The following is a 57,461-nucleotide window of genomic DNA, read 5'->3' on the forward strand; positions in this document are numbered from 1 at the left end:
GAACCGCACCGCCCAGGCTGTGGGGGATCAGGGGCCCGGGGGCGCCCCCACGACGCCCGCGGTCCGCTGGTGCCACTAGCCGACCACCGCCGGGGAGCGGGGTGCCTCGGGAGCGGGCACCGGCTGGTAGAGCTCGGTGTGCCCTTCGACGTGGAGGTGGGGCAGACGGCGGTCCAGCCAGGCGGGCAGCCACCAGTTGCCGCGGCCGAGCAGGTGCATCACGGCCGGTACCAGCAGAAGCCGGACCAGCGTGGCGTCGATCAGGATGGCCGACCCCATGCCGATGCCGATGACCTTGATCGGCAGGTCGGGCGCCGGGACGAAGGCCGCGAACACGGCGACCATGATGGCCGCCGCCGCGGTGATCACCCGCGCGGTGCCCGCCAGTCCGCTGACGATGGACTCCGCGTTGTCGTTGCTGCGGAGCCAGGCCTCACGCATCCGACTCACCAGGAAGACCTCGTAGTCCATCGAGAGGCCGAACAGGACGGCGAAGGTCAGCACCGGCACGAAGGCCGGCAGCGGGGTGGGGCTGTCGATGCCGACCAACCGGCCGGCGGTGCCGCCTTCGAGGACGAGGGCAACCACGCCGTACGCGGCGCCGACGGAGAGCAGGTTCATCACAGCGGCCTTGAGGGCGACGGCGAGGCTGCGGAAGGCCACCAGGAGCAGGAGCATCGACACCGTGACCACGCCGCCGACGAGCAGCGGGATGCGGCGGGCGATGTTGTCGGTGCTGTCGATCGCGCTGGCGGTCGCCCCGCCGACGTGCACCCGGACGCCGGGGCCGACCGCACCCGGGATGACGTGATCACGGAGGTCGCGGACCAGGGTCTTGGTTTCGCTGGACTGCGGACCGCTGTCCGGGACGACGGTGAGCAGCAGCGAACGGCCGTCGGAGCCGGGCACCGGAGGGGTCACCGCCGTGACGCCGGGCACCGCCTTCAGCACGGTGGGCAGCGAGGCCGTCGCGTCGGCGGGGGTGCCCGGCGCCAACTCGGCGACCAGGACCAGCGGTCCGTTGCTGCCCGGTCCGAAGCCGGCGGCTACCGCGTCGTACGCCAGCCGGTTGGAGCGCCCGGCGGGGTCGTTGCCCGCGTCGGGGAAGCCGAAGCGCACGCCCAGGAACGGCGCCGCGAGCGCCAGCAGGACGACGACCCCGGTGACGGCACCGAGGACGCGGTGACGCTCGACGAGCCTGCTCCAGCGCAGCCAGCCGGCGCCCACCGAGCTCTCGCCCCGGGCGGCGCGGCGCTGGGGCAGGGGCAGCCGGAGTCGCTCGATGTGTCGGCCGAGGTAGCCGAGCAGGGCGGGGAACAGGGTGGCGGACGCGGCGATCACGACGAACACGGAGAGGATCGCCGAGACCGCGGCGCCGCGCATGAACGACAGGCCCATCGCGAACAGCCCGAGCATGCTGACCACCACGGTCATTCCGGCGACCACGACCGCGCGGCCCGCGGTGTCCAGCGCGGCCACCGTGGCGGCCTCGGGTTCGAGCCCCTCGGCGCGCCACTCGCGGAACCGGGTGACCAGCAGCAGCGCGTAGTCGATGCCGACGCCGATGCCCAGCATCGCGGCGAGCGAGGTCGACCAGTCCGGGACCGGCATGATCGCGGCGAGGACCGGCAGCAGGGCGCTGCTGACCGCGAGCCCGCCGAGCGCGGTGAGCATCGGCAGGCCGGCGGCCACGACCGAGCCGAAGGTGATCACCAGGATCACGGCGGCGGCCGCGATGCCGATGCCCTCCGAGCCGATCGCGCCCTGCTCGGCCTGCTGGACCGCCATGCCGCCGAGGTGGACGCGCAGGCCGCCGTCGACGGGGCGGGCGAGGTCGAGCAGTCGCTGGGTGTCCGCCTTGGGCATGTCGGGGGCGACGGCGACGTCCAGGTGGATCTGCCCGAGGGCGGTGCGGCCGTCGGCCGACACCTTGCCGCGCGGGCCGTACGGGTCGTCGATGCCGCTGACGTGCGGCACCTCGGCCATCCGGGCGAGCAGGTCCTTGACCCGGTCGCGGGTGGCGGCGTCGGTCACGCCGCCGTCGGAGGTCAGCACCAGGCTGATCGATTCACCGCCCAGCCCGGGAAAGTCCCGCGTCAGCAGCTGCTGGGCCTGCTTGGAGTCCGAGCCGGGCGCGGTGTAGTCGGCGCTGTACTTGGCGCCGAGGCCGGCCGCGAGGCCGAAGGCCGCGCCGGCGGCGAGCAGCCAGAGCAGCACCGTGCGGCCCCGGTTCCGGAAGCTCCAACCGGCTATTCGGCCGAGCGGGCCGGGCCTGTGTGACCCGCTCTCCCCGGCGGCTGTCCGCCGATCCCCGCGCAGTCCCTGGGACATGTGGTCCTCCGTGCGTCGTCAGGGGCTCCGCCCCCAGGTAAAGCGTTACGCTTCATAACGCGCCTTACGAGGCGTAACGTTTCCCTCGACGGGTACGGATTGTCAACGCGGTGACTGGCGCAGTGAGCGGATGGAGATGCGATGACGGGTGGGTCGGCCGACGGGAGCGGAGGGCGGAGCCGCCGTGAGCGGCTGCGCGCCGACACGGTGGAGGAGATCAAGCGGGCGGCCCTGAGCCTGATCGTCGAGCGCGGCGCCGCGAACCTCCGCTTCACCGACATCGCCCGCACCATGGGGATGACCCCGCCCGCGCTGTACCGCTACTTCGCCGACCGGGACGAGCTGCTCACCGCCCTCGTCGCCGACTCGTACGACAGCCTGTCGGACGCGTTGACGGCGACCCGCGAGACCGTGCCGCCGGACGACCTGGACGGACGCTTCGTGGCCACCTGCATTGCCTACCGCACCTGGGCGCAGCGGAATCCGGAGCGCTTCGCCCTCATCTTCGGCTCCCCCGTGCCCGGGTACGCGGCCCCACCGGACGGACCGACCGTGGTGGCCGGCCGGCGGGCGATGGAGCACATGGCCGAACTCGTCGCCGACACGGCCGAACGCGGCCGGCTCGGCAGCCCGCTGGTGCCGGACGCGGCGGAGGCCCTGATGCTGGCCTGGGCCACCGTGCACGGCTTCGTCACCCTCGAAGCGCACGGCCACTTCCACACGCTCGACCAGCACGCCCGGGACCGCCTCTTCGCAGTCCAGGCGGGCGTCGCCGCGCGCACCGCAGGCCTGTCGCCGGCCGCGGACCGGTAGTGCTCAGGGCCCGCACGGCGGACGGCCATGGCACGGGCGGTGAGGACGGCACCATCCGCAACTCCCGCGCCTCGCCGACGTGCCGGCCGGTCCGGACCGGCCGGCGCGCAACGAACTGACATGAATCCCGGCCGGCCCGCCGACCCGGTGCCCCTCGGCTCGGAGCGCACGGCTGATCCCGGCCCGGAGGTGCCGTGCCCGGACGGCCGGCCCGTGCGGTACCCGCGACGGTGGTGCCGGCCCGACCGGGGCGGTGCCTGCCCGGTGCCCGACGGGCCCCTCGACCAGCGGAAGCCCTCCGCGGGCCGGAGGGGCTATGGTCGAATACATGGGAGAGCGACAGGTCGCACCCATTGCGCCGGACCTGGTACTGACGACTGCCGGCGACTCGCGGGTGCTCACCCCGAGCCGCTCGTACCACGTCGGCCGCGACCCGGTCAGCGAGATCCCGCTCAGTGACCCCCGGGTGTCATGGCACCACGCAGTGCTGCACCTCGGCGACGGACACTGGATGCTGGACGATCTGGACAGCGACAACGGCACCTGGTCCGGAGGCCGCCGGATCTCGCGCCTCGATCTCGGTGACCTCGGCGCCGACAGTGTCATCCGGTTCGGCAGCCCCGGCGACGGCCCGGAGGTGGAGCTCACCGTGGCACCCCCACAGCAGTCCGCCGTCCCGCGTCCCACTGCGCTGACTGCGATCACCGGCTCGTACCGGCCGCCCACCAGCATCCATCCGCTGATCGCCCACACCCTGCGGATCGGCCGCGCACCCGACAACGACCTGGTCCTGGCCGACCTCGACGTTTCCCGCCACCACGCCGAACTGCACACCACCGCCGACGGCCGGTACGCGATCACCGATCTGCACAGCCACAACGGCACCTACCTCAACGGTCAACCGGTGGTGGAGGCCGTGATCGGCCCGGGAGACCTGCTGGGCATCGGCCACTCGGAGTTCTGCCTGGTCGACGGCGAACTCCAGGAGTTCGTCGACACCGGCGACATCACCCTCGACGTGGCCGACCTGGTGGTCACGGTCGGCGACGGCCGGCTGCTCGACGGGATCAGCTTCCCGGTCGGCCAGGACTGCCTGCTGGCGGTCACCGGTCCGAGCGGCTCGGGCAAGTCGACCCTGCTGAACGCGCTCACCGGGCTGCGGCCCGCCGACGGTGGCACGGTGCGTTACGACGGTCGCGACCTCTACCGCGACTACGCCGAACTGCGCCACCGGATCGGCTTGGTGCCGCAGGACGACATCCTGCACACTCAGCTGACCGTCCGGCGCGCGCTCGGCTACGCCGCCGAACTGCGCTTCCCCGGCGACACCGGGGCGGCCGAGCGGAACGCCCGGGTCGACGAGGTGATCGCCGAACTGGGCCTGGAGAAGCGGGCCGACCTGGTGGTCGCCAGCCTCTCCGGCGGCCAGCGCAAGCGGGTCAGTGTGGCACTGGAACTGCTCACCAAACCGTCGCTGCTCTTCCTCGACGAGCCGACCTCCGGCCTGGACCCGGGGATGGACCGCTCGGTGATGCAGATGCTCCGGGACCTGGCGGACGACGGTCGCACCGTCGTCGTGGTGACGCACAGCGTGCTGAGCCTCGATCTCTGTGACCGTCTGCTGATGCTCGCCCCGGGCGGTCGCACCGCGTACTACGGACCGCCCGGCGACGCTCTGGAGTACTTCGGGTGCTCGCAGTGGCCGCAAGCGTTCGAGAACTTCGAGACCCAGGAGGACCGCGACTGGATGGGCGAGTACCGGGCTTCGCCCGCGTACCGCCGGTACATCGACCCCATGGAACGGCCCCGAGCCCCGGTCGCGCCGTCGGGGCCGGGCGAGACGGACGTGGTGCCGCCGTCGGGGGCGGCCGAGACGGACGTGGTGCCGCCGTCGGGGGCGGCCGAGACGGACGTGGTGCCGCCGTCGGGGCCGGCCGAGACGGACGGGGTGCCGCCACCGGGGGCGGCCGAGCGGAGCAGTGTGCCCGCTGCACCGTCCGGGCAGCGCAGCCTGAGGTCCCCGCGGCCCGCGCGACGCCGTGCCGGGCCCGTACCGGCCAAGCCGCCCCCTCAGCCGCAGCGCTGGGACCGCCAGTTGGGCACCCTGGTGCGCCGCTACACCGCCGCACTGGCCGCCGACCGCACCTTCGTGGTGATCATGATCGCGCTGCCGTTCGTGATGGGCGTGTTGGCCCGGGCGTTGGCCGGCGGCAAGCTCACCGACAGCAGTGTGTTCAGTGCGCTGCTGATCCTCTGCGTCGGCGGGGTGCTCACCGGTGCCGCCAACGCGGTCCGCGAGCTGGTCAAGGAGCGGGTGATCTACCGGCGGGAGCGCGCCGTCGGGCTCTCCCGATCGGCGTACCTCTGCTCGAAGGTGGTGGTGCTCGGCACGGTCACGGTGGTTCAGGCCGTGGTGCTCACCATGGTCGCGTTGGCGGGAGTGCGACTCAGACCCGAGGGCGGCAGCGGGGTCTTCCTGCCGCCGCTCGCCGAGATCGTCATCGTGATGGCGCTGCTCGCCTTCGCCGGAATGATGCTGGGACTGCTGGTCTCGGCGCTGGTCGGCAAGGAAGAGGCCACCATGCCGCTGCTGGTGCTGCTGGCCATCGTGCAGGTCGTCTTCACCGGCACCCAGCTGCGCCTGTACGGGGTGCCGGGACTCGAACAGCTCTCCTGGCTGGTGCCGTCCCGCTGGGCGATGGCGGCGATGGCCGCCACCGTCGATCTGCACGCCATCTCGCCCGGCAACAACCTGGCGGCCGATCCGCTGTTCCGGCACAGCGCGGGGGCCTGGCTGCTGAGCACCGGAATGCTGCTGGTGCTCAGCCTGGCCTACGGCCTGGTGGTCTACTGGCTCCTGCGGCGGACCGAGCCGGCGGTCATGCGCCGGGCCCGGAAGGCCGGCTGACCGACCCGCTCGTCAGCCGGCCCGATCCGGGCACTGCGTCCGTCGGGTGTGGTGGTGGGGCAGTCAGCGGATGGTCGGCGGAGGTGAGCGTGCCGCCCCCGGCGAGCAGTTCGAGCAGCTCCTCGCGCACCGCACAGTGCGGAAGCACCCCGGCGTCGTTCCGCAGATCTTCTTCATGTCCGAGACGCCCCTGAGCTGGCACACCTCCCGCAGCACGGTGAACCGCCGCGTCCGCGTCCAGGGCGAGCCGGTCGACTCCTACCCGGCGCTGCCGCCGGAGGCGCGGCGCTGGTCGGTGCGGCGCTGGTCGGTGCGGCGGATCACCGAGGTCGGCGAGGAGATCCTGCAGCGGCGCTGCCGCGAGGTGACCGGCGCCGAGTTCGGCAGCCCTGACCTGTCCCGGCTGGTCGACGACATGTTCCGCACCATGCATGTCGCCGAAGGCGCGGGACTGGCCGCTTCGCCCGCTGCCTGCAGTACGAGACCGACCACCTCGAAGGGCAGCTCGACATGGACCGGCCGGCCAAACGCGATCGCAAGGACGCGCTCCGCCGGACCGCCGAACGCCGCGAGGCCCTCTTCGCCCGCCGAGCCCGCCGCACCCGCCGCGCCCGCCGCGCCCGCCGCACTCGCCGCGCCGCCGAGCTCGACAGCCGAGCCGACCCGCTGCGGCGGTTTCACCCGACGCCCTCGCCGGCGACTTTCACCAGTGCCTGCGTGCCGATCACCGCGAGCAGCGCCAGCCGTTCGGCGTCCTCGGTGCCGGGTTCGGCCGTGTAGACCATGATCCGCAGATCGCTGCCCGCGACGCTGAGCACGTCGCAGTCCAGCGTCAGCGGTCCCACCTGCGGGTGGTCGACGGTCTTGCGCGAGGCCTCCTGGTGTCCCACCGCGCCGGAGTCCCACAGCTTGGCGAACCGCTCGCTGTTGCCGCGCAGATCGGCGATCAGACGGCGCAGCCGCAGATCCGCCGGGTAGCGGCTCGCCGTCGCCCGCAGGTCGGAGACGACCGCGGTCTCCAACGCCCGCCGGGACTCCGGCGTGTGGCGGACCCGGCTGCCCGAGCCGAGGAAGTTCCGCCACGCCCCGTTGCGCTCCTTGCCGTGCCGTTCACCCATCAGCGCGGTGTAGAGCGGATTGGCCAGCAGCAGCGTCCACGCCGCGTCGGAGACCGCGACGGGGGTGCCGGTCAGCCGGTCCAGCATCCGTTGCACGCTGGGCGTGATGTAGCCGGGCACCGTGCCGATTCCCGGCGCTACCAGCCCGGCGACCCGGAAGAGGTGCTCACGCTCCTCCGCGTTCAGTCGCAGCGCCCGCCCCAGCGCCTCGACGACCTGCTCCGACGGGTTGGTCGCCCGGCCCTGTTCGAGGCGGGTGACGTAGTCGACCGAGATCCCGGCCAGCAGCGCCAGCTCCTCCCGGCGCAGTCCGGCCGCGCGCCGATGGCCGCCCACCGGCAGGCCGGCCGCCTCCGGCGGGACCCGGTCACGCCAGCGCCGCACCGTCTGCCCGAACTCCGTGGTCGCCATGCCACCACTGTGCACCACCCCACCCCGCGGGTGCCTGGTACTGGCAGTCCCAGGAAGACCGGACGCCTGGCTGACGGCATCGCCGCGCAGCATCGTGGAGGCATGACCACAACACTGATCACCGGAGCGAACAAGGGTCTCGGCTTCGAGACCGCCCGTCAACTCATCGCCGCAGGCCACACCGTGTACATCGGCAGCCGGGACCCCGAGCGCGGGCGTCGCGCCGCCGAGCAGTTGGGCGCGCGGCTGGTCGTCATCGACATCACCGACGACGCCTCGGTCGCCGCAGCGGCGAAGACCGTCGAGGCCGACGGCGGCCTCGACGTGCTGGTCAACAACGCCGGCGTGGAGGAGCGGGCCGAGGACAACGGCATCATCGGGGCCGCGGACATCACCGCCGACCTGATGCGGAGCACGTTCGAAACCAACGTCTTCGGCACGGTACGCGTCACCCACGCGTTCCTCCCGCTGCTGCAGCGCTCCGCCGCCCCCGTCGTCGTCAACCTCAGCAGCGGCCTGGCCTCGCTCACCCGCGTCACCACCGCCGACACCCCCACCTACGTGTACCCCGGCGTCGCCTACCCGGCCTCCAAGGCCGCCGTCAACATGGTCACCGTGCAGTACGCCAAGGCGTTCCCGAACATGCGCATCAACGCCGTCGAGCCCGGCTTCACCAAGACGGACCTCAACGGCAACACCGGCATCCAGACCGTCGAACAGGGTGCCGAGATCATCGTCCGCATGGCCAGCCTCACCCCGGACGGTCCCACCGGCACCTACACCGACGCCGAGGGCCCGCTGCCCTGGTAACCGACCCGCCCACGACGGCCGCCCCGGCCGACGATCACGTCCTCGCCCTGCAGGAGCGTGTGCTCAGCCCATCCTGGTCGAGGGGACGATCCGGCAGCGTCACCCGGCGGTTCGTCGGGGAACTCCATACCCCGACGCCGGTCTCCGCCCGCCGAACCCCCGACCCGACGCGATTGTCTCGGCGACGGTCTGCTCCGGTGACGGTGTCCACGGCACCGGGTGGCCAGGTCCTTGCGCAGGATGCCCGCCTCCTGACCCTCGCGCTGTAGGAGAGGCGAGCCCGGTCAGGCTGCCGGGGCGGTCAGGACGGCCCCGGCCACCAGTCGGAGATTCCTGATCATCGGATTCGGGTCGCCCTTGCGGCTGACCAGGACGACCTTGCTGGAAGGAGCGCCCTCGATCGGGACGGTGACGAGGTCGGGGCGTAGTGAGCTACGCCGGTCGCCGACCGGTAGCACGGCGATCGCCCCGCCGCTCGCGACGAGTTCGAGCTTGTCCTCGTAGCTCTCGATCGGCGACAGGCCGGCCCCGAGGATCCGGTAGGAAGTCCAGTCCGTGGTCTCGAACGGGCATGGCGCCGCCTCCTTGCCGGCCAGTTCTTCCGCGGTCACCGACGGGCGGTCGGCCCAGGGATGGCCGCGTGGGACCACGAGCATCCGCGGCTCCTCGTACAGAGGGGTGGTGAAGACGTCGTCGTCGGCGAGCGGCAGCGGGGCCCGCGCGATCAGGGCGTCGACGCGCTTGTCGGACAGAACTCCTAGGTCGCGGCAACTCAGGTGCCGGGTGGTGATCTCGGCGTCCGGGTAGCGGCGGCGCAGTTCCCGTACGGCGGCAGTGATCACCAGGTCTTCGACGTAGCCGATGGTGATTCGTTCGGTCTCGGCTTCTTCACGCACGGTCAGTTCGGCCTGTCGGGCGGCCTGCAGCAGGGCTTGGGCCCGGGGGAGGAACCTCTGGCCTGCCGGAGTGAGCCGGGTGCCCTGGGGTACGCGGTCCAGCAGTCGTGTGCCGAGATATTTTTCGAGCCGTTGGATCTGGCGGCTCAACGCAGGCTGGGCCACGTGCAAGTCGGCGGCGGCCCGGCCGAAGTGCTGGTGCGCCGCGACCACGGTGAAGTAGCGCACCAGCCGCAGTTCCAGGTCCTGTCCGAGATCGTTCACCCTTGCAGCGTACGCGTCATGCCGTTTCGGAATGAGCGGGTTGCCGGATCGGTCTTGGACGGCGACGCCGCGGTGGGCCTTGACTGAAGGAGCAACGTTTCCCCAGGAAGGCGACAGACGCGATGAAGGCGATCCGGTTCCATGAAGCGGGCGGACCCGAGGTTTTGCAGTACGACGAGGTGTCGGTTCCCGAGATCGGCCCGGGCGAAGTGCTCGTCCGGGTGCACGCAGCGGGCATCAACCCGCCGGACTGGTACCTGCGTGAGGGGATGAAGGTCATGCCGGCCGAGATGAGGCCGGCCCTGGAGTTCCCTCTGGTCCCCGGAACGGACATGTCGGGCGTGGTCCAGGCGGTCGCTCCGGACGTGTTGGGGTTCGCCGTCGGTGACGAGGTCTTCGGCATGCTGAGGTTCCCCGGATTCGACGGCCGGACCTACGCCGAGTACGTGGCCGCACCGGCTTCGGACCTGGCTCACAAGCCGGCCGGTATCGACCACGTGCAGGCGGCCGGGGCGCCGATGGCCGTGCTGACGGCCTGGCAGTACCTGGTGGATCTCGGCCACGACGTGCCGTCCGTCTTCACCGGTCGAGTGCACCAGCCGGTGCCGATCACGCCAGGGATGACCGTGCTGGTCAACGGGGCTGCCGGTGGAGTGGGTCACTTCGCGGTGCAGCTGGCGAAATGGAAGGGGGCACGCGTCATCGCGGTGGCCTCCGGGCGGCACGAGCAGTTCCTGCGCAAGCTCGGCGCCGATGAGTTCATCGACTACACCAGGACGCAGGCTGCGGACGTGGTCAGCGGTGTCGACCTGGTGATCGACGCCGTCGGTGGCCCGGACAGCTCACGCTTCCTGACTGTGCTCAAGCGCGGCGGCACCATGCTTCCGGTGTTCTTCGCCCAGTACGATCCGGAAGAGACGGCGCGTCTGGGCATCACGGTCTCGACCATTCAGGTGCGTTCCAACGGCCCCCAGCTCGCCGAGATCGGGCGATTGTTCGACGAGGGCAAGCTGCAGGTCGGGGTGGACAGCACCTACCCGCTGCCCGAGGCGGGCAGCGCACACACGCGAGCCGCGCAGGGCCACATCCAGGGCAAGATCGTGCTGACGGTGGTCCCGTGATCGCCGAACTCCAGTAGGCGGTGGCGCACTGCGCCCACGCCCTGGACGCGCTGAAGGTGCCCGCGCCGGAAGCGGTTCCGACCGAAGACACCATCTGGACCTTGACGATGCCCCGACAGGGAGTGCTCGGCCCGATCGCCGGACGAGCGGCGGTGCCCGACCCATCCGTTCGGAGGTGAATGGGGAGCGCCCGATCCGGCAAAGACCGGTGTGCACCTGCACGCGGATACCGGCCGGTCCAGCCGGAGCGAGCCGGCTGGACCGTTGGCCGACGAGCAGTGTCCGGCCGGCACAGCTCGACAGTCAGCGGGCGATCGAGACCGCGAAGGGCGTGAATCCGGTGGATCGGATGACGTGCGGGACGAAGAGGATCGCGGCCTCCGTGGCGCGGGCAGTCCGGATCCCGCCGAGGTCAGTGATCCACTCCTTGTGCCAGCCGAGGTCGGTGAGCAGTCCGCGGACGGTCTGCTTGGCCTGCGGGTCCTCACCGGAGAGGAACGCGGTCGGTGTCTGGGTGAGCGCGGCCGGTGCGGTCATCACCGGGAAGAGCATGGTGTTGAGGGTCTTGACGACGTGGGTTTCGGGGAGCGCCTCCTGGAGTTGCTCGGCGAGGCTTGAGCCGGGGTAGATCAGATCGGCGGGCAGTCCGTCCGGTCCGTCGGTGGTGGCGTTGGAGACGTCGACGAGGATCTTGCTGCGCAGTTCCTCGCGCAGGGCGGCGAGTCGTTCCAGGGAGCCGGCGCCCGGGGTGGCGTTGATGACGATCCGGGCCGTGCGGGCGGCGTCGGCGGCGGCGCCCGGTGTGCGGTCCGCGACGGTCACCTCGTGCCCTGCGCGGGTGAGGGCGGCGGCCAGGTTGCCGCCGACGCGGCCGTTTCCGAGTACTGCGATCGTGGTCATGGTGATGGTGTCCTTTTGTGGGCGCGGTTGTGGTGCGCGGTCAGAGGGAGAGGGTGGCGACGGCTTCGGCGTGGATACCGGGCGCGGAAGCCAGGAAGCTTCCGCTCTGCGGGGTCCAGGGGCGGCCCTGGGCGTCGGAGATCCGTCCGCCGGCCTCGGTGACGAGCAGTGCGCCGGGCAGCAGGTCCGCGCGGGCGCCGGCGAACTGCCAGAAGGCGTCGATCCGGCCGGCGGCCACGTTCACCAGGTGCAGGGTCGCGGGTACGGCGGTGCGGACGACCAGCGCGTCGAAGAGCATCGCGGTGATCGAGGAGCCGACGCGTCGTACGACGTTCTCGTCCTCGTCGGGGCGGGCCTGGCTGGTGGCCACGATGCTCAGGCCGAGGTCCGCAGTGGGGGAGACGTGCAGCGGCCGGCCGTCGAGGTGGGCGCCCGCGCCGGTGAGCGCGGTGTAGGTCTCGCCGGTCAACGGCAGGTGGACGACGGTGAGCACCGGCTGGTTGTCGCGCACGAGGGTGGCGGTCACCGCCCATTCGGGCAGGGCGTGCAGGTGGTTGACGTTGCCTTCGGCCGGATCCACGACCCACCATTCGCCGGGCGGCAGCGCCCCGCCGTCCAGTTCGTCCTCCACCCAGCCGGCGTCCGGGCGCAGGCTCGTGAGGCGGGGGCGCAGGATGTCGAGGGCCATCTCGTCGTTGGCGGCCAGCGCGCGCATCAGCTCCTCGCGGTTCCGGTAGCGGACCACCGCGCCGAAGCGCTCGCGCAGCGCCGAACCGGCCTCGCGTACGGCGGCCGCGGTCCGGGCGAGCAGGTCGGCGTCCAAGGCGGTGACGTCAGTGGTCTGAAGCGTTTCGGGCATGGTGGAACTCCCGTCTGAGGAGGGGGGTGAGGCCGATCGAGGGCCGAACTGTGCGTTGCTTCTTGCGCTTTCGCCTCAACGCTAGATAACCCCGTAATTAACTTCAAGTGCATGTCAAGCACGGCTAGGATTACTCGCATGCAATTGGATTTGAACCTGCTCGCCGCGCTCGACGCGCTGCTGGAGGAGGGCAGTGTGGCCGGGGCGGCCGCGCGCCTGCATGTCACCGCCCCCGCGATGAGCCGGAGTCTGGGCCGGATCCGGCGCACGACCGGGGATCAGATCCTGGTGCGCACCGGCCGCACGATGACCCCGACGCCGTATGCGATCGCCGTCCGGGAACAGGTGCACGCGCTACTGCACCAGGTCCAGGAGGTCCTGGCCCCGAGCCGTGAACTCGATCTGGCAACGCTGGAGCGCACCTTCACACTCCGCTGGCACGATTCCCTGGTCGCCCTGAGCGGCCCCGCACTGCTCGCGGCCGTGCGCGAACAGGCGCCGGGCGTGCGATTGCGCTTCGTCGCGGAATCGAGCGTCGACACCCCCGAGTTGCGGCGCGGCGAGGTCGACCTGGAGGCCAACGCCAACCGTCCGAGCGCACCGGACATCCGTGCCGAGAAGGTGGGTGAGACCCGCCTCGTCATCGTCGTGAGGCACGGGCACCCCCTCACCCGTGTCAGGACCGTCACCGCAGAGCGGTACGCCACCGCTGAGCACGTCACCGCCTCGCGACGTGGAAACCTCGGCAACGCCCTCGACGGCGCCCTCGCGCGGCTCGGCCTCACCCGCCGCGTGGTGGCCACCGCGCCCACGGAAGCGGCCGCGCTGGAGTTCGCACGCGGTTCCGATCTCCTGATCACCGTCCCCGAAGCCACCACGCGGTCCGCAGTCGCCGACCTCGGCCTGGTCGTGCTCCCCCTCCCGCTCGAACTGCCGTCGGCGCCGGTATACCTGTCGTGGCATCAGCGCTACGACACCGACCACGCCCACACCTGGCTGCGCGGCCTGGCACGAACCGCGCTGGCCGTATGCGGGGCGTCGTCGTCGGCGTCCTCCGACCGCTTTCGGGGCTGAGCGTGTCCGAACCGCGCGATCGCTTACACGCCCGCCTGGCCGAGTACGGGCGGTGGAGTAGGGGCGTGAGCCCCCCGGAGGGGTGCGTGGACAGGGGTGCCGATCGACACCGTCCGACGAGCACGTGGTCGACGTCCGTGGTCCGTCGTGACCTGAAGACCGCCCCACAGGGCGCCGTCGGGGACCGTCCGAGCCTGTCCCGACGGCCGGGTCGATCGTTTCGGACATCGGCGCTCAGGAAGGTTCGGTGCCGGGTTCCGCCGGGACGACAACGACCGGGAGACGGGCATGGTGGACGACCTCGGTACTGGTCGATCCGAGGGCGAGGCGTCCCCAGGCACCCGATCCCCGGGAGCCGACCACCAGCAGGCCGGCGTCCGTGCTGGCTTCGAGGAGGACCTGCGCCGGGCGGCCGGGTTCGCAGACGATCTCCACGTCCACGAACGGTGCGCCGAGCTGCTCCTGCAGTTCCCTGACGGAGTCGGCCACGGCCTGGGTGACGAGATCGCGCTGCTGGGGGACGGGGCCGCTGTCGGGGCCGGAGGAGACCGTCCATTCGAAGCCGGATCGCCGGGTCGGGGCGTACTCGTACGCGCAGACGGCCCGCAGACCGGTGGCGCGAAGTCGGGCCTCGCGGAGCGCGAAGGTGACGGCATTCCGGGCCTGGGGGGAACCGTCGGTGCCGACCACGATCGGGCTGACCGTGTGGCGGGCAGCGGGATCGGTCATGGGTGACCTCCAAGGATTCGGTGGCACGGAGTTGCGCGCGGCCGTCGCGACCCGTACGGCGGCGGGGTCCGATCGGCCGGCCGCCGCGGGGTGCACTTCCCAGCCTGCCCCTGTCCGTTCACGGGCACCATCGCAGTCCATGAGCCGCGTCCGGTCGGACACCGCCGGTGACCGGCCGTTCGGCGGGCCCCGACGTACCCTGGCGGCCGATTCCGCAGCCACGAGGGATCGGGCGGTGCGCGGCCCGTGAGCGAGGACGCTGTCCTCGCTGTGCCGGTCGACAGCCCCGCCGCCTTCGCCGCCGTCCACCCCGTCCACGACGAGACCGGTTCCGGGGCGGCCCATGGGAGTGGGTATCGGGAGAGGATGGCGAGGGCTGTCGCGCCGGACAACCCGGCACAGTAGGCCGGGACTTGGGCGAGCAGGTACGTGGGACCGTGGTGCGCGGACCGGATGCCGAAGCAGGCGTCCATCGCGTCGACTTCGGCACCCGGGTCCGTACCCCGAAGGCTGCTTGGGCACCTTCACGGAGGACCGGCGAGCAGTCCGCAAGGCCGGCTGGTCAGGGCAGTCGGCTGCAGCCGTCAGTGGACCCACACTCCGGTGGTCGGTCAGGGACCGGGCAGCTCGAACCCGAGAGCGGCCAGGGCCTCCTCGGCGGCCTGTTGGTCCTGCTCGTAGCTGCCGCCGGAGATGCCCAGCCCTCCGATGCACCGGCCGTTCTCGGTGATCGGGTAGCCGCCGCCGACGGCTGTCAGGCGAGGGTGGCCGGTCAGTGGTGCGACCCGCGGGTTGGCGAGATAGTCGTTCCACGTATGGGTGGGGATGTGGAACGAGGCCGCAGTCCAGGCCTTGTCGAACGCGACCTCGGCGGTGAGGAAGGGCGCGTCGTCGGCCCGGTCGAATGCCTTCAGATGGCCTCCCTGGTCGGTGACGGCGATGGCCGGCGTGAAGCCGATCCGGGCAGCGGCGGTGCGTACCGCCGCGATGAGTGCGGCGGCGGCGGCCTGGGTGACCGACGAGGCGGGGGCCGACTTCCGCAGTGTGTCGGGGCTCATCAAGGTTTCCTTCGCTGGGGTGGGGCGGTGGCGGTGGCGGGCAGCAGCCGCAGCCGGGTCACCGCAGGGGCGAAGCCGGGGTGGGGACCGCGTGGGTGACGACGGACTCCTCGGGGATCAGCAGGTCGTGGACGACCGGGCCGATCTCGTTCCTCCAGCGGTCGTGCTGGTAGACGGCCGCGTACAGGGCTTCGCTCCGGGCCTCGTCCTCGAAGCGGCGTATCCACACGTAGCCGTCCTCGTCCTGGGCGTCGACGAAGGAGGCGGTCACGTCCATGCCCAGCGAGGCCTGGAACGGGATGACCACGTCCTCCATGTAGCGCACCCACTCCTCGCGGCGTCCGGGCCGGGCCTGGTAGCGGCGGATCTCGTAGTACACGGTGCTCCTCCGAACTCCCTGCGGGGGCGGTCAGTCGGCGATGGTCAGGACGATCTTGCCGCGGGTGCGGCCGGCCTCGACGCGGGTGTGTGCCGTGCCGGCCCGCTCCAGCGGGAACGTCTCCTCCACCTCGACGTCGACTTCACCGGCGTCGATCAGGCCTGCGATCGTGGCCAGCGCCGCGCCGTCCGGCTCGACCAGGTACGGAGTGACCCGCACGCCGGCGGCCTCGGCGGCCTGGGCCAGCTCCGGGGAGACACCGGCAGGGACGGCCACCAGCAGGCCGCCCGGGCGCAGGACCTTCAGCGAGCGGGTGCTGGTCCGGTCATGTGCGTCGCCCACCAGGTCGATGACGACGTCGACGTCGTGGGCGACGTCCTCGAAGCGGGTGGTGGTGTAGTCGATGGTCTCGTCGGCGCCGAGTTCCTTGAGCCAGCGGTGGCGTGCGTCGCTGGCGACGGCGATCACGTGGGCGCCCAGGTGCCGGGCGAACTGGACCGCGAAGTGGCCCACTCCGCCGGCGGCGGCCGTGACCAGGACGCGCTGGCCGGCCTGCACACGGGCGGTGTCGACCACGGTCTGCCAGGCGGTCAGCGCTGCCAGCGGCACGGCGGCCGCGTGCGTGTGGTCGATGGTGGCCGGCTTGCGGGCCCACTGGCGGGCCGGAGCGGTCACGTACTCGGCGTAGGCGTTCGCGGCGCGCGGGAACCACGGCATCCCGTACACCTCGTCGCCGGGCGCGAGCGTGGTGACGCCGAAGCCGACCTCCTCGACGACGCCGGAGACGTCCCAGCCCAGGGTCAGTGGGAACGTCTGCAGTCCCGCCATGCCCTGCCCTTCGCGGGTCTTCCAGTCCACCGGGTTGACGCCGGCGGCGTGCACACGTACCAGCACCTCGGTCGGCAGCGGCTCGGGGCGCACGACCTCCTCGACGGTCAGCACCTCCGGCCCGCCGAACTCCCTGACGGTGACAGCCCGCATGGTGCGCTCGCTCATGTTGTCCTCGCTCATGTCCGTCCCGATCTCTTCCGTCGGAACCGCGGTCCCGACGGAAGAAAGACTGGCGTGTGCTCGCGGACGCGAGTGAGTGGCCGGGGAGCCACCTGTCGTACCATTCCGGCCATGCCGCATCGTGTTGCCGTTCTCGCCCTCGACGGAGTCCTGCCGCTGGACCTGGGCATCCCGGCCCGGGTGTTCAACGAGGCCTGTGAACCGGACGGGACCCGCCTGTACTCCGTCAGTACCTGCTCCCTCGGAGGCCGACCGGTCCGCACGCACGAGGACTACCGGATCGTCGTCGACCACGACGAGTCGGTGCTGGAGACCGCGGACACCGTCGTACTCGCCACGCAGGAGCCCGGCGAGCACCTGCTCGCGACCGGCACGCTCCCCGAGGAACTCGCTGCGGCTCTGGACCGGATAGGTCCGCGGACCCGCATCGTCAGCCTGTGCACCTCGGCCTTCCTGCTCGCGGCGGCCGGTCTGCTGGACGGTCGGCGAGCCACCACGCACTGGGCGCTGTGTGACGCGCTGGCACGGCTGTTCCCCGACGTCGAGGTCGATCCGGGCGTGCTGTTCGTCGACAACGGACGCATCCTGACGTCCGCCGGCGGAGCGGCCGGCATCGACCTGTGCCTGCACCTGGTCCGTCTGGATCACGGGGCGGCGGTGGCCTCGGCCGCCGCGCGGCGCTGCGTGGTGGCGCCGTGGCGCGAGGGCGGGCAGGCACAGTTCATCGAGCACCCGGTTCCGCAGGACACCGACTATTCCACTTCGGCGACGCGGCAGTGGGCAGTGGACCGGCTGGCCGAGCCGGTCACACTGGAGGACATGGCCCGGCACGCTCACATGAGCGTGCGCACCTTCACCCGGCGGTTCCGCAGCGAAGTGGGCTGCAGCCCGCTGAAGTGGCTGGCGCAGCGGCGGCTGGCGCACGCGCGCCTCCTGCTGGAGTCCACCGACCTGACCGTCGCGCGGGTCGCCGCTGCCTGCGGCTTCGGCGACGCCGTCGCCCTGCGCAAGCATTTCCACACGTATGTGGGCCTGTCACCACTGGCCTACCGTCGCGCTCACCGCGCACGGGAACCCATGACGGCACAGTGACCGCCCAGCCGCTGCAGCGAGCGCGTCCAGGCCGTCGTCTACGCCTACCGCCACGGCCTGGTCACCTGACCGGGAGTTCCGTCCCCGGCCCCGAGGCGAGGGTTCCGCTGTGCGGGGGCCGGAACTCGCTTGCGGCACGTGGCCCTGCCCGTCTCGGTGAGCACCGTCGGCCTCGTCTCCGGCCGTACCGCCGCCACCCGAACGGAGCCGCTCGGCGGCTCCCGTGGCCGGGTGGGCCGCCGTGCTCCCGTGGGGTCCCGCCTGTTCGCCGGGCTCGTGCCGACTCGTGCCTTCCCGTCGACGTCCGGCCGGCGCCACTGGCCGGCGGGGCCGGTGCGGGCCACCGGATGCCAGGGCGTCCCGCCCCCGTGAGTGTCGGGGGCGGGACGCGGTGCGGGCTCAGGGCCCGCAGGGGTGGAGGGCGGTGTTACTTCACGCCCGGTGGTTCAGTACCAGAGGTCGGGGCTGAGCTGGTAGTCGTAGCCGCTGCCGGGCTGCCAGTACAAACGGGCCTCGGCCTTGTAGTTGTGGCCCGGGGTCGGGTTGGTCAGGGTGTAGGTGTAGGAGTACTGGCCGGAGTGGCAGGGGAACGAGGTCGAGAGCGCCTGGCTGCCGGTGGTGTAGTCCCAGATGATGATCTGCTCGGTGCAGTTGTTGCTGGCGAAGTTGGTGGTCACCTGCGCCGACACCTGGCCGCCGCCGGCGTTGATGCAGGTCTGCTTCCAGTCCGGGCCGGCGCAGCCGCCGCCGCTCGATGCCGAAGCCGTCCCGGCACCGGTCAGCGCGATCCCGCCGGCGAGCGCGGTGGTGGCCAGGCCCAGGACGGCCCGGCGGATTCCCTTGACGGACATGTGCATTCCCTCCCTCTTGGCCCGGTCGGGTTGACCGGGGCACGACATGAGGCTCGGTCATGGCGATGGACATTCGATGAGCACGCCGAGCAGTTGCTCGGTCTCGGCCGCGTCGGCGTCGAGGTCCAGCCGCCGGAAGTGCTCAAGCGCCTGTCCGAGGCAGGCCCTGGCCCGGCTGCGGTGGCCCAGGTCGGCGAGGGCCTGGCCGAGGGCGCGCAGCACGGTGCCCTCCAGCATCCCGCCGACGCAGTGGGCCTGCGGAAGTGCCTCCTCCGCGGCCCGGACGGCGGCCGTCGGCCGCCCGGCCGTGAGGTGGATCCGGGCGATCAGGCCGCCGGTCGCGGCCTGGAAGACGGGCATGCCGAAGGAACGGAACCGGGCCAGGGCGCCTTCCGCCCGCTCCAGGGCCCGTGCGAGGTCGCCGCAGAGGTGGAGGATCCGGGCCAGGTGGTAGCTTCCGACGGACGAGGAGATGGACACCTCACCGCCGGTCAGCTCGGCACACCGCTCACCGGCCGCGCGGGCCCGGGCGAGGTGGCCGCTCCTGGCGTGGTTGTAGCCGAGCTCGCCGAGTGCGAGGCCCTCGGCGGTCTCGTCGTCGAGCTGCTGGAACAGCGACGACGCCTTTTCGAGAGGACCGATCGCCGCCTCGAAATCGCCCAGCACCCGCGCATTCGCCCCGAGCAGTTGGAGGACTTTGGCACGTAGTCGGCGCAGCGCCGCCCCGCCGCACAGTGGCAGGCAGCGGCGGAGCTCCTCGCCCGCCGCCGCGTAGGAGCCGGCGTGGCAGAGCATGCTGCCGCGGACCGAGCGGGCGAGCACCTCGACGTCCCGTTCGCCGCGGGCAGTCGCCGCCTCGGCGACCCGGGCCGCCAGGTCGCCGACCGTGGTCACGTAGTCGCGGCCGAACAGGATCGAGCCCATCCTGTCCGTCAGGTCGGCGGCCTGGGCGAGCGGCAGGGCCGGGTCCTGGCAGGCCCGGCGGATCACCGCCTGGTGGAGGTCGGCCCGGTCGCGCAGCCAGGCGGTGGCGTCCTCCACCGTGTCGAATGACGTGCCGGGCACGGTGGTCTCCGCCGTGATCAGGCGGCGGCGGGTGTGCTCGACGCGGTGGGCGGTCGCCTCGGCGTTACGGGCGGTGGCCAGGCAGAAGGCGAGCAGCCGGGCGTACGCGGCCGAGACCTCTGCCGGGGCGTCCTCGCCGGCACAGCGCCGGCGGGCGAAGACCCGCAGCAGATCGTGGAGCCCGTACCGGTCGGCGGCGGGGGAGTTCAGCAGGTTCAGGTCGACCAGGGATTCCAGGAGCTCGCGGGTGCGCTCAGGGGAGCGGTCGAGCAGCGTTGCGGCCGGGCCCAGGTCGAGCACGGGCGTGTCCGGGAGGGCGAGCAGCCGGAGGGCGCGGGCCTGTTCGCTGTCGAGCCGGGCGTAGGAGAGTGCCAGGACGGGCTCGACCGACGTGTGGTGGTGGACGAGTTCGGCGAGTCGGGTCCGTTCGTCGGCCAGGGCGGAGGCCAGGCCGGCCAGGGACTGCACGGGGTCGGCTGCGAGCCTGCAGCCGGCAACCCGTACGGCCAACGGCAGCAGGCCGCAGGCCGTGACGATCGCGGTGGCGGCCTCGGGCTCGGCCTCCGTCCGGGCGCGGCCGGCGACGGTGGCGAGCAGGTTCAGCGCCTCGGTCGGCTCCATCGCGTCGAGGTGGAGGTGGTGGGCGCCCGGGAGGCCGGTCAGCCAGACCCTGCTGGTGACCAGGACGGCGCAGGTCCGAGCGCCGGGCAGCAGCGGGGCGGTCTGCTCGGCGGAGGCCGCGTTGTCGAGCAGCACCAGCAGGCGGCGGCCGGCCACGGTGGTGCGGTAGAGCGCGGCGCGCTCGGCCGGGTCTGCCGGGATCTCCCGGTCCGCGACGCCGAGCGAGGCCAGCACCAGGCCGAGTGCCTCGGCCGGGTCGAGCGGGTCGGCCTGGGCGCCACGCAGGTCCAGGTGCAGTCGGCCGTCGGGGAACCGCTCGCGCAGGGCGTGGGCGACGTGCACGGCCAGGCTGGTCTTTCCGGAACCGCCGATTCCGTTGATCGCCGAGATGACCACGGCGCCCGGGTCGGGCCGGGTGAGCACGGTGGTCAGCTCTGCAGCAGCGCTCTGCCGGCCGGTGAAGTCGACCAGGGGAGCGGGAAGTTGTTCCGGTACCGGCGAGCTTCGGGAGTCCGTCCCCCGGTCGGGAACCGGCCAGCCGTGAGCTGCGGCCGAGCAGCCCACGGGGCGGGTCGCCGTGCCGAGGGTGGGGTCGGCGCGCCGAATCCGCGTGTGCAGCGCGTCGAGCTCCGGGCAGTCCAGCCCCTCGGCGTGGTAGTCGCGCCGGGCATCGGCGTACACGGCCCGCGCCTCGGCCGGGCGGTCCGCCAGGTGGTACTCCAGCATCAGCAGGGCGCGAAACCGCTCGCGGAACGGGTGGGCGAACACGGCTTGGTCGAGTTCGACCAGGCAGGACGGGTTGTCCCCCAGATCGACGTCGAGGGCGAGCTTCGCCTCCAGTGCCTCCACCCGGCGTTCGGTCAGGTGGCGGCGGAGATCGACGGCATGGCCGCCGGGCAGTCCGGCCAGCGGCTCGCCCTCGTGCAGGGCCAGCGCCCGGGCCAACAGGTCGCGGGCCCGCGGCCGGTCGGCGGCGGCGATCTCCGCCTGCGCGACGAGGCGGTCGAAGGCTACGGAGTCCAGCGACTCGGCGGGGACGTCGAGGCGGTAGCCGCCGTCGACGGTGACCAGGAGGTGTGCGGCGTGGTGGTCGCGCAGCGCGCGACGCAGCCGGTAGGCGTGGGTGGCCAGGACGGACTTGGGCCGGCTGGGCGGGTTGTCCTCGTCGAAGATGCCCTCGGCGAGGCGGGCGGCGGTCAGCGGCCGGCCCGGGTGGGCGAGCAGCATGGCGAGAAAGGCCTGCTGTTGGCTGCGGCCCAGGTCGAGGCGGCGGTCGTCGACCCGGGCGGTCAGCGGGCCGAGCAGGTGGAAGCGCAGGTCGGGCGCGCTGGAGGGGGTGCGTTCGGTGGTGGGTACGGGGTCGGTGGCGATGACGGTTCTCCCGGCGGCTCGTCGGGCCCCGGGTGGACGGCGCGCCGGGGCTGGTGGATGGCGGTGGCGCGTGGGGGATTCGCTGGGGGCTGGGGGCTGGGGGCCGGGCGGTAAGGGCGGCGCGCGGGGCTCAGCGGCTCTCTGGTACCGGCCGAACGGCGTGGGGGCTCTCGGTGGAGCTCGGGCCGGCGAACCCGCCGTGGAGCCGGCCGGCGGCGCGCCTGACCGCCTTGGTGTCGCAGCCGGTCGTGCTGGACGCCCCGGTCGCGTACCGGGCGGACCGGTTGCCGTCCGGGGCGTAGTGGGCGACCGGGTAGCCGTCGCCCTGCCTGATCAGGCGCGCCGCACCGTGCTCGGCGGCGGTGCCGGCCGGCGCGCGGTCGATGCATGTGACGGTCCCACTCATCAGTTCGTCCTCTTCCCGTCGCCGGGTGATTCCGGGCGGCTTGCCTGATCGGATGGTGATCGTGGCCGTCATCGGGATTTTGTGATGAGCCGGTTGACGAGGGATGAACGCTCGCGTTTATTCGCAGACGGATCTTATGTGCGCGGGTGTGAAAGGAGGGCGGAAATCGGCCAGGCGGGACGGCCCACCAAGCGGCTCGCGGCCAACCGCAGGGCGCGGGGCTGATGGTCGCACGCAGCGGCCAGGGCCCGCGCCGCGTCCGGTTCCCGGGCCAGGCGCCCGGGGCCCAGGGCACGGGACAACAGCTCGATCCCCTCGTCGGGCGTCATCCGGCCGACGGTGACGGTGTGTCCACCGGGCAGCGGTCGGCCGGCGGTGGCGAGAGCCGCGCTTCCCGGCTCGGTCGGCAGCAGCGGGCGGACCTGCTCGGCATCGACGGCGCCGTCGAGCAGCACCAGGACGCGCCGTCCGGCGAGCAGCCGGAGGTAGAGCGTGCGCAGGTCGGTGAGGCCCGGCGGGACGGCGTGCTCCTCGACGCCCAGGGCCCGGACGAAGGCGGCCAGGACGGCGGCCGGATCCGCGCCGGGGGCCTGCCCGCCCAGGTCGGCGTGGAGCTGGCCGTCGGGATGGCCGGGGGCGAGCCGGTGTGCGGCGTGGATGGCGAGCGCGCTCTTGCCGTAGCCGGGCGGCCCGGTGACGGTGACCCACCGTGGTCCCGGCGCGGCCAGGGCGGCGGCGAGCTCCGTCAGCAAGGTCGCTCGGCCGGTGAAGTCGGCAATGTCGGGCGGGAGTTGGAACGGCCGGCGAACCTGCCGGGGGGCGGTCCGGGAGGCCCAGGGCGTCCAGTCCGCCAGGTCCGTGGCCGGGCCGCGGAGGCGTGCCGCCAGAGCCGCCGCCTCGCCGCCGGGGGCGGAGTCGGCGAGCAGGGCGAGGGCCTGCTCGGTGCGGCCGGCCCGGGCCAGCGCGAGCGCGCGGGGGACGACGGTGGCCGGCTCCGGGGTGGGTTCCGCCGTGAGCGGCAGCCCGAGTTCGACGTCGAGTTCGAGCCGGGCCAGCCGGGCCTCCTCCCGGCGCCCGGCCAGCATCCGGCGGTCGTGCTCGGCGAACGGGCCTGGCACGCCGTCCAGGGCCACCGGCGCGGACCACCGGCCGAGCGCGGCTGTGAGCAGCGCGTGGGCCCGCTCGGGCTGCCGGTTGCGACGGGCGGCGGTGGCGGCGGCGAGCTCCGCGAGGAACACCGTGCGGTCGATGTTCGCCGGGTCCGCCTCCAGCCGGTACGCCTTGCCGACGTGGCGCAGGACATTGCCGCCCTCGACGGAGCCGCCCTCGACGGAGCTGTCCGCGCCGGCCAGGGCGTTGCGCAGCCGGTACATGGTGGCCGGCAGCCCCCTCGCCCGGTTCGGCGCCTCGTCCGCCTCCTCGCCCCAGACTCCGTCGATGATCTCCGCCACGGGCACCGGCCGCCCGGCGTTCGCGAGCAGGACGGCGAGCACCGCGCGGTCCCGAGCCCGGTTCAGCCGCAGCTCCCGATCGCCGTGCCGGGCCCTGAGCGATCCGAGCGTGCTGAAATGCAGCTCCAGCGGGATCCTCCCTACGCGACCGAATCCGACATCCGGTCATGCTACGGCGGCGGTACGCGTCGGCAAGGGAGCCGGTCGATATCGCGCCATCGACCGCCGAACACGGCGGCCCGTCGGAAAGCGGGCGCACGAATCAGCCGGGTTGATCGGCCCTCTCGACTCCGCGGTGGAACTGTCGCCTTGAATAGGGGTGACGTCCTGCAGTTGTGGTCTCGTCACAATGACAGCCTGTTCGACGGGCCGACGGCTACCACCAGCGCTTCGGTCCGGTCCTCGTCGACTTCGCCACCCAGCGCCGCACGCCGAAGGCGTCCTACGCCCGGTACCGCGACCTGATCGCAGCTCACCGGTCCTGCAGTCGACAGTAGTTGGGCTCAAGTCGCCGGGGGATGTCTGGCCGTTCCGCAACGGCAGAGAGGTCATCCGGATGGCATGGCCCGTAGCCGGTGGGCCCGAGAAACGGCGTAAAGGACAGGGCGTTCGACGAATCCGCGGTCCATCGACAGTGGTTCGGCTGCGGGTTGGTCGGACAGGGGCGGGCGCACTGACGACCCTGGGGACCCTCACCTCTCTGAGTCCCGGACCCTGCTCGGCGATTGCCGTGGATCGGTGCAGCCGTCCCCATCGTCCTGCGCCCCGCGACCGGGAGGCGTGGGCCGGGACTCTCAGGCAACACCGCCCCGTGCGCAGGGTCGACCTTCCACCGGTTCACCTGGTGAGGACGAGCCCGGCCGCCCCCGGTCGTCCGAACGCGGCGGCCACCTTCAGGGCTGTGCCCCCGCCTCGTCGTGTTCCCCCGGGTGCCCGCTGAAGAAGTCGACCAGGCTCTGCGGTGCGCGCTCGCCGAGACAGAGGTCGAGAATCTCGTGGGCGTCGGCGTAGAAGGCCTCGCTGCGCGGGAAGAGGTCCTTCTCGTAGGCGGCGAGCGCCGCTTCGACGTCGTCGGGGTGCCGGGCGATGGCCTTGCCGAGTTCGGCGCCGTCGAACATCGCCAGGTTGGCGCCGTCGCCGGACGGCGGCATCAGGTGTGCGGCGTCGCCGAGCAGCGTCACGCCGGGTACCCGGTCCCAGCGGTGTCCGTCGGGAAGGGTGTGGATCATGCGTGCCACCGGGGCGGTCTCGCCGTCGGTGATCAGCGCGGTGAGGTGCGGCGTCCACCCGTCGAACTCGGCTGCGACCCGGGCGGTCGCGGCCGCGGTGTCGGTGAAGTCCGTGGCGGCGATCCACTCGGCCGAACGGTTCAGCTCGACGTAGGTGTGGAGGATGCCACCCGCCTCTCGGTGGGCGACGATCCCCTTGCCGGGGGCGAGTGCGTACATGGCGCCTGGGCCGACCAGGGCGGCCGTCGCGGGGTGCCGCTCGTCGACGTCGTGCAGGTAGGTCTCGACGAACGTCGTGCCGGTGTAGCCGGGCCGGGCGTTGGAGAGCAGCGGCCGGACCCTGGACCAGGCGCCGTCCGCGCCGACCAGGATGGTGCTGGTCTCGGTCGAGCCGTCGGCGAAGGTCAGCTCGTGCCGGCCGTTGCCGAGCGGCCGGACGTCGGTGACCTTGCTGCCCCAGCGCACCGTTCCCTCGGGCAGGGAGTCGAGCAGGATCCGGCGCAGGTCGCCGCGGAGCACCTCGGGGCGTACGGCGGTGCCGTCGGAGGGGACGTCCAGCAGCAGCGCGCCATGCTGGTCGAGCACCCGGGCGGCGTCACCGCCCTCGTGGATGATCGCGCGGAACTCGTCCGTGAGGCCGGCGTCCGCGAGGGCGCGCTGTCCGTCCTCCTCGTGGATGTCGAGCTGGCCGCCCTGGGTGCGGGACTCGGCGGAGGGGTCGGCCTCGTGGACGGTGGCGGGGATGCCGTGCACGTGCAGGACCCGCGCGAGTGTGAGGCCGCCCAGGCCCGCGCCGATGATCGTGACCGGTGTCGTCATGGTGTTCCTTTCGAAGCCATGATGGAACGTTGTTCCATTCAGATGTTGGAACGGCGATCCATTCATGTCAAACTGTGTCCATGGCCATCAAGAAGCCGCGGGCTGCACGGCGCACGGACGCGCTGTCGAAGGAACGGATCGTGGAGGCGGCGATCGAGATCCTCGACTCCGACGGCGAGGGCGCGCTGACCTTCCGCACGCTCGCGGCCCGCCTGGCCACCGGAAGCGGGGCGATCTACTGGCACGTCGCCAACAAGGACGACCTGCTGGCGGCGGCCACCAACGACGTGATCGCCCGGGTCATGGCGGACGTGCCCGGCGGCACGCGTCCGCGCGAGGCGATCCGGACCCTCGCGCTCGGGCTCTTCGACGCGATCGACGCACACCCCTGGGTCGGCACCCAGCTCTCCCGCGCGCCGTGGCTGGCCGCGATCCCGCAGATCTTCGAGGGTTTCGGCAGCCGGCTGGAGGGGCTCGGTGTGCCCGAGGGGGCGCAGTTCGACGCCACGTCCGCGCTCGTCATCCATGTCCTCGGCGTCGCCGGACAGAACGCCGCCAACGCCCGCCTGCTGCACGCGCACAGGACCGATCGGACGGCCTTCCTGGGTGAGATCGCCCAGCAGTGGGCCCAGCTCGATCCGGCTCGGTACCCGTTCGTGCGCCGGGTGGCGGCGCGGTTGCCCGAGCACGACGACCGGGAGCAGTTCCTGGCCGGCATCGACCTCATCCTGGGCGGCATCGAGGCCGCCCACCCGGCTCCGTCCCCTCGGGCCTGACGCGAACCCGAGCGGGACGGGGGCCGGCCGAGAACCGGGTGCCGCGCGCTCGGAGGTGGAGCTCCAGCGCAGTTCCGGCAACACCGGTCTCAGTCTCAACGACGACTCGTGGGACCACTCCCGTGCCGTGGGCGAGGCCTGGCACGCCGACGAGCTGGAAACCCGGCGCCGGCAGGCTGGCGAGGCCCGGGCCTTCGTGGAACGTCCCGGCGCCGGAACCGCGCTCACACCCTGCCCGCCGCCGGGCTCGATCGCTACCCGGCCTGAGGAGGGCCGGATCGGCGCGGCGGAAGATTACTCAGGCTCCGGTCAGCCGGCCTTCTTCGATACCGCCGAGAACAAACCCGTTCTCGAAGCGCACCGTGTACCTGATCTGAGCGCCGGCTCCGGCGTCGAACGCTCCCGGTACCACGACCCGCTGACGGAGGCCCTCGACCAAGTCGGCCGCGAAGCCCTGGAGTCGGCTGTCGCGGACTTGCCGATCGAAGCTCGCGAGCATGTCCTGGGATACGCGGCCGGCTTCCTTCGTCGAGCCCGTGACGATGCCCGCCAAGCCCCCGGCCAGGAACAGCGGACCGGGGAAGCCGGCTCCGGCCGCCGTGCCGTCTGCGGTGACCTGCACATCCCCGGTCAGCCTCACCTTCGCGCCGATCTCGTACGGCATGGGCGGGTACCCCCTCGTTCGATCCTGGCCGTGACTGGGGCAAGCGTAATCGGGGTGCCAGGAAAGGAAAGGGTGTTCGGCAAGATCAGGAGGCCCACGACCTGCCAGGCAGGGCACAGGGCGTCGGTCTTCCCCAACTGTCCTGACAAGCACGATGATTCAGGATGGAGAACTGGGTTCCGGGTGGAATGACAGCCCGTTCGACGGGCCGAGGGCTACCACCCGCGCTTCGGCCCCGTCCGCGTCGACTTCGAGACGCAGAAGGGCACCCCGCGAGCCTCGTACGCCTGGTACCGCGACCCGTTGCCGCTCACCGGACACGGAGCGCGAGGCAGGGTGCGGGTTGTTCCCGGGCGAGACAGTAGACGGGGAGTCCGGCCGCACCACATGGCCGCGCAACCGGATCTGGGAGGTTGAGCGGCGGCAGCGGGACTTCAGATGGCATGGCGCACTCCCGTCCGCGCGCCGACGGCTCAGTCCTGGGTGAGGGCGTCTTCGGCGGGCCAGGTACCGTCGGCGGGCATGTCGAGGCCTTCTGCCAGCGTCTCCCGCCAAGGGGGTGGGATGAACGGCTCGCCCCAGTAGTCGGTCACCCGGACCGCCGTTCCGTTCTCAAGCTCGGCGATGGAGACGTTCCGGTACACCCGGCCGTCGCCGTAGTCGGTGCTCCACTCGACGACGACGGTGTCGCCGAAGGCACGCCGCCTCCCCACCCCGAGTCTCAGCCCGACGAAGTGGGACTCCACCTCGGCGATCCGTGACCTCCCTCTGATGAGTTCGCCGCTCTGCGGCCACTGGCGTACCGCATCCTCCGAAAGCCGAACACCGAGGATGTGCTCAAGGCGGGTCGAGTGCGCGCGTTCTCCCATGGAGCGCACAGTAGGCCTGATCCTCCCGCCGTCCTCGGAGGCACGCGCTGCCCGAGCCCGGGAGTCGGGAGGACAGGTGCCGAGGGCGGTCCCCGACCGCTGACGGGCAGGCTCCTCTGCCGCTGTCCGTCAGCGGTCGGGGACACGGCAAGCCCTGCAGCCCTGGGAGGGGCCACCGTCCAGCGGGCCCGGCCAAAGGCCGTCGCGACCGAAAGCCCTGCGCGGATGAGGCGGGCTCTCGGGTCACCATGGCGTGAACCGGGTAGATCCTCGATTGCGGGTTCTGAACCCCCGGTTCGTTCAGGATCGGAACGATGACCTCGACCTGATTGCTGTTCACTGAGCTTCCCTTTCAAGGCAGTTGGCCTCAAATTGCTGCCGGATGTATGGCCACCGCCAACATGCTCGCGGCCGGTGTCGAGGTCGTGGCCGGATGAGGGGCTTTCCCGGGGATGTCGCCCGGCGGCGTAGCGGGCCATCCGATCCCTGGCATGCTGCCGGCGTCACCTGGTGAGGGGCAGCCAGCACAACGCGGGATCTGCCCGAGTCGGTCGAATCCTCAGGTTTTCCGCTACTCGTCGATGGCGATGCAGCCGGTGGGTCACCAGCGGTTCGGCCGCGCCCCGTGGCGGGACGTGACGTTCCGCCGGAGTACGGACCATGGCAGACGATCTGCGGACTGTTCCGCCGCCGGCCGCGTCAGGGTGTCCGCAAGCGGATCCTGGCACCCCGGGAGAGGAGGCTGGGGGTCCGTCCCCCGTGAGAGCTACGTGCAGGTGTCCCCTGTGAGGTGACGATTCCCGATCGCCGTTTCCCTAGCGTTCGGTTCAGCCGCGGCGCCCTGGCCGCGGACCGGACAAGGAACCGGAAACGGAACCGAAGAAGGAGTCGTCATGAAATCGGTGTGGCAGATCCTGGCCGTGGTCCTGGCCGGTGCGGTCGGCGGTCAAGGTGCCACCGCGGTCCAGGACGATCCGTGGCTCTCGCTCCTCGTGGGCGGCCTGACGGTCGTGCTCTCGGTGCTCGTGTACCGATGGGTCGTGGGGCGTACCGAGGGGCGCCCGGTCACGGAACTGGCCCGCGAGGGAGCGTCCGGGTCGCTCCTGCGGGGCTCGGTGATCGGGGTCGCGATGTTCGGGGCCGTCATCGCGAACATCTACGTCCTCGGGGACTACAAGGTCCACGGCTTCGGCTCGCCGACAGGGGCGATCGGGCTGGTCGGCTTCATGGCGGGCGCCGCCGTCACGGAGGAACTGATGTTCCGTGGCCTGCTCTTCCGGCTCGTGGAGCGCGGCCTCGGCACGTACATCGCGCTGGCCCTGTCCGGCACGGTGTTCGGCGCGGCCCACCTGCTCAACCAGGACGCCACCCTGCTGGGCGCCGTCGCCATCGCGATCGAGGCCGGCGGCATGCTCGCCGCCGCGTACGCCGCCACCCGCTCGCTGTGGCTGCCGATCGGCCTGCACTTCGGCTGGAACTTCGCGGAGTCCGGCATCTTCGGCACCGAGGTCTCGGGCAACGGCGACACGCACGGACTGCTGGACGCCTCGACGGCGGGGGCCAAGCTGATCACCGGTGGCGAGTTCGGCCCGGAGGCCAGTGTGTACGCGATGCTGTTCGGCGCGCTGCTCATGGTCGTCTTCCTGCGGCTGGCCCGTCGGCGCGGCCACATCGTCCCCCGGCAGCGTGCCGAGCGCGTCGACGCCCTCGCTACACTCGCCCGGTGATGAGCCTTCAGGAGGCCGGTCAGGTGTGGCGCCGGCTCGACGTCACCCTCCGTGACCTCCCTCTCGGGGCACTGTTCCTGGTCGCGTCGTTCCTGCCGGGACTGCGCGGCCACGGGACGCAGGTCGGGGACCTGCCGACCCGCCCCTTCGACGCGCTGGCCGTCGTGGCCCTCGCGTTCGAATGCCTCTCCCTCGTGGTGCGCCGGCGGTGGCCGGTCATCTGTCTGGCCCTGGTGGCGTGCGGCTTCGCCCTCGACCAGTTGTGCGGCTACCACTCGGCCGCCGGTACCGCCCTGCCCGTCGCGCTGATCAGTGCGGGCTCCCACCTGGAACAGCGTCGGCGCACCACCGTGGTCCTCCTGTCCGCGGTGTACGTGTCGCTGGCGATCGCGCTCGCCCGGCTCGGTTCGGGCGGCGAGACGGCGACGGACTTCGTGACGTTCTACCTGGCGCTCGCCCTGGCCTGGGGAGCCGGGGCGTGGCTGCGTTCCACACGGGCCGCGGAGGCCGCACGCCGCGAGCGTGTGGCCGCCGGGACCCGTACCGCCGAACGCATCCGCATCGCCCGCGAGTTGCACGACGTGGTGACCCACCACGTGACCGCGATGGTCGTACAGGCCGAAGCCGCCCGCTATCTGACGGCCGCTCCCGAGCGGCTGGATCAGTCCCTGACCGCTGTCAGCGACACCGGCCGCCGCGCCCTCACCGACCTGCGTCACCTGCTGGACCTGCTCAACCCCGGCCACGGCACCGACCACGGCGTTGGCCACGGCATCGGCCCGGCGGAGGCCGCGCAGGCCAGGACACCGGCCGTCGGCAGGGTCCTCACGCTCGTCGAGCAGACCCGCCGGGCCGGACAGCCCGTGGACTTCACCGAGCGGGGCACACCGCCGGCCTCGACCGGAAGCGCCGACCTCGTCGCCTACCGGGTGGTGCAGGAAGCACTCACCAACGCCCTCAAGTACGCTCACGGCAGCCGCACTTCCGTGCAGGTGCAGCGCGGCACGAGGGAGATCACCGTGGAGGTCAGCACGGACGGAACCGGCTCACGCGCCACCGCCGTCGCCGCCGGCGGCGGACGGGGCCTGGCGGGCCTGCGCGAGCGCGTCGACGTCCTGGGCGGCGACTTCAGCGCCGGCCTCGGCCCGGACGGCGGCTTCACCGTGCGGGCACGCATCCCCGCCGACGGCACCTCGTGAGCGCACCGATCCGGGTCCTGGTCTGCGACGACCAGATGCTGGTCCGCACCGGCCTGGTCACCATCATCGGCGCCCAGCCCGACATGGAGGTGGCGGGCGAGTGCGGAGACGGACGGGCCGGAGTCGACCTTGCCGGCAAGGTACGACCCGACGTCGTCGTGATGGACATCCGCATGCCGGTCCTCGACGGCCTCGAAGCCACCCGCCTGCTGGCCGGTGCCGGAGTGCCCCACCCCGTCAAAGTCCTCGTGGTGACCACGTTCAACCTGGACGAATACGTCTACGAGGCACTGCGCGTCGGTGCCAGCGGATTCCTCCTCAAGGACGCCCCTCCGGACCGGCTGCTCCACGGCATCCGGACCGTGGCCACCGGCGCGGCCCTCCTCGACCCCGACGTGACACGCCGACTCGTCGGGCGCTACGCCGCCCGCATCCGTCCCGCCGAGAAGACCCACCGGGACACCCCGCTCACACCTCGTGAACTGGAAGTCCTCCGCCTCATCGCCGACGGCCTCTCCAACAGCGAGATCGCCGCAACCCTCGTCATCAGCCCTGAGACCGTCAAGACCTTCGTCTCCCGCATCCTCACCAAACTCCAACTCCGCGACCGCGTCCAGGCCGTCGTCTACGCCTACCGCCACGGCCTGGTCACCTGACCGGGAGTTCCTTCCGTCCCCGGCCCCGAGGCGAGGGTTCCGCTGCGCGAGGGCCGGAATTCGCTCGCGGCACGGGCAGCGGTTCGGGTGGCCACCCGGCAGGCAGGCAGGCAGGCAGGCAGGTCCGTCCGGACGTCCGCCGGGGCTGCTGCCCCGGGCCGAAGGTGCCGGACCGTGGTCCCTGATGTCTGCTCACCACCGACCCGGCAGAACCTGACCGAGCGGCATCGGCTGTGGTCGGGCGGGCCGGATCACCGGTGCGCCGGTTCACGCTCGTGCAGGAGAGGTCATGTCCTCAAGATCGCCTATGAGAGGCTGTGTTCGGCATGCTCCTTGTGTGTGCGGATCGGTCGCCGCCACCCCTCCGGTCCGGGTTCGCACCGGTGGCATCGATCCCCGGGCGGACGTACGTCTTCGGTGAAGCGCCCCGGAAGCGGCAGTTGCTGAGTGACCTGCCTCGGATCGTCGACGCGGGCCGGGCCTTCTTCGACGCCCGTCCGGAGGTCACCGGGCGCGAGTTGCACGCCGAGGTCGAGCGGCTCGCCGCGGAGGCCGGTTGGGAGATCGGCATCTGGCACGCCGGCCACCTGGTGGGGGAGTTCCCGCACGAGACCAATGACGGCGCCAAGGCCGACTCCTACATCACCCCGGGGAACGACGCTCCGCTGCGCCGCTCCGACCGGCGCGGGCAGACCTGCCACTGGATCCTGGAGCTCCACCTCGTCGACCGCGAGTTGGGATTCGGCGGGTTCTACGAGCAGCTGCTCGACCTCGCCTGACAGTGAGGGGCTGCCCGGGCCCGTGCGCCCGTCGGCTGCGTCGTGTCACCCGGTGCGGCGTCGTGAGGCGCCGATCCTTCGCCAGACGGCGCGCTGGAGCCGCAGCACGAGGACGCCCATCACCACCAGGACGACGATGTTGAGGAGCAGTTGGAGGAAGGAGCCCCAGGCCTCGCGGTAGCTGCCGAACGCGCTGGAGACCGCCAGGTCGGAGGCCGCGGGGATGGTGGTCACCGAGATGAAGACGCCCAGCAGCGCGCTGGTCCTCGCCTCGGTCAGGGAGAGGATGCCGACGATTCCTGCCAGGACGGCGACGGCGACCGAGAAGAAGTTCGGCGTGTCGATGAGGTTGGAGACCGGCCGGATGCCCAGGGTGAAGGCCTTCGGCTGGAGCCCCGCGCCGCGGATCAGCAGGGCGAACGCGAAGGTGGTCACGATGGCCAGCGCGAACCCGAGGGCGAGGGCCCGCACGCCCCGCCGGACGCTGCGCCGGACGCCGCGGTCGAGGCCGAGCGCGATGGCGGTGATGGCCCCGTACTCCGGCCCGACCACCATGGCGGCGACGATCAGGATCTGGGAGTTGGTGAGGATCCCGACCGCGCCGATCAGGCCCGCGATGACGAGGTAGGCGTAGAAGCTCGGCAGGTACGTCCCCTCGGCGCGGATCCGGGCCTCGACGGCCGCCTACAGGGGCGCGTGGGCGAGCGGCCCGAGCTGTTCGGTCTCGGCGGCCGCCGCCTGCTCGGAGAAGGCCATGTCGACCTGCTCGATCACGATCGAGCCGTGCCGGTCCAGGTGCAGCTCCCGGAGGCCGCGGAGCACGTCGTCGGCCGCGCCCTTGAGGACGTCGCACTGGACGGCGTCGCCGTGGGGGTGGTGCGCCAGTCCGGGCTGGACCACGAGGTTGAACACGAAGGGATCCTCGGCCAGCAGGCCGACGATCCGCTCGGTGAGCTCGGGCGGGCTCACCGCGCGGACGTGGATCAGGTCCATCCAGGCCTCCACTGCTCGGGATCGCCGCGGGGCCCGGGCCGGCCCGGCGGTCCCATCGCGCGCGCAGGCCGAACATATCGGACAGTGGCTGGAGAAGGATTTTCATCGGACGGAGTCCCGCCGACCTTCGGAGATTCGCCATGGAGCGCTACCCGCTCATCGCCGATCACGGCCTCGTGGGGGACCTGCAGACCACGGCGCTGGTGTCCGCGGAAGGCGTCGTCGACTGGTTCGCGGCCCCGCGGTTCGATTCACCGAGCGTGTTCGCCGCGCTGCTGGACCACGACCGGGGCGGCTACTTCCGCCTGTCGCCCGAGCACCCCGACGACACCCGCAAGCAGCTCTACTACCCGGACACGGCGGTGCTGGTCACCCGGTTCATGTCGCCGGACGGGGTCGGCGAGGTGGTGGACTGGATGCCGCCGGACCGCACGAACCGCCCCACCGACCGGCACACCCTGGTCAGGCTGGTGCGGGCCGTGCGCGGCAGGGTCCGGTTCACCCTGGAGTGCCGGCCGCGGTTCGACTACGGGCGGGCCGCCCACGAGCTGCGGCTGGTCCCCGAGGGCGCCTCGTTCCACGCGCCGGGCATCGCCGCGCACCTGCAGAGCACCTTCCCGCTGGAGCGGGAGGGCGACGACGTCCGCGGCGAGGTGGTCCTGAACGCGGGCGAGTCCGCCGCCGCCGTCCTGACGGTCTGCGGACCCGACGGCGAGGCGCCCGCCCCGCTCGAACTCGGCGCGTTCCACGAGCGGATGTGGGAGGTCGGCGAGTTCTGGCAGGCATGGGTGCGCACCTCCCACTACCGGGGCCGCTGGCCGGACATGGTGAACCGCTCGGCGATCACCCTCAAGCTGCTCACGTACTCGCCCACGGGTGCGCCGATCGCCGCCGCCACCATGGGCCTGCCCGAGCAGGTCGGCGGTGAGCGCAACTGGGACTACCGCTACTCCTGGGTCCGCGACGGTTCGCTGTCGGTCCGGGCGTTGCTGGACCTCGGGTTCGTCGAGGAGGCGGCCAGGTTCACCAAGTGGCTCGGGGACCGGATGCACGACCTGGCGGACTCCCCCGGGGAGCGCCTGCAGATCATGTACCGGGTCGACGGGGACCCCAACCTCACCGAGGAGATCCTGGGGCACCTGGAGGGCTACCGCGGCTCCTACCCGGTGCGCGCCGGGAACGCCGCCGCCGACCAGCTGCAGCTCGACATCTACGGTGAGGCGATGTACGCCCTGGCGGAGGGCCAGGAACTCGGCGTGCAGTCGGGCTACCACGGCTGGAAGGGTCTCGCCCGCACCGTGGACTGGCTGGCCGACACCTGGGACCGGCCGGACGAGGGCATCTGGGAGACCCGCGGCGGGCGTCAGAACTTCACCTACAGCCGGGTGATGTGCTGGGTCGCGCTCGACCGGGCCCTGCACCTGGCGCACGAGTACAGCAGGCCCGCCGACACGGCGCGCTGGACGGCGGCCCGCGACGCCATCCTCGAACAGGTCATGGAACAGGGGTGGAGCGAGACCGAACAGGCACTCGTCCAGCACTACGACGGCGACGTCCTGGACGCTTCGCTGCTGCTCATCCCCCGGCTCCGGTTCATCGCGCCGAGGAGTCCGGGCTGGCTGAACACCCTGGACGCGATGGAGCGCAAGCTGGTCTCCGACAGCCTGGTCTACCGTTACGACCCGGCCGCCTCGCCGGACGGCCTGCGCGGTTCGGAAGGCACGTTCAGCCTGTGCACCTTCCTGTACGTGGACGCGCTGGCCAGGGCGGGGCGGCTGCGCCAGGCGCGCTACACCTTCGAGAAGATGCACACCTACGCCAACCACGTCGGGCTGTTCGCCGAGGAGATCGGGCCCAGTGGCGAGCAACTCGGCAACTTCCCACAGGCGTTCACCCACCTCGCGCTGATCATGGCCGCCACCACGCTCGACGAAGCGCTCGACCGGCAGCAGCGGCGCGGATGACCACGGAACAGCCCGCGCTGAGCGAGGCCGACTTCGGCGATACCGGACGCTGCGCTCGCGCTCGGAGTGGGCCGCCGGCGAGCGCGGCGCGCTGGTGGCGCTCACCCCCGAACGCGTGGCGGCCGCCGCCGGCGTGGTGCGGACGGGCCGTACGTCGGCCTCGCCGCGCCCGTGGAGACCCTGCCGGGACCGGACAACCCCGAGCCGGCGCAGCACCGGATGACGGCGGTGCCGGACGGCCGGTCGGGCGGGCTCGACTTCGCGATGGACCGCTTCGCCATGAACGTGCACGGCGACGCCGACAGTCACCTCGACGCCCTGTGCCACGTGGTCTACGACGGTACCCTGCACGGCGGCGTGCCGGTGGACGGCGTCACGGAGTCCGGGGCCGCGGCGCTGTCCGTCGAGGTGGCCCGGGACGGGATCGTCGGCCGCGGTGTCCTGCTCGACGTCCCGAGGCTGCGCGGCGTGCCGTGGCTGGAGCCCGGGGACCACGTCACCGCGGAGGACCTCACCGCCGCCGAGGCCGCCCAGGGCGTCCGGGTGGGCGAGGGCGACCTGCTCCTCGTCCGGGTGGGCCACCGCAGGCGCCGCACCGAGCTCGGGGCGTGGCCCGCCGCGGGGGCGCGCGACGGGCTCCACCCGTCCGCGCTGGGGTTCCTGGCGGACCGCCGGTCTGCGTGCTCGGCAGCGACGGGAACAGCGACACCGCCCCGAGCTCGACCCGGGGCGTCGACTTCCCGGTGCACGTCCTGGCCGTGCACGCGATGGGGCTGCACCTGCTGGACTACCTGTGCTTCGAGGAACTGGCGCCGGTCTGCGCGCGGGAGCGGCGGTGGGCGTTCCTCTGCGTGGTGGCCCCGCTCCGGCTGCCGGGCGCCACCGGCTCCCCGGTCAACCCGATCGCGGTCCTGTGACGGTCACCCCGCAGCCCGCAGCCCGCAGCCCGCAGCCCGCAGCCCGCAGCCCGCAGCCCGTAGCCGTAACCGGGGCCGGAGCCCGCGACGGGGGCGATCGGGTGAACGCGGACGCGCCCGGAAGCCGTCGTTCCGTGGACCGCACGAGCGCCCGTTGCCTTCCGGCCTTGCAGTGCATGCCCGATGTCCCCAACGGCGAGAAGGACGTGACCCGGCGTGGCCGACGACCAGCACTACGACGTCATCGTGATCGGCACCGGCGCGGGCGGAGGCACGCTCGCCCACCGGCTCGCCCCCACCGGCAGACGCGTCCTGATCCTGGAACGCGGGGACTACCTGCCGAGGAGCGTGACAACTGGGACTCCACCGCGGTCTTCGTCACGGGCAGGTACCGCGCCCCCGAGTTCTGGTACGACAAGAACGGCGACCGGTTCCCGCCCGAGGTGAACTACTACGTCGGCGGCAACACCAAGTTCTACGGCGCCGCGCTGTTCCGGCTGCGCCCCGAGGACTTCGGCGAACTCCGCCACCACGGCGGGATCTCGCCCGCCTGGCCGATCCGCTACGAGGACCTGGAGCCGTACTACACGCAGGCCGAGCACCTCTACCTGGTCCACGGGCGGCACGGCGAGGACCCGACCGAGGGCCCGGCGGGCGCCCAGTACGCGCACCCGCCGGTGGAGCACGAGCCCCGCATCCAGCAGCTCAGCGACGACTTGGAGAAGAAGGGGCTGCACCCGTTCCACCTGCCGATCGGCGTGAACCTCACGCAGGACGGCGACGGCCGGCCCACCCGCACCAGCGCCTGCATCCGCTGCGACCGGGTGGACGGCTTCCCGTGCCTGCTGGGCGCCAAGTCCGACGCGCAGGTGATCTGCGTCGATCCCGCCCTGGACCACGGCAACGTGACGATGGTGACCGGCGCGAACGTGCGGCGGCTGGAGACCGACCCGACCGGACGCACCGTCACCGGGGTCGTCGCCGAACTCGCGGACGGAACCACGACGGCCTTCCGCGCGGACATCGTGGTGGTGGCCTGCGGGGCGGTCAACTCCGCCGCCCTGTTGCTCCGTTCGGCGAACGACGCGCACCCGGGCGGCCTGGCCAACCGCTCGGACGTGGTGGGCCGCCACTACATGCGGCACAACAACCTGGCGCTGATGGCGGTCTCCAAGGAGCCCAACCCCACCCGCTTCCAGAAGACCCTCGCCCTGCACGACTGGTACCTGGGCGCCGACGACTGGGACTTCCCGCTCGGCGGCATCCAGATGCTCGGCAAGTCCGACACCGACCAGATCCACGGCGAGGCGCCGCGCTGGGCGGGCGCGGTCACCCCCGACCTGCCCTTCGAGATGCTCGCGCACCACTCGGTCGACTTCTGGCTGTGCGGGGAGGACCTCCCGCTGCCGGAGAGCCGGGTCACCCTCGACCGGGACGGCGACATCCACCTGGCCCTCGACGAGAAGAACAACATCGCCGGGCTGGAACGGCTGCGGCACAAGCTCCAGGGCATGCTCGGCCACCTCGGCATGCACGAGCACCACCTGCTGCCGCACAGCATCTACCTGCACAAGGGCATGCCCATCGGCGCCACCGCCCACCAGGCCGGCACCGTGCGCTTCGGTACCGATCCCCGGAGCTCCGCCCTCGACGTGGACTGCAAGGCCCACGACCTCGACAACCTCTACGTCGTGGACACCAGCTTCTTCCCCAGCATCGGCGCGGTGAACCCGTCACTGACCGCCATCGCCAACGCCCTTCGGGTCGGCGACGTCATCGCCGCCCGACTGAAGTAGAGCAGGAGAGACCGAGATGGCGACCGATCGGATGGACGCGCTGGTGATCTTCGGCGCGACCGGTGACCTGGCCAAACTGGAGACCTTCCCGGCGCTGGTCGGCCTGGTCGAGCGCGGGGTGCTCGACGTCCCCGTCGTCGGGGTGGCCAAGAGCGGCTGGGGCCTGGAGCAGTTCCGCGACTACGCGGCGGCCTCGCTGCGCCTCAACGGCATGGACCCGGACGGCGCGGCCGCGCAGAAGATGCTCCGACTGCTGCGCTACGTCGACGGCGACCTCGACGACGACGCCACCTACACGGCGATGTCCGAGGCCATGGGCCCCGGCGGCGACGCCCTGTACTACCTGGAGGTGCCGCCCCCGCTGTTCGGACGCATCGCCAGGGGCATCGCGACGGCCGGCCGCGCCAAGGGCGCCCGGGTGATGGTCGAGAAGCCGTTCGGGACGGACCTGGAGAGCGCCGGGCGGCTCAACGCCACCATGCACGAGTACTTCCCGGAGGATGCGATCTACCGCGTCGACCACTGGCTCGGGCTCGACCCGGTGGAGAACGTGCTGTTCGCGCGGTTCGCCAACTCGGTGGTCGAACCGCTGCTCAACCGGACGCACGTCGAGAGCGTCCAGATCACCATGGCCGAGTCCTTCGACGTCTCCGACCGCGGCAGGTTCTACGACCGCACCGGTGCGATCCGGGACGTGGTGCAGAACCACATGCTCCAGGTCCTCGCGAGCGTCCTCGCCGACCCGCCGTCCGGCGAGGGGCTGTCCTCGTGGCGGGACACCAAGGCCCAGCTGGTCTCCTCGCTGCGCCCGCTCACGCCCGGGAACACCGTGCGCGGCCAGTACGAGGGGTACCACCAGGTGCCCGGGGTCGATCCGGGGTCGACGGTGGAGACCTACGCCGCCGTCCGGCTCGCGTCCGACTCCTGGCGCTGGGCGGACGTGCCGATCGTCATCCGGGCGGGCAAGTGCCTGCCGGTCACCGCCACGGAGGTCACCATCAAGTTCCGTGCCGCGCCCCACGACGTGTTCGGCCTCCGGCCCGTCCAGGCCGCGAACGCCCTGAGGTTCCGGGTCTGGCCGGAGACCCGGGTGGCGCTCACCCTCGCCGGGAAGCGCCCCGGCGCGGGCTGGGCGGTCCAGCACGAGGAACTGGCCTTCGCACAGCAGCCGGGATCCGACATGCGCCCCTACGACCGGCTGATCGGAGCCGCCCTCGACGGGGACCGCTGGCTGTTCGCCCGGCAGGACACCGTGGAGGCCGCCTGGCGGATCGTCGACCCGGTGCTGGGGGACGCCGCGCCGGTGCATCCGTACGCCCGGGGCAGCTGGGGCCCGGCGCAGGCCGACGCGCTGCTGCCCGCCGGCGACGACTGGTACGACCCGGTCGCCTGACGCTCCGAACGGCCCGGGTTGCCGCGGGGCCCGGCGGCCGGGGACGTCGCCCGGGTCGCCGCCGGGCCCGGGCTCAGCCCGGCTCGGGCCGCCGGGCCGGACCGAGCAGGACCAGGACGTCCCCGGCCTCCTCGTCCGGCAGGCGGCCGCCGACGGCCGGGGCGAGCGCGCCGTCCGACCGGATCCGGAACAGCAGGTCGTACCCGGCCGGGACCGCCCCGGCACCGGGCCTCGCCACGACCGGCGCCCCGTCGGCGTACCGGCGGGCCAGCTCCGGCCGGACCAGGGACTCGCCGAAGAGGATCTCGCCGCCGGTGTACGGCGCCACCACTCCGTGGCTGCCGCGGGGCGGCCCCAGACGGTAGACCGCGCCCTCGACGCCGCCCTGCAGGATCGTCGCGGCGAGCGCGTTGAAGTCGTCCTCGTCGGTCAGCAGCAGGACGGCCGTGATGCCCTCCAGTTCCGCGCCCTGCCCGGTGGCCGCCGCCAGCAGCTCACCCGGCGCCAACTCCAGGCCGGACGCCCTGATCCGTTCGCGTTCCGGTTCGAGGCCGGCCCACATCAGCACGTCCAGGCCCGCCGAGCGGAGGACCCGGCCGAGTTCCACCACCCAGAGCGCGCCGCCGACCAGCAAGGGCCGCGAGCGGGCGGAACGCCTGACGTCCAGCAACCTCGCGGCCGGTACCGCGGTGAATCCGTAGACCGCCACCGTGGCGACGATGACCAGGAAGGTCACGGGAAGGATCTTCGCGGCCCCGCCGACACCGTCCGCGACCAAGGTCGTGGAGAAGGTCGAGGCGGTGGCGGCCGCGACGATGCCGCGCGGGGCCATCCAGCCGATGAAGGCGCGTTCGCCCTGCGGAAGGTCGGTTCCGAGCGTGGACAGCGCCGCCACCAGCGGTCTGACGACGACGACCAGCACGGCGACCAGGCCGAGCGTCGGGAGCAGGAGGCCGGTGAGCGAGGACGGACTGATGGTCGCCGAGATGGAGATGAACAGCAGTCCGATGATCAGCTGGACGAGGGTCTCGAAGAACGGGTTGCGTGAAGGGACGTCGAAGGACGGGAGGTTGGCGACGGCCACGCCCATGGCCACGGCCGTGATGAGGCCGGTGTCGTCGCGGAGGGCGTCGCAGACCGCCGCCGCGCCGATCACCGCGGCGAGCTGCACCGACGTGCCGAGCGGCTCGGGAATCCGGAACCTGGCCAGCAGCAGCCACAGCACCGCCGTTCCGACCAGCGCGCCGGCGAGCCCGACCGCGACGCTCAGCAGCAACTGGCCGGCCCGCTCGCCGACATGGGCACGGGTACTCGCGATGACCGAGTGGAAGACCAGGGCGCCCAGGATCGCGCCGATCGGGTCGATCAGCGAACCCTCCCAGGTGAGGATCCGCTGCAGCCGCTCCACCGGGCGTACGAAGTTGAGCAGCGGCCCGACCACCGTCGGGCCGCTGACCACGAGGATCGCGCCGAGCATCAGCGCGGCACGGGAGGACATCCCGAGGAACTGTGCCGCGAGGAGGGCGGCGGCCGTCCCGGTGACCACCGCGCCGATCAGGAGCAGCCTGACCACGACGCGCCGGTTGTGTCCCCGGAGGTGTTCCAGGTCCAGGCCGAGGCCAGCGTCGTAGAGGATCAACGCCACGGAGAGCGACACCAGGGGGGAGAAGGCCGGGCCCAGCAGCCGCTCGGGGTCGAGGTCGTCGGTGAGCGCGCCCGCCGTGAACCCGACCGGGAGCAGGACGATCAGGGCGGGGACGCGCAGCCACCTCGCCAGCACCTGGGAGCCGACCGCGAGAACCGCTGTCAGCCCCAAGCCCAGGAAGATCGCGTCGGTGGTCATGGATCCGCACTGTGCTGGCGCCGACCGCACGAGTCAAGCAGGACACGGCCTGCGGCCGCGGGCCGGCCTGGCCGGGCGCTCGCAGGCCCGCTCGACGTCGGCCGGCAGATCGGTCTCCTCGTCCGGGCCGGTGACCGCGTCGAGGAGGCCGAGCAGATGGCCGCCCGGCTCCGGGAGTTCGGTGCGCAGGCCGTCGGTGGTGAACGTCCGTTCGTCGTCGTCGCCGACCGGGCCGGAGCCGTCGACGGCCTCGGCGACCGGCCCGGCCCGGTACGCCGGATCGTTCGGGCCGCCGCTGTGTGGCGTACGCCGTACGGGGGGTCCGGCGGGGGGCTCGCACCGTGCCGGACGTGCCGGTCCCCGTGCCTGGCGCATCCTGGAGGGCATGGACGGCGAACGGCGCTCGGCCGGCGAGAGGCCCTGGGGGAGGATCCCGGCCCTGGTGCTGGTGCCCATCGGCCTCCTCGCGGTGCTCCTCGTGGTGATCGTCCGATCGCCCGAGTCGATCCGCCTCGGCCCGCTGCTGGTGATCGCTCCCGCGCTGACCCCGTCCTTCGCCGGGCCGCGGGTCACCGCCGCCGTCGCGGCGCTCACCGTCGCCGTCGGCCTCCTCATCGCCGTCCTGCGCGGTGGTCTGACCGCCGGCAACCACCCGGCGCAGCTCATCGCCCTCACCGTGCTGTGCATGATGGTCGTGGTCTTCGCGGTGGTGCGGGAACGCCGCGACCGACAGCTCGCCCGGGCCCAGTCGGTGGCCGAAGCCGCCCAGCGCGCCCTGCTGCGTCCGATTCCCGAGCGGATCGGCCCGCTGCAGATCGCGACCGTGTACCTGGCTGCCGAGCGCGAGGCACAGATCGGCGGTGACCTCTACACGGCGACCCGCACGGCCGACGGCGCGCGCATGATCGTCGGGGACGTCCGGGGGAAGGGACTGGCCGCCGTCGGGGAGTCGGCCCTGTTGCTCAGCGCCTTCCGGCTCATCGCCGCCCAGCACGAGACACTGCCCCACCTCGCCTGGACGCTGGACGACAACGTCGGCCGGTACCTGGTCGACTTCGCCGAGACCGACCGGGAGGCCGCCGAGCACTTCGTCACCGCCCTGTTCCTCGACATCCCGGACGACGCCCCGGTGGCCCGCATGACCAACTGCGGACACCCGCCGCCGCTGCTGCTGCGCCACGACCGCGTGGTCAGCCTCGACGGCGCGGGCGCCGCGCCGCCGCTGGGCCTCGGCGTCCTGGCCGCCGCCGACTACCCGGACGACACGTTCCCCTTCGAGATCGGGGACACCCTGCTGCTCTACACCGACGGCGTGGTCGAAGCCCGTGACCGTTCCGGTGCGTTCTACCCGTTCGCGGACCGGGTCGCCCGCTGGGTCGGCAGCACGCCCGAGGCGCTGGTCAACCACATCCGCCGCGATCTGCTGGCCCATGCCGGCGGGCGGCTCGGCGACGACGCGGCCGTCGTCGCCATCCGGCGCACGGACGGACGGTCCGAGCACCGGCTGCACGGACTTCTGTAGCCGGCCCGGCGGCGTCGGGCGTCGGCACCGTCGGCCGTGCGCACCCGGGCGTGGTGCCGGGTCGGCCGGCCTCCGGCACGCGGTGGACGGCGGATGCGGGCCGGTCGGCTGTGCGCCAACTCACAACCGGCCGACGGCGATGTCCCGAAAGGCCGTCCGACCAGGGGACTTGACCGGGTCGGCGATCGATGCCGCCGGTTCGGCCGCGGCATCGAGGCTTGCATACGGACCATCCCTCCTTCAGGCTGCTGCGAGTCCACAGCAGAGGGGGGACGAAAGGGTCCTCCCTCGTATGCCGAAACACTCCAAGCACCGCCGCAGCACGACCGGCGGGCGCCGCTTCCTCGCGCTCGGGATCGCGCTGGCCGCCACCGGAACCGGTGCGGCCGCCTGGGCCATGCCGAGCGCGCCGACGGATCCCGTGGTGGTCGACTCGCTCTCGATCACGCCCGCCGGTCCCGGCGCCGACAGCCCGGTGACGGCGACCGCGAAGCTGCACGCCACCCGCCAGACCGCGGTCCAGGCGCTGACCGTCGCGGTGCGGTCGGCCAGCGGCGCGCACTACGACTTCCGCGGTGCGGTTCCCGCGACGCTGACCTCGTCGCAGCTCACCTTCACACCGGCGAGCCGGACCTTCCCGGCGGGCACGTACACCTACTTCGTGGCGTACGAGAGTGGCAACCGCTGGCACAACCTGAACCCGGTGAACAGCTTCACCTCGGGTGCCACCTCCGCGTCGCCGTCCGCGTCCGCTTCGCCGTCCGCCTCGGCTCCGGCATCGAGCCCGTCGCCCACCGCCACCGCCACGGCCACGGCCACCGGCACCGGGAAGGCGACGGCTTCTCCGTCGTCGACGGCCACCGCGACCGGTTCCGGCACGCCCTCGCCGACCGCCACCGCCACGGCGACGCCCTCGCCGACGGTCACCGCCACGGCGACGCCCTCGCCGACGGTCACCGCCACGGCGACGCCCTCGCCGACGGCCACCGCGACGGCGTCCCCGTCGTCGACCGCCACGGCCACGCCGACGGCCGGTGCGGCCGGCGGGCCGCTGGGGATCCCGGGCGCCTGGCACTCGGTCTTCGCGGACGAGTTCAACGGCAGCTCGCTCGACGCCGCCAAGTGGAACCCCAACTGGTTCGGCTGCAGCACCTGCACGACCCAGCCGGTGAACTCGCAGGAGGCCGCCGCGTACTCGCCGTCCCAGGTGTCGGTGAGCGGTGGCAGTCTGCACCTGGCGGCGGTGCAGAAGCCGGCCACGGTGAACGGCAAGACCTACCCGTACACGTCGGGTCTGATCAACACCAACGGCAAGGCCCAGTTCACCTACGGCGCGTTCGAGTCCCGGATCTACCTGCCGCCGTCCGGCTCGCAGGTCGCCAACTGGCCCGCCTTCTGGGCGGACGGCCAGAACTGGCCGACCGACGGTGAGTTGGACGTGATGGAGGGGCTGGGCGGCGACGCCTGCTACCACTTCCACTCCGACGCCGGCGGCCCCGGCGGCTGCGCCCACGGCGACTTCAGCGGATGGCACACCTACGGCGCGGAATGGGCCCCGGGCTCGGTCACCTACTACTACGACGGTGTGAAGGTCGGGCAGATCACGACCGGTGTCACCTCGGCGCCGATGTACCTGATCCTCGACAACGCGGTCGATTCCAAGTACCCGGCCGTCGCCCCGGCCGACATGCAGGTCGACTACGTGCGGGTCTGGCAGCACTGACCCGACCGCCCCCCGGTGGCGGCCCGGCCGCGCGGACTCCCACCGCGCCGCCGGGCCGTCGCGTCGCGGTCGGCCGCGCGGTCGTCGAAGGTCGCCCGGTGGTGACCGGCGGACACCGGTCACCGCCGGTCACTGCCGGTCACCGCCGGGCGTCGGGCCGGGGCGGTCGGGCGGTCGGGTCGGTCGGAGTGTCGGCCGGCACTGGGCGGGGGCCCGGCTCGGTGCCAGACTGGTCACGAGGGCTGGAGGTCGTGATGGGGTTCTATGCCGATCAGGTCGTGCCGCGGATCGTCAACGTCGTCTGCGGGACGAAGGAGGCCGCGCACCTCCGGCGGAGGGTCTGCGAGGGCCTTGAGGGCGATGTCCTGGAGATCGGGTTCGGTTCGGGGCTGAACGTCCCGTTCTACCCGGCGGCCGTGACCCGGGTGACCGCGGTGGACCCCTCCGACGTGGGGTGGAAGCTCGCGGCCGAGCGGGTGGCGGCGGCCCCCGTCCCGGTGGAGCGCGGCGGCCTGGACGGTCAGGTGCTGCCGTTCCCGGACCACAGCTTCGACGCGGCGCTGTCGACCTGGACGCTGTGCACCGTCCCGGACGTCGAGGCGGCGCTCCACGAGGTGCGGCGCGTCCTCCGGCCCGGCGGGACGCTGCACTTCGTCGAGCACGGCCTGGCGCCGGCGGAGGACGAGGCCGTGCGCCGCTGGCAGCGGCGCCTCGACCCGCTGGAGCAGCGGCTGTTCGCGGGATGTCACCTGACCCGTCCGGTCACCGAGCTGCTGACCGAGGCGGGCTTCGTCCTGACCGACCTCGACGTGTTCTACGAGAAGGGCGCCCCGAAGCCGATGGGGGCGGACTCCCTCGGCGTGGCCGTCTCGCCGGCCTGACCTCGTCCCGTCCCGTCCCGTCCGGCCGCCGGGCCGCCGGGCCGCCGGGCCGCCGGGCCGCCGACCGGCGCGGGCCGGGTGCGTCGCCCGGACACGGATGCCATTCCCGGGGGAGCATGGTCCCCATGGACACCGAGACGGTCGTACGCACCCGCCGCGCGCTGCACGCGGTGGCCGAGCTGGTCCTGGCCGGCCCGCAGTACCGGGTCGGCGGCACGATCCGGCTGCGCGCCTGTGCGGGCGGTTTCGCCACCACGGTCGAGCCGCGGCTGCGGGTGATCGGCGCGGAGCTGGTCGCGCCGGGGCAGGTGCTGTCCCTCGAACGTACGTCCTGTGCCGTGATCGGCGCGGCCCTCGGGATCACGGTCGGTGCTCCCGCCGGGCTCTACCCGGACGGCTCGGGCGGCGTCGAGGACGCGATCGAGGTGGACCCGGCCGCCGCCCGTCGGCTGCTGCACTGCTTCGCCCTCGGTGACGCCGCGCTGCGCGGGCTGTCCGCGGACGCCGAACCGGTCATCTGGCCCGAGCACTTCGACATCGCGGTGACCCTCGACGACGTCAACTACGGTGTCTCGCTCGGTGACGTGCACCGGCCGGAGCCGTACGCGTACGTCGGCCCGCACACCCCGCGGCAGGGCGAGTTCTGGAACGCGCCGTTCGGTGCCGCCCGGACGATCCGTGAACTCGGTGGCGTGTCGGGCATCGTGGAGTTCCTGGATCAGGGCCGCGGGCTGGCCTCCGGCGCCTGACGGACCGCCCCGGGAGGCCGGCGCGCCCGGTGGGGCTGCCCCGGCGGGTGCGGTCAGGCGGGCCCCAGGTACCGGCGGCCCGGTATCTGTTCGAAGATCAGGTTGGTGCGGGTCTGGGCCACCGCCGGGTGGGTGGTGAGGTGGTCGACGACGAAGTCGCGCAGGGACTCGGGGCCGGCGACGCCGACGTGCAGGAGGTAGTCGTCGGAGCCGGCCATGTGGAAGACGGCCAGGACGCCGGGCAGGTCGGGGGCGGTGCTGCGGAAGCTCTCGTTCTGCTCACGGGTGTGGGCGCGCAGCCGGACCGAGATCATCGCCTGGAGCGGCAGGCCGATGGCCGCCGGGTCGACCTCGGCGCGGTAGCCGCGGATGACGTTGCGGTCCTGGAGGGCGCGGACGCGGGCCAGGCAGGTGGAGGGGGCGATGCCCACCGTCTCGGCGAGGGCGTTGTTCGGGAGGCGGGCGTTGTCGGCCAGGGCCCGGATGATCGCCCGGTCCGTGTCGTCGATCGGGGGCCGCTCGCGCTGCGGATTGTTCGGCATGACCGCCAGGATTCCAGCCGATTCCGTCGATCTGCAAACCCGATCGGGATTCGACCGAATGTTCTTCGGGAGAGCTTCCCAGGATCGCCGGGAAGTTCCATCCTGGGCGCGAGCGGCGAACGCCCCTCGCCCCCCACACCACGCCCGGAGCGCCCCGCCCATGAGCCCGACCGCCACCTTCGCCGCGCCTGCGCCCACGACCGCCGCCGCGGCCGCCGTCGACCCGGGCCCGGAGCTGGACGGCGGTGACTTCGTGCTCCCCGCGGCCGGACTGGACGACGACCGTCGGCTGCGCGCGCTGGACACGGTGGACGAGTACCTGACGCGCAAGCGCAAGCACCTGGTCGGCTACCAGGCCACCCAGGACATGCAGGGCACCGCGCTGGACCTGGCCCGGTTCATGCCGAACAACATCAACAACCTCGGCGACCCGTTCCAGAGCGGCGGCTACAAGCCGAACACCAAGGTCATCGAGCGCGCCGTCCTCGACTACTACGCGCAGCTGTGGAACGCGCAGCGCCCGCACGACCCCGCCGACCCCGAGTCGTACTGGGGCTACATGCTGTCCATGGGCTCGACCGAGGGCAACATGTACGCGCTCTGGAACGCCCGCGACTACCTCAGCGGCAAGGCGCTGATCCACCCGCCGGCCGCGCCCCGGGACGAGGTGCGCTACGTCCAGGCCGCGCCCGACCGCGACAACCCGAACGCGCACCGGCCGGTCGCGTTCTACTCCGAGGACACCCACTACTCCTTCGCCAAGGCCGTCCGGGTGCTGGCCGTCGAGACCTTCCAGGCCGTCGGCCTGGAGCTGTACCCGGACGAGTGCCCGCTGGTCGACCCGGCCACCGGGCGCCGCGAGTGGCCGGCCGAGGTGCCGTCCCGCCCGGGCCCGTCCGGGTACTCCTGGGACGGCCCGGGCGAGATCGACGTCGACGCGCTCACCGTGCTGGTCGAGTTCTTCGCCGCCAAGGGGCACCCGGTCTTCGTCAACCTCAACCTGGGCAGCACCTTCAAGGGCGCCCACGACGACGTCCGGACGGTCTGCGAGCGCCTGCTGCCGATCTTCGAGCGGTACGGCCTGGTGCGCCGCGAGGTGGTGTACGGGACGTGCCCGGACACCGGACAGCCGCTGGTCGACGTGCGCCGCGGCTTCTGGATCCACGTGGACGGCGCCCTCGGCGCGGGCTACGCGCCGTTCCTGCGGATGGCCTCCCAGGACCCGGCGTACGGCTGGACGCCGGAGACGGACCTGCCGGAGTTCGACTTCGGGCTCGCCCTGCCCACCGCCGGGTCCGGCGTGGTCGACATGGTCTCCTCGATCGCGATGAGCGGCCACAAATGGGCCGGCGCCCCGTGGCCCTGCGGTATCTACATGACCAAGGTGAAGTACCAGATCTCGCCGCCGTCCCAGCCGGACTACATAGGCGCGCCCGACACCACTTTCGCCGGCTCCCGCAACGGCTTCTCCCCGCTGATCCTCTGGGACCACCTGTCCCGCCACTCCTACCAGGACCAGGTCGACCGGATCCGGACCGCGCAGGAACTCGCCGACTACCTGGAGCGGCGCCTGCTGGCCATGGAGCAGGAGCTCGGCGTCGAGCTCTGGCCGGCCCGCACCCCGGGCGCCGTCACGGTGCGGTTCCGCAAGCCGAGCGCCGAGCTGGTGGCGAAGTGGTCGCTGTCCTCGCAGGACGTGCTGCTCGTCCCGGGCGACGAGTCCACCCGCCGCAGCTACGTGCACGTCTTCGTGATGCCCTCGGTCGACCGCGCCAAGCTGGACGCGCTGCTCGCCGAACTCGCCGAGGACCCCGCCGTCCTGGGCTGACCCGGGCGCGGTCGGCCCCCCGCACGGGGTGGGCGGGGCGTCGGGGCCGACTCGCGCCGCTGGTGCGAACGGCCGTTCGTCCCCGCTCGGTCCGGATCGCGAACGCGCAGGTCACAGCGGGGTGGTGGGCCGGCCGGAGGCGATTGAGGGGAGCGTCGGATTCGTGGTTTCATAGCCCCCGCAGGGGCGGCCGGGTCGGGGTGACGGCCGACCCCGGCCCGCCCTCCGGGGCGGCGCGAGGTCGTCGCGCCGCCACGCTCCTTCCCCGCCGTCGGCCCGCGCAGCGCAGATGGCCGTGACGGTGTACGGGGGCCGGTGACGGTGTACGGAGACCCGTGACGGTGTACGGGTCTCTGCGTCAGGGCCGGTTCGTGCGCCCCGCTTCCCCGGACGGGAGAGGCCGGCCGGACGCCTATGCTGGCGGTCATGATCGTGCTCCCCGGTTTCGCCGACCTGCTGGCCCGCCTGCTGGACCACCGGGGGCTGACGCCCGCCGACCTGGCCCGGCGCACGGAGGCCGCGGAGCCGGCGGCCGCCGGACCGGGGCCGGCCGAGGCCGAGGTGGCCGCGCTGCTCGCCGGTGCCGCGCCGGAGCCGGCGCTGCTGCGCAGGCTCGGGCCCGCCCTCGGCCTGGACGCCGCCGACCTGTTCCAGCTCGCAGCCCTCCCACTTCCGGAGGACCTGGCCCCGGCCGGCGGGATGGCGACCACCACGATCACCGGTGTGGTGCGGTTCGCCCTGGCGCTCCCGCCCGCGGCACGGGCCGAACTGCGCTCCCGGGTCGCCGAGTTGCCGCCCGCGCGGCACCGGGGCCGGATCGAGGGCCTGCCCGCCTCGGTGCCGGACCGGCACACCCCGGGGAACCTGGTGATGCGGATGGTCGCCACCCGCAACCTCGGCTGGAACGGGACGGCGAAGGCCGTCCAGCTGCTGACCGGCCACTCCCGGATGGCCACCGTCTACGGCCGGATCGCCTCCGGTGAGGCCGAGTTGACCGCGGAGCTGGTCGCCGACCTCGCCATCGTCCTGGCCCTGCCCGCGGCGGACCTCGCCGCGGTCGTCGGCCTCCCGCTGCCGGCGGACGCCGCGGTGCCGAGCGGGGCCGTCACCGACGCCGCCCTGCTGCTCCGCGACCTCCGGTGCCTGGGCGTCGAGCAGTTGCGCGAGGCCGAGGACCTCGCAAGAGCCCTGTCGCCGGCCTGATCCCGCACGACGGCCCCGCACGACGCATCGCCCGACGTACCGCACGACGCGCCGCACCGGCCCCCGTCGGGACGGGGACCGGCGCGGCGCGCGGGGCGGCTACCCGGCTACCGGGCTACCCGCACTTCTCGTCGATCCTGTACTGCAGGGCCTTCGGGTAGTCGTGCCGGCTGAGCCGCACCCGGGCCAGGATCGGCGCGTGGTTGACGTCGTTGCCGGCGTTGGCGAGTTCCTCCAGGAGGGCGTCGAGTTCGGCGTGGGTGGTCAGTTCGTACCCGTGCATCCGGTCCTTGTCCGTGCCGAACACCTCGGCCAGCTTCTCGTACCGCCAGGGGTGGAGCACGTTGTAGAAGTCGGCGCCGTTGGAGGGCCTGTCCTTGTAGTAGCAGGGGCTGACCAGCATCTGTTCGATGCCGTAGAAGCCCTCGTTGTCGAGGACGAAGACCACCGGGCGCAGGTGGTGGCGCACCTGGGTGGACAGTTCCTGGCAGATCTCCTGGAAGGAGCCGTCCCCGACGAACACCAGCGGGCGCTTCAGCGGCTGCTGCCGGCCGAGTGCCACGCCGGTGGCCGCGCCGACGGAGTAGCCGATGGACAGCCAGCTGTTCTGCGCCAGGAAGCCGGCCCGTTCGGTGATCCGCAGGTTCATCGAGCCGAGCAGGGCGAAGGCCGCGTCCGAGACCACGGTGAACGGGGAGGGCGCGTCCGGGTCCCCGCCGGTGGCGCGGTGCTCCAGGAAGTGGTTGACGTGCTGGAAGAAGCTGTCGTAGGTGAGTTCCGACGGGTAGCGGTCGGTGCTCAGGGAGTCGAGGAAGTCGGCGGTGCTGGCCGGGACGTCCAGGCCGGCTGCGTGCGCCAGTGCGAAGTGGTCGGCCTCGAAGGTCTGTCCCGCGAGCGCGTCGCGCAGTGCCGGGACGAACCGGCCGAGGCGGACCTCGGGGAAGTACGAGGCGCCGACGCTGACGCCGTCGCGGGCGGCCACGATCCAGTCGTCGCCGATCGACTGCTCGCCGCCGAGGTTCTTGGAGGTGGACCAGGTGCCCAGGCCGATCCGGCAGCCGGCGTTCTTGAAGGTCTTCCGGATCTCCGGCAGGCTCGCCTTGCCGTTGTAGACGCCGGCGAACAGGGGGTGCCGTTCGGAGACCACGGACTTCGCGCCGACCGTGGTGCAGAACTGCATCCGGGTGGTCTGCACGAAGTCCAGCAGTTCGTCCTCCAGCCGCCGGCGGACGAGTTCCTCGCCGGCCCAGACGATCGGGGTGCCGAACTTCCTGATCAGCTCCACCGCGGCGGTGACGGCCTTCTCCAGCATGTCCTTGTTCCGCTGGGTGAACGGCCTTTCGTGGGAGCGGAGTTCGCCCTTCGGGGGCTCGCACGGCGCGTGCCAGAGGTCCTCCATCACCTCCAGGTAGACGGGCTTGCGCTCGGTCAGGCAGGCGGTGATGGCGCTGTCGATCTGGGAGGGGGCGAGTCCCGGGTTGGAGAGCATCTGCGCGTCCACCGTGACCTGCCGGTAGACGTCGAGGTTGCTCTCCCGGCGCGGGCTCATGTGGGAGGTGAGCAGGCCGACGGCCTGCTGATTGAGCCACTGCTCGTAGGAGGGCGCCGCGTTGATCGCGATCAGCGGGACGTCCTCGACGTACGCGCCGCCGATGGTGTTGAGCAGGCTGAACGCGCCCACCCCGTAGGTGACCGCGACGGCGCCGACGCCGTGTTCGGGCTTGTCCCGGTCGGCGTCCGCGGCCCGGACCCGGGCGTAGGCGTCCGCGGCGTAGCCGGCGCCCATCTCGGTGGGGGTGCCGACCCAGCGCACGGAGGTGGTGTCCTGCATGATCGTCAGGAACGGGCCGAGGAAGTCGCCCGGCACCCCGAACAGGTGCCGGATGCCGAGCTGTTCCAGCCGGGTGGCCAGGTAGCGGGCCACCGTCCATTCGTCGCCGCCGCTCATGAGCGCATCGCCTCCGGCCTGCTCTCCTGGCGGCTGTCCGCCCCGCTCTCCTGCCGGCTGTCCCGGCGGACCCGGACCTCGGGCCGGGCCTCCGGTTCCGCGAGGGGCGGCGGCGGTGGTGCCTCGTGCACGGCGATGGCCGTGCGGACGGCGGTCTCCACCGCGCCCTCGATCCAGGCGTGCTTGAGCGAGACGTGCTCGCCGGCGAAGTGCACCGGGCCCTCCGGCTTGACCGCGTCGAGGTGGAAGGAGGTCATCTGGTGCGGGGTGTACACCGCCGCCTCGCCGAAGGCGTACGGGTCGCGCAGCCAGCTCTGGGTCTGGCCGTAGCCGGTGTAGAACACCTCGATCCGCCGGCCGTGCACCGACTGGAGGTTGCGCAGCGCGTAGACGTACCGTTCGTCGTCCTCCATGGAGTCCCAGCGCACCGCGTCGTCCGACCAGCTGTAGCCGGCCAGCACGACGCCGCCGCCGTCGCCGCCGGGCACCGGGTGCGAGGGGTAGTACATGAAGCGGTTCGGGTTGTCGGTGGTCGAGCCGCCGCCGAAGCAGTCGGTGGCGGGGCGCACGCTGGCCCGCAGGAGCGGGGTGTTCCGGTAGACGTCCTGCTGGCCCCGGCTGATCCGGCGCTCGTCCACGCTCGCGTGCGCGCCGAGCAGCGTCTCCGGCAGGTTGCGCGGAGGCCGGTGGCCGTTGTGGGCGGCGGCCGCGGCCGCCTCGGCGTCGTCCTCGCCCGCCCGTTGGTAGTACTCGTACAACCCGGGGGTGATGGAGTCGAGTTCGACCTTCCAGTCCGCCTCGGTGAACTCCCACCAGCGGCGGGAGAACTCCAGCAGCACCTTGGTGGCCTGGTCGTAGTGGGTCTCGATGATCGCCCGGCGCTTCTTGTACGAGAACGGGGGAGTCACCTGGACGAACCGCAGGGCGGAGAACGGGACGGTGACGATGGCGAGGTCGCCCTTCCAGGTGGTGGGTTCGGCCTCCGGGTCGTCCTCGGGGACGGTCTGGACGGCGACCTGCGGACCGGTCGGGCCGACGTTCCGCGCCCCGCCGCCGTCCCGGCGCGGGTCCCAGTACTCCATCCGGATCATCCGCTCGCCCATCCGCAGCTCGTGCCGGAGCTCCCGGGCGAGCACGTCGGGCAGCTTCCAGCTGCCGCCCGCGATCTCCCAGTAGGTGGCGTTCGGGTTGATGTCGCTGCGGCCCAGGAAGGTGTGGAAGAACGCCAGGTGGAGCCGCGAGGTCATGTTCTCGATGGTGCCGATCGCCTCGATGGCCTCGTCGCTGAAGCCCGCGTACTCGCGCAGGAAGCGGCCCATCGAGTAGCCGTCGAAGTCGCGGATCACCCGGGCCCAGCCGTCGAGCCACTCGGCGAACGGCTTGTTCACCCGCCGGCCGCCCTCGATCACCGAGTAGTAGTCGCGGACCGGTTCCAGCGCCTGGTTGACCATCTCGGCGGCGGTGATCCGCACCTCGTCGCCGGTGAGGTGGAAGCCCTCGTTGACGCAGCTCGGGTCGGCGGAGTACTCCCTGCGGCGGGCCTGGATCCGGTTGGTCCGGATCCAGGAGTTGAAGCGCTTGGCCGGTTCGCGGAAGTCGGGGCTGTCCGCGCCGTACGTCCAGACCTTGCCGGGCTCGAAGGATTCGTAGACCACCGGCGGGACGGGCGCGTTCTGGTTGCCGGTGTCCGGGTCGACGTCGACGTTGAAGAAGAGCTGCCGGTCGAGGCCGAGGCGGTCGACCAGGGCCAGGGTGAGCGGGTGGAAGCCGGGCAGCCGCATCGCCCCGGCCTCCGCGTACTGCTCGGGGTCGTAGAACGGTCCGTCGGTCCCGTCGCCGGTGGCGCGGAAGGTCTTGATCCGCCCGCCCACCCGGCTGGCGTTGGCCTCCAGGATGGTGACGTTGTGCCCGGCGTCCTTGAGCAGCTTCCCGGCGACGAGGCCGGCGATGCCCGCGCCGATGATCAGCACGTCCTTGGGTTCGGTCGTCTCCGGGAGGCCGTCCTTGATCAGGACGTCGAGGTAGCGCAGCTTCAGGTCGTCGTCGTCCGGGCCGACCAGCAGCAGCTCGCGGGCCAGTTGCCGGCAGGTCCGCCAGCGGGCGCGGTCAGCGGCCGAGCCTTCGACGAGGGGGTTCTCCATGGTGTCTCCTGGGGGTGCGCGGCTGACCGTGCCGTGCGGGGTGGGATGGTGGTCGTGCGGGGGCGTGCGGCCGGGCCCGGACTCCTCGGGGGCCGGGGCGGCGAGCGCGCGAAATCACCTCACGTGTTCAAGTCGCAACCCAACGTAGCTTCTTCGTCGAGAGCGCTGTCAACCCGTGGTCGGCCTCTCGACGGGCTCGCACGCCGGAGCGCGAGGGGCGCGCAGGACCGCGCCGGGCACGACGGGACGTACGGTGCGGGCCGGGCCACTATGGGAGGGGGCCTACGGGTTCACTGGTCGGTTCGAATGGGGTGCTCCTGATGGGCGTGCCGTGGCATCGGTCGGCGGGGCCCGGTCACGACGCCGCCGGGGCTCCGGTCGGGCGCGGCCTCGACGAGCCGGCCCGGATCCTGCGGTCGGCGCCGGCCTGGCTCGACGCGCACATCGGCGGGCTCTACCTGATCTCGGAGGACCGGCAGCTGCTCGAACTGGCCCTGACGCTGGGGGCCTCCCGGCAGTTCACCAGGCCGTGGCAGCGCGTCGGCATGACCGCACCGGTCCCGGTGGCCGAAGCGGTGCGCAGCCGTCGGATCGTCTGGGTGGGCGGCGCGGAGGAGATGGCGCGCAGCTACCCGAGGGTCGCGGTCGCCATGCCGTACGCGTTCTGCCTGGTGGCCGCTCCGCTCGTCTCGGGGCGGACCGTGTACGGGTCGGTCTTCATGCTCTGGCCGGCCGCGCACCCCTCCGAGCTGGCGCCCGGTGAACGGGACCGGCTCGACGCGTTCGCCGCGCGCCTGGCCGCGGTGCTGGCGGACGCGGCCGAGGCGGGCCGGCCGGCGCGGGCGGGCCCGCGTCCCGGGGTGGCGGAGCTGGGCCCCGTCCCCCCGCTCGACGCGATGGCGGCCCGGCTCCCGGAGGGCGTGTGCGACCTCGACCTGGACGGCAAGCTGGCAGCGGTCACGCCGACCGCTGCCGGGCTGCTGGGCGTGCCGGTCGGGCGGCTGCTGGGCGCCCGGCCCTGGGCGGTCCTGCCGTGGCTGCGGGACCCGGTGTACGAGTACCACTACCGGGCCGCGGTGATCAGCGGGCAGCCGACCTCCTTCGTCGCGCTGCGACCGCCGGACCGGTGGCTGTCGTTCGAGCTCTTCCCGGACCCGTCCGGACTGACCGTGCGGATCGCCCCCGCCGACGCCGCCGGCGGCGAGCCGCCCGCCGGATCCCGGACGAAGGGAGTGGCACACACCCGGCCCGGAGCGCTGTACCACCTCCTGCACCTCGCGGGCGCGCTGACCGAGGCCGTCAGCGTGCAGGACGTGGTGACCATGGTCGCCGAGCAGATCGTGCCGGCGTTCGGGGGCCGGGCCGTGGCGGTGCTGATGGCCGAGGGGGGCCGGCTGCGCATCGTCGGCCACCGCGGCTACCCGCCCGGGCTGGTCGACCAGTTCGACGGCACCGCGCTGACCGAGTCCACGCCCGGTGTCCAGGCGTCGACCAACCCGGTGCCGGCGTACTTCGAGTCCCGTGCGGAACTGGAGCGGCTCTACCCGGGCCGTGAGGAGACGCAGGACGGGATGGCCGCCTGGGCCTACCTGCCGCTGGTGACCTCGGGCCGGCTGATCGGCACCTGCGTGCTGGCCTTCGCCGAGCCGCACCACTTCGACCTGGAGGAACGCGCCGTCCTCACCTCGCTCGGCGGACTGATCGCCCAGGCCCTGGACCGCGCCCGGCTGTACGACACCAAGCTCGGCCTGGCGCACGGCCTCCAGGAGAGCCTGCTGCCCCGCGCGCTGCCGGACGTCCCGGGCCTGGAGGTCAGCGCCCGCTACCTGCCGGCCACCGAGGGCATGGACATCGGCGGCGACTTCTACGACCTCATCCGGGTCGGACCGGACTCGGTGGCGGTCGTGATCGGCGACATCCAGGGCCACAACGTCAACGCCGCCGCGCTGATGGGCCAGGTCCGCACCGCCGTCCGGGCGTTCGCCGCGGCCGACGCCGACCCGGGCACCGTGCTGTCCCGCACCAACCGGCTGGTGGCGGACCTGGACACGTCCCTGCTGGCCAGCTGCGCCTACCTGCTGGTCGACCTGGTCCGCCGCGAGGCCTGGCTGGCCGACGCCGGCCACCCGGTGCCCCTGCTGTACGGCCCGGACGGCCGGGCGGCCGCGCTGGAGCCGCTCGTCGGACTGGTGCTGAACGTCGACCCGGACGCCGACTACCCGCAGGTCCACGTCGACCTGCCGATCGGCGCCACGCTGGCGCTGTACACCGACGGCCTGATCGAGACGCCCGGCGGTGACCTCGACCGGGCACTGGCCGACCTGACCGCCACGCTGGCCCGCCACGGCGGCGCCCCGCTCGACCGGCTGGCCGACGCCCTGGTCGACCGGGCCGGTCACGGAGGGCACCGCACCGACGACGTCGCGCTGCTGCTGATCCGGTCCGTTCCCCGCTGAACGGAGCGACCGGGCGGCACGCGGGCCGGGCACCGTGTCCCGATCCCGTCGGGGCGGGACCATGGGTGTATGGCGAGAGACACGGGCCCCGACTCCCGGGCGCCGGGCCGAGCGGGCGGTCGTCGTGGGCGGCCGGATCCAGGCCCCGTCCCGGGGGACCCTTCGGTGCGGCGACTGCGGTCGGTGCTGAGCATCCGCAGCGTCGCCGGACAGATGTTCCTCCTGCAGGTGTTGATCGTGCTGCTGCTCGTGGTGGCGGCGGTCGTCGCGCTGCTGATCGAGTCCCGCAGCGACCGGTTCGCGGCGGCGCGCGACCGTTCGCTCGCCGCGGCGCAGGCGTTCGCGCACAGCCCCGGCCTGGTGGCGACCATGCAGGGTCCCGACCCCACCGCGGTGCTGCAGCCGGCGACCGAGGCGGCTCGCAAGGACGCCCAGGTCGACTTCATCGTGGTGACGGACCGCAACGGCATCCGCTACACCCATCCCGAGCCGGACCAGATCGGCAAGAAGTTCGTCGGCACCATCGGGCCGTCGCTGAACGGGCACGTCACCGTCGAGCAGGTGCACGGCCCGCTCGGCCTGGAGTACCAGGTGGTGGTCCCGGTGGAGGACGCCCACGGCGGGGTCGTGGGCATCGTGTCCGCCGGCATGAAGGTCGCCAACGTGAGCAGCGCGATCGACCGCCAGCTGCCCGTCGTGCTGGCCGCCGGCGCCGCCGCGCTGGGCCTGGCCACGGCCGGAACGGCGCTGGTGGGCAGGCGGCTGCTGCGCCAGACCCACGGCCTGGGGCCGGAGGAGATGACCAGGATGTACGAGCACCACGACGCGGTGCTGCACGCGGTGCGCGAGGGCGTGGCCATCGTCGGGGGCGACGGCCGGGTGCTGCTCGCCAACGACGAGGCCCGCCGGCTCCTGGACCTGCCCGCCGACGCGGAGGGGAGGGCCGTCACCGACCTCGGCCTCGACCCCCGGACGACCGAACTGCTGCTGTCCGAGAGCGAGGTCACCGACGAGGTGATCCCGGTGGGCGACCTCCTGCTGGCGGTGAACAACCGCCCCACCGACAGCGGGGGAGGCCCGCCCGGCAGCGTCACCACCCTGCGCGACTCCACCGAGTTGCGCGCCTTGGCGGGGAAAGCCGAGGTCGCCCGCGGCCGACTCAGGCTGCTGTACGACGCGAGCATGGCCATCGGCACCACCCTGGACGTCCGGCGCACCGCCGAGGAGCTCGCCACCATGGCCTCCCGGGAGTTCTGCGACTACGCCACCGTCGACCTCGCCGACGAGGTCCTCAGCGGCGAGGAA

General features: G+C 72.6%; 42 protein-coding genes and 6 pseudogenes (1 of these 48 running past the window's edge). 26 read left to right on the forward strand and 22 right to left on the reverse strand.

The genetic code is table 11. From position 1 onward, the window contains the following. Positions 1-75: 75 nt before the first annotated feature. On the reverse strand, positions 76-2,217 hold the full coding sequence (locus ACFV04_RS15375) for an MMPL family transporter (RefSeq protein ID WP_380529404.1): 2,142 nt from the start codon (positions 2,215-2,217) through the stop codon (positions 76-78). Positions 2,218-2,472: 255 nt separating this feature from the next. On the opposite strand from ACFV04_RS15375, the gene ACFV04_RS15380 reads away from it, so the two are divergent. The 3 genes and pseudogenes from ACFV04_RS15380 to ACFV04_RS15390 all read left to right on the forward strand — a co-directional run. Then, a complete protein-coding gene (locus tag ACFV04_RS15380; protein WP_380529406.1) occupies positions 2,473-3,144 on the forward strand; it encodes a TetR/AcrR family transcriptional regulator in 672 nt (223 codons plus the stop codon). 328 nt (positions 3,145-3,472) lie between these two features. Continuing rightward, positions 3,473-6,052, forward strand: a complete 2,580-nt coding sequence (locus ACFV04_RS15385; RefSeq protein WP_380529408.1) for an FHA domain-containing protein — start codon at positions 3,473-3,475, stop codon at positions 6,050-6,052. 175 nt (positions 6,053-6,227) lie between these two features. Beyond that, positions 6,228-6,655: pseudogene (locus ACFV04_RS15390) on the forward strand (peptide deformylase); the annotation flags it as partial. 74 nt (positions 6,656-6,729) lie between these two features. Here ACFV04_RS15390 and ACFV04_RS15395 read toward each other — a convergent pair. Continuing rightward, positions 6,730-7,581: a helix-turn-helix transcriptional regulator gene (locus ACFV04_RS15395; protein WP_380529410.1), complete on the reverse strand. Its 852-nt coding sequence runs from the start codon at positions 7,579-7,581 to the stop codon at positions 6,730-6,732. Between the two features lie 102 nt (positions 7,582-7,683). Between ACFV04_RS15395 and ACFV04_RS15400 the strand changes: the two genes are divergently transcribed. Beyond that, positions 7,684-8,391 (forward strand): SDR family NAD(P)-dependent oxidoreductase, encoded by a 708-nt coding sequence (locus ACFV04_RS15400; protein ID WP_380529412.1) that lies wholly within the window; start codon positions 7,684-7,686, stop codon positions 8,389-8,391. A 284-nt stretch (positions 8,392-8,675) separates the two neighbouring features. On the opposite strand, the gene ACFV04_RS15405 is transcribed toward ACFV04_RS15400, so the two are convergent. Further along, on the reverse strand, positions 8,676-9,551 hold the full coding sequence (locus ACFV04_RS15405) for a LysR family transcriptional regulator (RefSeq protein WP_380529414.1): 876 nt from the start codon (positions 9,549-9,551) through the stop codon (positions 8,676-8,678). A gap of 122 nt (positions 9,552-9,673) precedes the next feature. Between ACFV04_RS15405 and ACFV04_RS15410 the strand changes: the two genes are divergently transcribed. After that, positions 9,674-10,672: an NADP-dependent oxidoreductase gene (locus tag ACFV04_RS15410; RefSeq protein ID WP_380529416.1), complete on the forward strand. Its 999-nt coding sequence runs from the start codon at positions 9,674-9,676 to the stop codon at positions 10,670-10,672. Between the two features lie 303 nt (positions 10,673-10,975). Here the strand turns inward: ACFV04_RS15410 and ACFV04_RS15415 are convergent, their stop codons facing one another. Together ACFV04_RS15415 and ACFV04_RS15420 are read right to left on the reverse strand one after the other, a co-directional pair. Next, entirely contained in the window at positions 10,976-11,572 is a 597-nt protein-coding gene (locus tag ACFV04_RS15415) for an NADPH-dependent F420 reductase (protein ID WP_380529418.1), read from the reverse strand. 40 nt (positions 11,573-11,612) lie between these two features. Continuing rightward, complete coding sequence (locus ACFV04_RS15420; protein WP_380529420.1) at positions 11,613-12,431, reverse strand: inositol monophosphatase family protein; 819 nt, start codon at positions 12,429-12,431, stop codon at positions 11,613-11,615. 138 nt (positions 12,432-12,569) lie between these two features. Here ACFV04_RS15420 and ACFV04_RS15425 point away from each other — a divergent pair, with 138 nt between their 5' ends. Further along, on the forward strand, positions 12,570-13,505 hold the full coding sequence (locus ACFV04_RS15425) for a LysR family transcriptional regulator (protein WP_380529452.1): 936 nt from the start codon (positions 12,570-12,572) through the stop codon (positions 13,503-13,505). Between the two features lie 234 nt (positions 13,506-13,739). On the opposite strand, the gene ACFV04_RS15430 is transcribed toward ACFV04_RS15425, so the two are convergent. The 4 genes from ACFV04_RS15430 to ACFV04_RS15445 form a co-directional block, all read right to left on the reverse strand. Further along, entirely contained in the window at positions 13,740-14,234 is a 495-nt protein-coding gene (locus ACFV04_RS15430) for a universal stress protein (protein ID WP_380342543.1), read from the reverse strand. 611 nt (positions 14,235-14,845) lie between these two features. Then, positions 14,846-15,292, reverse strand: coding sequence for a heme-binding protein (locus tag ACFV04_RS15435; RefSeq protein WP_380529422.1), 447 nt, complete (start codon positions 15,290-15,292; stop codon positions 14,846-14,848). 58 nt (positions 15,293-15,350) lie between these two features. Next, positions 15,351-15,671, reverse strand: coding sequence for an NIPSNAP family protein (locus ACFV04_RS15440; protein ID WP_376155677.1), 321 nt, complete (start codon positions 15,669-15,671; stop codon positions 15,351-15,353). A gap of 30 nt (positions 15,672-15,701) precedes the next feature. Beyond that, on the reverse strand, positions 15,702-16,667 hold the full coding sequence (locus ACFV04_RS15445; protein WP_148642174.1) for an NADP-dependent oxidoreductase: 966 nt from the start codon (positions 16,665-16,667) through the stop codon (positions 15,702-15,704). A 126-nt stretch (positions 16,668-16,793) separates the two neighbouring features. On the opposite strand from ACFV04_RS15445, the gene ACFV04_RS15450 reads away from it, so the two are divergent. Next, positions 16,794-17,774 carry a GlxA family transcriptional regulator gene (locus tag ACFV04_RS15450; RefSeq protein WP_380342535.1) on the forward strand — a complete coding sequence of 327 codons (981 nt, stop codon included), beginning with the start codon at positions 16,794-16,796 and terminating at the stop codon, positions 17,772-17,774. A 446-nt stretch (positions 17,775-18,220) separates the two neighbouring features. Here ACFV04_RS15450 and ACFV04_RS15455 read toward each other — a convergent pair whose 3' ends face one another. The 4 genes from ACFV04_RS15455 to ACFV04_RS15470 all read right to left on the reverse strand — a co-directional run bounded on the left by ACFV04_RS15455 (position 18,221) and on the right by ACFV04_RS15470 (position 23,581). Further along, entirely contained in the window at positions 18,221-18,625 is a 405-nt protein-coding gene (locus tag ACFV04_RS15455; protein ID WP_380529425.1) for a hypothetical protein, read from the reverse strand. Between the two features lie 57 nt (positions 18,626-18,682). Continuing rightward, entirely contained in the window at positions 18,683-21,682 is a 3,000-nt protein-coding gene (locus ACFV04_RS15460; RefSeq protein ID WP_380529454.1) for a BTAD domain-containing putative transcriptional regulator, read from the reverse strand. Positions 21,683-21,812: 130 nt separating this feature from the next. Further along, entirely contained in the window at positions 21,813-22,088 is a 276-nt protein-coding gene (locus ACFV04_RS15465; protein WP_380529427.1) for a hypothetical protein, read from the reverse strand. A 134-nt stretch (positions 22,089-22,222) separates the two neighbouring features. Then, entirely contained in the window at positions 22,223-23,581 is a 1,359-nt protein-coding gene (locus ACFV04_RS15470; protein WP_380529429.1) for a BTAD domain-containing putative transcriptional regulator, read from the reverse strand. A gap of 326 nt (positions 23,582-23,907) precedes the next feature. Between ACFV04_RS15470 and ACFV04_RS15475 the strand changes: the two are divergent. Then, positions 23,908-24,036, forward strand: a pseudogene (locus ACFV04_RS15475) (family 1 glycosylhydrolase); the annotation flags it as partial. Positions 24,037-24,432: 396 nt separating this feature from the next. Here the strand turns inward: ACFV04_RS15475 and ACFV04_RS15480 are convergent. Continuing rightward, a complete protein-coding gene (locus ACFV04_RS15480; RefSeq protein WP_380529431.1) occupies positions 24,433-25,587 on the reverse strand; it encodes an FAD-dependent oxidoreductase in 1,155 nt (384 codons plus the stop codon). A gap of 80 nt (positions 25,588-25,667) precedes the next feature. On the opposite strand from ACFV04_RS15480, the gene ACFV04_RS15485 reads away from it, so the two are divergent. Then, a complete protein-coding gene (locus ACFV04_RS15485; protein ID WP_380529433.1) occupies positions 25,668-26,363 on the forward strand; it encodes a TetR/AcrR family transcriptional regulator in 696 nt (231 codons plus the stop codon). Positions 26,364-26,661: 298 nt separating this feature from the next. On the opposite strand, the gene ACFV04_RS15490 is transcribed toward ACFV04_RS15485, so the two are convergent. Beyond that, positions 26,662-27,027 carry a hypothetical protein gene (locus tag ACFV04_RS15490; protein ID WP_380342519.1) on the reverse strand — a complete coding sequence of 122 codons (366 nt, stop codon included), beginning with the start codon at positions 27,025-27,027 and terminating at the stop codon, positions 26,662-26,664. Between the two features lie 473 nt (positions 27,028-27,500). Then, positions 27,501-27,896 (reverse strand): hypothetical protein, encoded by a 396-nt coding sequence (locus ACFV04_RS15495; protein WP_380342517.1) that lies wholly within the window; start codon positions 27,894-27,896, stop codon positions 27,501-27,503. A gap of 893 nt (positions 27,897-28,789) precedes the next feature. Between ACFV04_RS15495 and ACFV04_RS15500 the strand changes: the two genes are divergently transcribed. From ACFV04_RS15500 to ACFV04_RS15515, 4 genes and pseudogenes are all read left to right on the forward strand, one after another. Continuing rightward, entirely contained in the window at positions 28,790-29,623 is an 834-nt protein-coding gene (locus ACFV04_RS15500) for a CPBP family intramembrane glutamic endopeptidase (protein ID WP_380342515.1), read from the forward strand. Next, complete coding sequence (locus tag ACFV04_RS15505; protein ID WP_380529435.1) at positions 29,620-30,822, forward strand: sensor histidine kinase; 1,203 nt, start codon at positions 29,620-29,622, stop codon at positions 30,820-30,822. The genes ACFV04_RS15500 and ACFV04_RS15505 overlap by 4 nt, the downstream gene beginning before the upstream one ends. Continuing rightward, the gene (locus ACFV04_RS15510; RefSeq protein ID WP_380529437.1) at positions 30,819-31,478 is read left to right on the forward strand and encodes a response regulator; all 660 of its coding nucleotides are present in this window, start codon (positions 30,819-30,821) and stop codon (positions 31,476-31,478) included. Before ACFV04_RS15505 ends, ACFV04_RS15510 begins: the two co-directional genes overlap by 4 nt. A gap of 398 nt (positions 31,479-31,876) precedes the next feature. Further along, positions 31,877-32,257, forward strand: a pseudogene (locus ACFV04_RS15515) (M24 family metallopeptidase); the annotation flags it as partial. A gap of 45 nt (positions 32,258-32,302) precedes the next feature. Here the strand turns inward: ACFV04_RS15515 and ACFV04_RS15520 are convergent. Next, positions 32,303-33,250 (reverse strand): annotated as a pseudogene (locus tag ACFV04_RS15520) (DUF389 domain-containing protein). A 140-nt stretch (positions 33,251-33,390) separates the two neighbouring features. Here ACFV04_RS15520 and ACFV04_RS15525 point away from each other — a divergent pair. From ACFV04_RS15525 to zwf, 5 genes and pseudogenes are all read left to right on the forward strand, one after another. After that, positions 33,391-35,214 (forward strand): glycoside hydrolase family 15 protein, encoded by a 1,824-nt coding sequence (locus tag ACFV04_RS15525; protein WP_380342507.1) that lies wholly within the window; start codon positions 33,391-33,393, stop codon positions 35,212-35,214. A gap of 279 nt (positions 35,215-35,493) precedes the next feature. Next, a pseudogene (locus ACFV04_RS15530) lies at positions 35,494-35,838 on the forward strand (cyclase family protein); the annotation flags it as partial. 56 nt (positions 35,839-35,894) lie between these two features. Beyond that, a complete protein-coding gene (locus tag ACFV04_RS15535) occupies positions 35,895-36,131 on the forward strand; it encodes a hypothetical protein (RefSeq protein WP_380529456.1) in 237 nt (78 codons plus the stop codon). Positions 36,132-36,347: 216 nt separating this feature from the next. Next, positions 36,348-37,927, forward strand: a pseudogene (locus ACFV04_RS15540) (GMC oxidoreductase). Positions 37,928-37,943: 16 nt separating this feature from the next. Beyond that, positions 37,944-39,320 carry a glucose-6-phosphate dehydrogenase gene (gene zwf / locus ACFV04_RS15545; protein WP_380342504.1) on the forward strand — a complete coding sequence of 459 codons (1,377 nt, stop codon included), beginning with the start codon at positions 37,944-37,946 and terminating at the stop codon, positions 39,318-39,320. 73 nt (positions 39,321-39,393) lie between these two features. Here the strand turns inward: zwf and ACFV04_RS15550 are convergent, their stop codons facing one another. Both ACFV04_RS15550 and ACFV04_RS15555 read right to left on the reverse strand, forming a co-directional pair. Then, positions 39,394-41,163, reverse strand: coding sequence for a cation:proton antiporter (locus ACFV04_RS15550; protein WP_380529439.1), 1,770 nt, complete (start codon positions 41,161-41,163; stop codon positions 39,394-39,396). A 33-nt stretch (positions 41,164-41,196) separates the two neighbouring features. Further along, positions 41,197-41,619: a hypothetical protein gene (locus ACFV04_RS15555; RefSeq protein WP_380342495.1), complete on the reverse strand. Its 423-nt coding sequence runs from the start codon at positions 41,617-41,619 to the stop codon at positions 41,197-41,199. On the opposite strand from ACFV04_RS15555, the gene ACFV04_RS15560 reads away from it, so the two are divergent. The 4 genes from ACFV04_RS15560 (at position 41,606) to ACFV04_RS15575 (ending at position 46,038) form a co-directional block, all read left to right on the forward strand. Continuing rightward, entirely contained in the window at positions 41,606-42,685 is a 1,080-nt protein-coding gene (locus tag ACFV04_RS15560) for a PP2C family protein-serine/threonine phosphatase (RefSeq protein ID WP_380529441.1), read from the forward strand. The two genes, ACFV04_RS15555 and ACFV04_RS15560, sit on opposite strands and share 14 nt — an antisense overlap. Before the next feature lie 292 nt (positions 42,686-42,977). Further along, the gene (locus ACFV04_RS15565) at positions 42,978-44,408 is read left to right on the forward strand and encodes a family 16 glycosylhydrolase (protein WP_380529443.1); all 1,431 of its coding nucleotides are present in this window, start codon (positions 42,978-42,980) and stop codon (positions 44,406-44,408) included. A gap of 254 nt (positions 44,409-44,662) precedes the next feature. Continuing rightward, positions 44,663-45,289, forward strand: a complete 627-nt coding sequence (locus ACFV04_RS15570; protein ID WP_380342486.1) for a class I SAM-dependent methyltransferase — start codon at positions 44,663-44,665, stop codon at positions 45,287-45,289. A gap of 125 nt (positions 45,290-45,414) precedes the next feature. After that, positions 45,415-46,038, forward strand: coding sequence for a hypothetical protein (locus ACFV04_RS15575; RefSeq protein ID WP_380342483.1), 624 nt, complete (start codon positions 45,415-45,417; stop codon positions 46,036-46,038). A gap of 53 nt (positions 46,039-46,091) precedes the next feature. Here the strand turns inward: ACFV04_RS15575 and ACFV04_RS15580 are convergent, their stop codons facing one another. Beyond that, positions 46,092-46,580 (reverse strand): Lrp/AsnC family transcriptional regulator, encoded by a 489-nt coding sequence (locus ACFV04_RS15580; RefSeq protein WP_360262687.1) that lies wholly within the window; start codon positions 46,578-46,580, stop codon positions 46,092-46,094. A gap of 160 nt (positions 46,581-46,740) precedes the next feature. Between ACFV04_RS15580 and ACFV04_RS15585 the strand changes: the two genes are divergently transcribed. After that, positions 46,741-48,408, forward strand: a complete 1,668-nt coding sequence (locus ACFV04_RS15585; RefSeq protein ID WP_380342480.1) for a histidine decarboxylase — start codon at positions 46,741-46,743, stop codon at positions 48,406-48,408. 426 nt (positions 48,409-48,834) lie between these two features. Next, complete coding sequence (locus ACFV04_RS15590; protein WP_380529446.1) at positions 48,835-49,611, forward strand: hypothetical protein; 777 nt, start codon at positions 48,835-48,837, stop codon at positions 49,609-49,611. Between the two features lie 115 nt (positions 49,612-49,726). Here the strand turns inward: ACFV04_RS15590 and ACFV04_RS15595 are convergent, their stop codons facing one another. Both ACFV04_RS15595 and ACFV04_RS15600 read right to left on the reverse strand, forming a co-directional pair. Beyond that, positions 49,727-51,559, reverse strand: a complete 1,833-nt coding sequence (locus ACFV04_RS15595) for an alpha-keto acid decarboxylase family protein (protein ID WP_380342474.1) — start codon at positions 51,557-51,559, stop codon at positions 49,727-49,729. Next, positions 51,556-53,700 (reverse strand): flavin monoamine oxidase family protein, encoded by a 2,145-nt coding sequence (locus tag ACFV04_RS15600; RefSeq protein ID WP_380529448.1) that lies wholly within the window; start codon positions 53,698-53,700, stop codon positions 51,556-51,558. Before ACFV04_RS15600 ends, ACFV04_RS15595 begins: the two co-directional genes overlap by 4 nt. Positions 53,701-54,020: 320 nt before the next feature. Here ACFV04_RS15600 and ACFV04_RS15605 point away from each other — a divergent pair, with 320 nt between their 5' ends. After that, on the forward strand, positions 54,021-56,156 hold the full coding sequence (locus tag ACFV04_RS15605) for a SpoIIE family protein phosphatase (protein ID WP_380529449.1): 2,136 nt from the start codon (positions 54,021-54,023) through the stop codon (positions 56,154-56,156). Between the two features lie 213 nt (positions 56,157-56,369). Further along, a protein-coding gene (locus ACFV04_RS15610) for a SpoIIE family protein phosphatase (protein WP_380342678.1) crosses the window boundary here: on the forward strand, positions 56,370-57,461 show its start. Its footprint extends 1,503 nt past the window's final position; 1,092 of the gene's 2,595 nt are visible here — the first part of the coding sequence; it begins with the start codon at positions 56,370-56,372; the stop codon falls past the right edge of the window.

The sequence above is a fragment of the Kitasatospora sp. NPDC059599 genome (assembly GCF_042735125.1).
Lineage (GTDB): Bacteria > Actinomycetota > Actinomycetes > Streptomycetales > Streptomycetaceae > Kitasatospora.

What these genes read in the sequence shown, in the direction of transcription:
- ACFV04_RS15380 (WP_380529406.1), top strand. Translation starts at nt 2,473, where the DNA reads ATGACGGGTGGGTCGGCCGACGGGAGCGGAGGGCGGAGCCGCCGTGAG.
- ACFV04_RS15385 (WP_380529408.1), top strand. Translation starts at nt 3,473, where the DNA reads ATGGGAGAGCGACAGGTCGCACCCATTGCGCCGGACCTGGTACTGACG.
- ACFV04_RS15395 (WP_380529410.1), bottom strand. Translation starts at nt 7,581, where the DNA reads ATGGCGACCACGGAGTTCGGGCAGACGGTGCGGCGCTGGCGTGACCGG.
- ACFV04_RS15400 (WP_380529412.1), top strand. Translation starts at nt 7,684, where the DNA reads ATGACCACAACACTGATCACCGGAGCGAACAAGGGTCTCGGCTTCGAG.
- ACFV04_RS15410 (WP_380529416.1), top strand. Translation starts at nt 9,674, where the DNA reads ATGAAGGCGATCCGGTTCCATGAAGCGGGCGGACCCGAGGTTTTGCAG.
- ACFV04_RS15415 (WP_380529418.1), bottom strand. Translation starts at nt 11,572, where the DNA reads ATGACCACGATCGCAGTACTCGGAAACGGCCGCGTCGGCGGCAACCTG.
- ACFV04_RS15420 (WP_380529420.1), bottom strand. Translation starts at nt 12,431, where the DNA reads ATGCCCGAAACGCTTCAGACCACTGACGTCACCGCCTTGGACGCCGAC.
- ACFV04_RS15425 (WP_380529452.1), top strand. Translation starts at nt 12,570, where the DNA reads ATGCAATTGGATTTGAACCTGCTCGCCGCGCTCGACGCGCTGCTGGAG.
- ACFV04_RS15430 (WP_380342543.1), bottom strand. Translation starts at nt 14,234, where the DNA reads ATGACCGATCCCGCTGCCCGCCACACGGTCAGCCCGATCGTGGTCGGC.
- ACFV04_RS15435 (WP_380529422.1), bottom strand. Translation starts at nt 15,292, where the DNA reads ATGAGCCCCGACACACTGCGGAAGTCGGCCCCCGCCTCGTCGGTCACC.
- ACFV04_RS15445 (WP_148642174.1), bottom strand. Translation starts at nt 16,667, where the DNA reads ATGAGCGAGCGCACCATGCGGGCTGTCACCGTCAGGGAGTTCGGCGGG.
- ACFV04_RS15450 (WP_380342535.1), top strand. Translation starts at nt 16,794, where the DNA reads ATGCCGCATCGTGTTGCCGTTCTCGCCCTCGACGGAGTCCTGCCGCTG.
- ACFV04_RS15455 (WP_380529425.1), bottom strand. Translation starts at nt 18,625, where the DNA reads ATGTCCGTCAAGGGAATCCGCCGGGCCGTCCTGGGCCTGGCCACCACC.
- ACFV04_RS15465 (WP_380529427.1), bottom strand. Translation starts at nt 22,088, where the DNA reads ATGAGTGGGACCGTCACATGCATCGACCGCGCGCCGGCCGGCACCGCC.
- ACFV04_RS15480 (WP_380529431.1), bottom strand. Translation starts at nt 25,587, where the DNA reads ATGACGACACCGGTCACGATCATCGGCGCGGGCCTGGGCGGCCTCACA.
- ACFV04_RS15485 (WP_380529433.1), top strand. Translation starts at nt 25,668, where the DNA reads ATGGCCATCAAGAAGCCGCGGGCTGCACGGCGCACGGACGCGCTGTCG.
- ACFV04_RS15490 (WP_380342519.1), bottom strand. Translation starts at nt 27,027, where the DNA reads ATGCCGTACGAGATCGGCGCGAAGGTGAGGCTGACCGGGGATGTGCAG.
- ACFV04_RS15495 (WP_380342517.1), bottom strand. Translation starts at nt 27,896, where the DNA reads ATGGGAGAACGCGCGCACTCGACCCGCCTTGAGCACATCCTCGGTGTT.
- ACFV04_RS15500 (WP_380342515.1), top strand. Translation starts at nt 28,790, where the DNA reads ATGAAATCGGTGTGGCAGATCCTGGCCGTGGTCCTGGCCGGTGCGGTC.
- ACFV04_RS15525 (WP_380342507.1), top strand. Translation starts at nt 33,391, where the DNA reads ATGGAGCGCTACCCGCTCATCGCCGATCACGGCCTCGTGGGGGACCTG.
- zwf (WP_380342504.1), top strand. Translation starts at nt 37,944, where the DNA reads ATGGCGACCGATCGGATGGACGCGCTGGTGATCTTCGGCGCGACCGGT.
- ACFV04_RS15550 (WP_380529439.1), bottom strand. Translation starts at nt 41,163, where the DNA reads ATGACCACCGACGCGATCTTCCTGGGCTTGGGGCTGACAGCGGTTCTC.
- ACFV04_RS15555 (WP_380342495.1), bottom strand. Translation starts at nt 41,619, where the DNA reads ATGGGCACCAGCACCAGGGCCGGGATCCTCCCCCAGGGCCTCTCGCCG.
- ACFV04_RS15565 (WP_380529443.1), top strand. Translation starts at nt 42,978, where the DNA reads ATGCCGAAACACTCCAAGCACCGCCGCAGCACGACCGGCGGGCGCCGC.
- ACFV04_RS15570 (WP_380342486.1), top strand. Translation starts at nt 44,663, where the DNA reads ATGGGGTTCTATGCCGATCAGGTCGTGCCGCGGATCGTCAACGTCGTC.
- ACFV04_RS15575 (WP_380342483.1), top strand. Translation starts at nt 45,415, where the DNA reads ATGGACACCGAGACGGTCGTACGCACCCGCCGCGCGCTGCACGCGGTG.
- ACFV04_RS15580 (WP_360262687.1), bottom strand. Translation starts at nt 46,580, where the DNA reads ATGCCGAACAATCCGCAGCGCGAGCGGCCCCCGATCGACGACACGGAC.
- ACFV04_RS15585 (WP_380342480.1), top strand. Translation starts at nt 46,741, where the DNA reads ATGAGCCCGACCGCCACCTTCGCCGCGCCTGCGCCCACGACCGCCGCC.
- ACFV04_RS15590 (WP_380529446.1), top strand. Translation starts at nt 48,835, where the DNA reads ATGATCGTGCTCCCCGGTTTCGCCGACCTGCTGGCCCGCCTGCTGGAC.
- ACFV04_RS15595 (WP_380342474.1), bottom strand. Translation starts at nt 51,559, where the DNA reads ATGAGCGGCGGCGACGAATGGACGGTGGCCCGCTACCTGGCCACCCGG.
- ACFV04_RS15600 (WP_380529448.1), bottom strand. Translation starts at nt 53,700, where the DNA reads ATGGAGAACCCCCTCGTCGAAGGCTCGGCCGCTGACCGCGCCCGCTGG.
- ACFV04_RS15605 (WP_380529449.1), top strand. Translation starts at nt 54,021, where the DNA reads ATGGGCGTGCCGTGGCATCGGTCGGCGGGGCCCGGTCACGACGCCGCC.